We start from the raw sequence: 45,897 nt of genomic DNA, 5'->3' as shown, positions 1-45,897 counted from the left end.
AAGTCCCGACGCGCCCCTGCGCGCGACAAGTTCAACCCGGCCGCCCCGCCGCAGCTGCCGGCGGCGAGCGCCCTGGCCATGGCCGCGGCCTGCGCCGCCGTGGGCGCGCCGACGCCGCCGCAGATCCTGGCGCAGGTCGAGGCCGCCGGCGGCCAGGCCGTCCAGGCCGCCCCGTCCGAACAAGCGGCGCCCGCCGCATCCCCCGAAACCCCGCCGAGCGCCCCTGCGGCCTCGGAAGCCACGGAGGCCTGACATGGCCGATCGCAAGCTGCTCCTGATCAAGACCGAAGACACCTATGGCGACGACGCCGGGGCCGCTGCGGCCAATACCGTCTGGGCCGAAGAGGTCGCCTATCGCCCCATGGGCGAGGTGGTCTCCGGCACGCCGGCCAAGCCTGGCCTCGGGGCCACCCGCGGCTTCGTCTATGGCGAGCATGGCGAGCTGACCTTCTCGGTTCCCCTGGGCGGCGCGGCCGAGGCCGGTGTGGCTCCCAAGTGGGGCATGCTGCTCAAGGCGTGCGGCTATGCCGAGACCATCGTCGCCGACACCTCGGTGACCTACGCCCTGGCGGCGGCCCCGTCGCTCAGCCCCTCTGACTCAATCGTCTGGCGGGAAGGCCGCCGCCTGCACAAGCTGGTGGGCGCCCGGGGCCGCGTCGGCTTCAGCTTCGAGGAGGGCCAACGCCCGCGCATGAATGTGACTATGCGCGGCCTGTTGATCCCGGTGGCCGATGGCGCGGTGCTGGCCCCGGCCGACGCCAACTTCGCCGGCTGGCTCGATGTCGGCCCCGTCTCGCAAGGCCGCACCACCTTCTCGATCGGCGGCGCCCAGCCGCCCCTGCGCAGCCTCACGCTGGAGCAGAGCGACAACCTGGTGTTCAGCGATCGACCCAACCAGAAGTCTGTCGAGCTGGTAGGCGAGCGCAGCTTCACCGGCCGGCTGCGGGTGGGTTCGCTGCTGCCCAGCGTGCTGAACTTCGAGGCCCTTCGCCTGGCCAACACGCTCTCGAACCTGGCGCTCGTCCACAACAACGTCGCCGGCCAGATCCTGACCCTGAACGTCAAGGCCGAGAACGGCATGCCGACCTATTCGGACGATCGGGGCCTGGACGTCACCGAGGTCGATCTGATGCCCAAGCCGTCGGGCCTGGCCGTCGATGATGAGGTCTCTCTGGTCCTGACCTGAGGCCCGCCGCCTCGCCCAGTTCGGGGCGCGCGGGGCCTTACGCTCCGCGCGCTCTTTGCCCGCCAACCTCAAGCCCCGCAGGGAGACCATGATCCATGGGTGCGAAATTCGATTTCAAGAGCCTCGGGCAGCCGCTCGAGGTGGACTGGCCTGTGGTCGTGAAGACACCGCAGGACGGTGGGACCTTCGAGGAAGCCACCTTCACCGGCCGCTTCCGGATTCTCGGCAAGGCCGAGGTCGAGGCGATGATGGAGGAACTCAACGGAGGCCTGGTCAAAGACCCCTACGCCTGGATCAACGCCTACTGGATCGGCCTGGGCAAGGACGAGTCCGAAACCCTCACCGCCGAGATGCGGGAAGAGATGCTCAGCCGCAACTATATCCGCGAGGGCATCATCGCGGCCTACCAGGCCTGCGCCAGGACCGCGCCGACAAAAAACTGAGCGAGGCGGCCCGGTTGATCGCCACCGGCCGCCGGGCCGCCGCGGAGCTGACCCCCGAAGAGGTTGAGGACTTCGACGCCGACCTCGAAGCCTTCGGCGTCACGCTGGACCAGCGCGCCCTGGCGAGGGCGGAGTTCTCCGCCATGGCCGCGCCGGAAGAGCCCTTCGTGATCTTCCCGGCCAATGTGCTGGCGGTGCGGTTGTTCATGGCGCTGGCCACCCAGTGGCGCATCACCAGCCTCTCGACCATGAGCAGCGCCCAACTGATCCAGACCGGCCTGGACTACCAGGTGGTCGAGACCACGGCCCGGCTGTCGGGCCTGGGCGAGATCGCCCCTGACGACTTCGGCCGCCTGCAGATCATGGAGGCCGAAGCCCTGGCGGCCTGGCGCGAAGACCGGGCGGCGCGGCGATGAGCGAGCTGCGCGCCCGCCTCCGGATCGATGGCGACGCCCGCGGCGCGGTGCAGGCGGCGCAGGCGGCCGATCGCGCCCTCGAGGGCGTGGGCGCCAAGGGCCGCGTCGCGCAAGGGGGGCTGAATAGCGCGGCCTCCGGCGCCGATCAGTTCGGACGATCGGCCGGCGGCGCCCGCACGGCGGCGACCGGCCTGGCCACGGCGCTGGCCGCCGTGGGCTTCCGCGAGATCGCTCAGAACATGACCGACGCGGCGCTTAAGGCCCAGGGCTTCCAGACCGGCCTGTCGGCCGTCGCCGGTGGCGCGTCCGGGGCTGCGGCCGAGACCGGATTCCTGCGGGTGGAATCGGAACGTCTGGGCCTGGTGGTCAACGACCAAGTCGGGCGCTTCATGTCCCTGGCCGGGGCCACGAACGGCACGGCCCTGGCCGGCGAGGAGACCCGCGAGATCTGGCTGGGCCTGGTGGAAGCCGGGGTGGCGCTGAACCGTTCGGCCGAGCAGCAAGGTCGCGCCATGGAGGCGGTCAGCCAGATCGCGTCCAAGGGCGTGGTGGCCATGGAAGAGGTCCGCGGCCAGCTGGCCGAGGCTATCCCCGGCGCGACCCAGATCGCCGCCCGGGCCATGGGCATGACCTCGGGCGCCTTCATCGAGCTGGTGTCGTCAGGCAAGCTGCTGGCCGAGGACTTTCTGCCGAAGTTCGCGCAGCAGCTGCGCAGCGAGTTCGGGCCGGCGATCGACGCCCAGATGATCACGCCGCTCGGCCAGGCGCGTCGGGAAATGGCCGCGACGGCCACTGGCATTTTCGACCTCAACGCGGCCGCCGGCGAGGGCTTCCTCTCGGCCGCCGTCGAGGGCATGGCCGCCTTCAACGACGAGATCCAGGACCCGGAGACGCTGGAAGCCGCCCGCGCGCTGGGCGAGACCATGGGCGCGGCCTTCGGCACGGCCGCAGAGGCCGCCGCCTTCCTGGTGGACCATATCGAGCTGGTCGGCGCGGCCGCCGGCGCCCTGACCACAGTGGCCCTGGCCCGGTACCTGGCGGGGGTCACCACCGGCGCCCTGGCCAGCGTCGGCGCCCTGCGCGCCAAGGCCCTGGCCACCCAGGCCGCTGCGGCGGCGAATGTCGCGGCCATCCAGGCGGAAATCAGCGCCTCGGCCGCCATGGTGGCCAGCACGACCCAGACCCAGCGCCTGGCGGCGGCGAAACTGGAGCTGGCCGCCGCCAACCACGCCGCCGCGCCGGCTATCCTGGGGATGAAGTCGGCCGCCAGTGGGCTTCTGGGGCTGCTGGGAGGGCCGTGGGGCGTCGCCTTCGCCGCAGCCGGCGGCGCGGTCTGGCTGCTGACCGACCACCTGGCCAAGGCGCGAAGCGAGGGGTTGGCCTTCGAGGAACGTTCGAGGCAGATCGCCCAGGCCCTGGCCGAGGCCGAAGCGGCCGGCGTCAGTGCGGCGGACGCCATGGCGGGTCTGGCGACCGAAGCCGGCCAGGCGGTCAAGCCGTCCGACGATCTGGCCTATTCCCTGGCCGGCCTCGGGGACAAGTTCGCCTATGTGGCGGCCCAGGCGAAGACCGCTCAGGTCAACACGCTGCTGGCCCGCCACGCCATGGCTCAGGCCGACGTGGCCGACCTCGAGAAGGAGGCCGAGCGCACCCGCAGCCGGTCCATGAGCCTGCTGGCCGCCAGCGCTGGCGAGGCTGGCCTGCCGGCGGACATCGCCGCGGAAGCCCGCGCCTCCATGGTGGATGATCCGGCCGTGGCGGCCCTGGACGCCAAGCTGGCCCAGCGACGGGATGAAGCGGCTCGATTGGCCGCGGCGGCTCAGGGGGCCATGGCGACGCCGGCGGCGGCCTTTGCGACCGCCGAAGCCCATAGCACGGTCGCCCAGGCGGCCGATGATCGGGCGAAGAAGACCGACGCCGCCCGCGAGGCCGAACGCCGCCTGGCGCGGGCGCAAGACCTGACCCAGCGCATGACATTGGACATCCAGCTGCTGCAGGAACGGGCGGTCGCGGCCGTCCAGGGCGAGGCGGCCCTGGAAGCCCTGGCCGTGCGCGAGGCCGGCCTGAACGTGCTGCGCGACCTGGGCGTCGTCAGCCTGGGCGAGCTGACCGGCGCCGAGCGGGAGGCCGCCGCCGCCGCCATCGCCGCGGCCGAGGCCCGGGAGCGGGAAGCCATCGCCACCGACAAGGTGGTGCGAGTCGCCGGCGCCACCCGGGATCTAGACCGTCGCATCGCCGCCGAACGGGCGCGCACCGCGGCCATCGAGGGCGGCATCGGCGCCATGCTGGCCTGGGAGAAGGAAGAATTCGTCCGCCAGGTGCTGGAGCGCGAAGGCGCCACCCTGACGGCCGAGCAGATCGCCCTGCTGCGGGAGAAGGCCGAGCTGCTCTACGACACCCAGGTGCTGGGTGACCTAGCGGCGGCCAATGATGAGCGCCAGCGCGAGCTGGACCTGGCGCGGATGACCAACCGTGAACGGGAGATCGAGCAGCGGGCGCTGGAAATCCGCCGCCGCAACCAGATCGAATTCAATGGCCTCACCGAGGATGAAGCCCAGCTGCGCGCAAAGATCCTCGCGCTTCGAGAACTCGAAGAGGATGAGGCAGCCAGGGCCATCGGCTCGCTGCGGGAGGGCCTTAGGCAGGCCTTCATCGAGTCGGGCGAACTCGGCTTCGACCAGGTGGCCGACTATGCCGAGCGACGCCTACGCGAGGCGGTCTTCGACGCTCTCCTGGCTGAGCCGATCAAGGTAATGATCGAGGCAGTGGTGGGGGAGGTCACCGGCCTGTCGCAGGCGATCGGCGGCCTCAAGGGCTCCAAGCTAGGCCTTCTGCTCGGCAACACCATGATCGGCCAATCCCTTGGCTCCGCCATCGGCCAGTCCATGGGGCTCGGCAGCGGCAACCAGAACCTAGACCTCGGGCTCTCCACGGCGGGCGCGATGGCGGGCAGCGCTGTCGCCGGCAGCATGGCGGGCGGCTGGCTTGGCGCGGGCGCCGCCAACCTCGCAACCTCACTCGGGGCCAGCACGGCGATGGCCGCCGGCGTCGGCTCGCTGATGATGAGCGCGGCCGTGCTCGGGCCGCTGGGCGCCATCGCCGGCCTGGCCCTGGGCTCGCTCTTCAAGGACGATAAGCGGCCCTATGCCCGGGCCGACATCGGCGTGGTGAACGGCCAGTTTGCGGTGACCGGCGGCCAGGAGCTGGACAACGGCCCGCTGTCGGAGATGAGCCAGGCGGCCGGGGCGATCAGCCAGAGCCTCAATGCGGCGGCCGAGCTCTTCAAGCTGGACCTGACCAAGTTCGATGGCCCGACCTCGATCGGCTACGTCCAGGGCAAGAATACGGGCGCGCTGGGCCAAGGCTATTTCGGCGGCGACGGCGGCGGCTTCAGCACCGGCGCCCAGTTCTTTGGCCACCAAGATCCGGAGACCCTGGCGGCCGAGATCGTGCGGGCCACCATCATCCGGGCGATCGAGGCCGGCGCCTCGGACCTGTCCGAGGCTGAGAAGCGGGTCGTTCTTCAGGCGCAGAACCTTGAAGAGGCGGCCAACAAGATCGCGCTCGGCCGCAGCCTGGTCGAGACGATTGACGAAGCCATCCTGCAGATCACCGACCCGGCCGCCTTCGAGCGCAAGAAGGCGCTGGAAGCGATCGAGGAGAGCTACCAGGCGCTGAAGACCCAGGCCGAGGAGCTAGTGGCCGCCGGCCTGGTTTCGGGCGACGTGCTGGGCAAGCTCGAGGATCTGCGCGACCTGCAGATCGACGCAGCCCTGAAACGCCTTGGCGAGGCCGCCGACTCCGCCAGTGACGCCCTGGAGCGCGCAGCGGGCCTGCAGGGCTCGATCCAGACCCGTATCCTCGAGCTGGTCGATCCTCAGGCCGCCCGGGCGAGCAAGGTCGAGGCGGAAATCGCCGCCATGCGCGCCCAGGCTGAGGCGCTGATCGCCGAGGGGGCCATGAGCCCCGATGTCCTTCAGCAGCTTGAAGTCCTGCGCCAGCTCGAACTGGCCAACGCGTTCGGCGAACTCGACGCCGCGCTCGGCCGGACCACGGACGCCTTCGCCCAGCTGCGCCCGCGCCTGCAGCAATGGCTGGACCAGCTGGGCATGTCGGCCTCGGCCGAGCTGTCGCCCCAGGCCCAGCGGGACGAGGCCTTGCGCCAGTACCAGCAGGTGGTCGCCGCCGCCCGCGGCGGGGATGCGGACGCGGCCTCGAACTACACCGCCTATGCCGACCGGCTGCTCTCGGCCGACCGGGACGCGACCCTGTCGGCCCAGGACCGCCTGGCGCTCTACAACCAGGTCCGCGCCGATGGCGAAGCCCTGATGGGCATGAGCGGGGCCGCCGCCGCCAGCGGCCCACGCACCGCCATCGCCGGCATGGAGCAGCTGCAGACGCTGCTGACCCAGATCTCTTTCAACACCGCCCCCCTGGCGCTGAGCGCGGCCAACGACGCGACGGCCCAGCCGGTCAATCTGGTCAACCTGCCGGCCCTGGGCAGCCTCTATGCCGACGCCCTGTCGCCGCAGACTGATCGGCACCTGGCGGCCCTGGCCGAGTTGCGTGGCGCGATCGTCGATGTGCTCGACCGCCATCACGGCGTGCTCACAGCCAATATGCAGGCCCTTCGAGCCGCCGCCGAAGCCTTGCCCGCGGCCCTGGACGAGGGCCTGGCCGGGGTTCAGGCGGCGGTGGGCGGCCTGGTCTCCCAGACCGCCGAGTTGGCGGATGAAACGCGACTGGGCAACGCCCATCTGCGCGCGGTGATGTACCGATGAGCCGCCGCGACGCCATCCTGGTCGAGGCGGACCTGATCTCGGCCGAGGGCCAGGCCCGGACCCTGCGCTTCGCCGATCGGGCGGTGCGGCCGTTCCCGCCGGGCGACAGCCTGAGGGCCAATGCGGCCTGGGATGACCGACTGATCGAGGCGCCCACCCTGCGCCGCGCCCTGTTCGAGGATCTCGCCAGTCTGGCCCCGGGGCTGGGCGTGGGCGTCATGACCCTGGCCAACGGTGACCGTCGCCTTGATCCCTACAGCGCCTATAGCTGGGGCCAGGTGCGCGTCTGGCGCTGGCCGATCGGCGCAGACTTCGCCGCCGCCACGCTGGTGTTCACCGGCGAGGCCTTGCCGCCGGCCTTCGGCCTGTCCTCGACCGCGCCCTCGCGGGTGCGGCTGGGTCTGATCGACGCACGCTCGGAACTGGACCGGCCCGCCCAGAGCCAGACCTATGCGGGGACCAACGGCGAGGCCGGCGTGCTTTATGAGGGCGAGGCCGGCGGCCTGAAGGGCCGCACCAAGCCCCTGGCCTTCGGCGATCTCACCGGCGCCCATCTGCCCAGCGCCCAGGTCAATGCCGGCGCCGGCGTCCACCAGCTCCATGACGGCCCCGTGGCTGGAGACGAGTTGGTCTTCGACCGCGGCGGCCCTGCCGGATACCTGGACGAGGGCGATCTGTCAGGCGGCGCCTTCGACGCCGCGCTGCCGGCGGCGGCGAGCTATGTCACCGACCATGGCCGCGGCCTCCTGAAGCTCAACGGCGAGCCGGTGGGCATGCTGACCTTCGGCCTGAAGGGCGACGCGGCAGGCGGCTATGTGGAGACCGCCGGCCCCATCCTGGCCCGCATTCTGGCGCGCTCCGGCGTGCCCGCCCACCGGATTGGCGACAGCATTACGGGTCTGAGCTCGAACGCCGTCCTTGGCCTCTGGGACGGCCAGGGAGAGAGCGCTGCGACCCTGGCCGCCCTGGTGGCCCGCAGCGCGCTTGCGGCCCTGCTGCCCGATCGGGCCGGCGTCTGGCAGGCGATCAGCTTTGGCCCGCCAGCCGAGGTCGAGGCCCTGACCATTGGCCCCGACCAGGTGGTGGCCATCTCGGCCGACGACTCCGCGCCGCTGCCGGCGGCCGAGGTCAAGGTCGGTTGGGGACGGGTCTACACGACCCTGGACGCCAGCGACCTCGCGCCGTCCCTGCGCAACACGCCCACGGCCGAGGCCTTGGCCCAGGACTATCGCTGGGCGATCGCCATCGACCCCGAGGTGAAGGCCCGCCGGCCGGCCACCTGGCGCTCCGCCGAGGTGATGACCGCCCTGCGCCACGAAGCCGACGCCGAGGCGCTGGCCGCAGCCCTCCTGGCCCTGTTTGGGGCGCGACCCGATGGGCGAGCGCGTCGGCAGTTCCGCGTGGTCCTGGACATCTCCGAGGCCATCCTGGCCACGCCGCTGGGAACGACAGTGCGGCTGGCGCTGCCGGACATGGGCCTGGACGAGCGGATGGTGCTGATCGCCGAGGAGCCGTTCCGGCCGAGCCGCGACCGGATCACCTGGACGGTGTGGGGCTGAGATGGCGCAAACGACAGGGGCTCTAGGCAAGTTCTGCGACACCAACCTGGCCCGCGCCGCCGTCCTCGAGGGCGGGCGCTGGTCGACCGATTTTCCGCTGCCCAACATGCAGACCGAAGAGGCCTTCATCGCCGCTCCGGCGCGGCAGATGGAGGTGGACGATCTCCAGGCCTGCCAGTTCACCGCCGCCCTGACCTCGGCGCGGATTGTCAGCCTGGTGGGAGTGATGTTCCACACGCTCAGCCTGACCGCCCGCTATCGCCTGACCGTGCGTGCGCCCGGCGGGACCTGGGAAGAACCCGTGCTGCAGACCGCCTGGACCGACGTCTATGGCCGGCTGTTCGACTCGGTGTCTCTCGACTGGGAAGCCTCCAACTGGTGGACCGGCCAGATCACCGAGGATGAGATCGACCTCTTCCAGCGCCATCTCTGGATCACCCCGCCGGCGGTCCTGGGCGAGGCGCTGCGGCTTGAGTTCGACGACGTCACCAACCCCGCCGGCTTCTTCGACATCGGCGGCCTGTTCATCGGCTCCACCTGGTCGCCCACCTTCAACTTCAGCCGCGGTCGCTCGCTCTCGCTGATCACCCGCGACCAGATCGAGGAGGGCCCGTCTGGCCGGCTGTTTGGCGAAAGCCGCACCCCGCGCCGCCAGTTGAGCGTGGACTACAGCGGCCTGAGCACGCCCGAGGCCTATCGCTGGTTCGACGCCGGCGCCCGGGCGCGGACCACCGGCCTCGTGATCTTCATGCCCGACAGCGACCACGAGCCCACCCGGGTGCGCGAGACCTTCCCGGCCGTGTTCGAGCGGCCGCCAGCGCCCCGCTTCACCTATGAGCACGCCCATCAGGTGGCGGGCGTCTTCAAGGAAATCCTCGCATGAGCACCCCGCTCGAGCGCCTGGCCGGCGGCTACTACAATTCCGGCCTGATCTCGCCCGCCAATCCCGGCGGCCTGGCCGGCAACGGCCATGTGACCAACTTCCCCGCCGCCCTGGACGATGTGGGCGCGGTGGCCGCCGGCATCGCCGGCGCCGTGAACCTGGTCCTGTCGGTCGAGCCGAACGCTCAGGCCGCACGCGACGCCCGGGACGCGGCGATCGCGGCTGCCGGCGAGGCCGCTGGCTTCGCCGCCTCCATCGATCCGGCCCGCCTCGACCATCTCGACCACCAGTTCGACTTCCTCTTCTGCCTCGCCCAATCCTGAAGGCCGACCCCATGCTGCAGTTCAACAAGATCCCCTATCCGCAGAAGCTGGTGACCCGGTTCGCCGTCTGCACCGCCGCCAAGGTCACCGAGAACGACCTCACCAACGCCGTGCTCCTCTACACGGTCCCGGCCGGCGCGCCGGCCCTGCTGACGCGGTTGATGGCCTCGCCCAATGACGACGTCACGGCCAGCCGCCTGAAGCTCTATGTCTGCAAGGCCGCCGCGCCGACGGTCCCCTACCTGGTCATGCCGGCCCTGATGACCGCCGCCGCGGTCAACGAGACGAGCGCGGTGGCGCCCACCGAGTTCAACATCGACGAAGAGCGCCCCGTCACCCTCGAGGGCGGCGATCTTGTCTATGTGGCCTCCGGCGTCGGCCTGGCCGTCGGCATCGTCTTCCACGGGGTCTTCCAGCTCTTCGAAGTCGTGCCGGCCTGATGCGCGTCATCCCCACATCCCGGCGCACGGGCCGGATCAACCCTGGGCCTCAGGCGGCGGCGCCTGTCCCGCGCCTCCTGGCGCGGCAGTGGTGGTTTGGCGGACCGGCGAACGAAGCCGTCGATCTTACCTACACGCCGCCCATTCCGCCGGGCTCCAGGTGGTGTGACGTGCGCGCGATCGGGCCGGGCGGCCCAGCGCGGCGCCACCCCGATGACAGCTCGATCGCTTGGTATGGCTCGGGTGGCTGCTATGCCCGGAGGCTGTCGCCCGTGCGGCGAGGCCAGTTTCTGCAGCTCTTGCTAGGGGTCCCAAGGGTTCACGGTGACTCAGCGACACCGCAGCCGGCTGCTGCGAGTCTCGATGGGGTGGTGATCTGCCGCGCCGCCGGCGGCGTTTCCGCCTCAGTCGGCGCCCATGCGCCCGCCCCGCTGGCCAGCGACTGCATCGGAGACATCATCCGTGCCGGCGGCCCCGGTGGGGTGAGCGCTTATACGGGCGGCCGCCCCGGTGGCGATCTTGACGACGCCGACAGTCTGCGCCTGGGCGGCGTGTCCCGGCGAGGCGCGGATCTGGCGCGCCCGGTCGCCTTGGGCAACCAGCCTGTGTTCGCCGACTACGGCTCGGGCGGGGTCGCGGGCCTGAACACCGCCGGAAGCAACGCCTGGTGGCCACAGCCCGCCTCAGGTGGGAACGACGCCCATGGCGGCGCGAGCGTCATCGTCCTCGAATTCTATGATCGGAGGCCCCGCTAATGGGCGTTGCGCGCAGGCCCCAGGCCTATCTCGTCCTGACCTCAGCCGGCTGGGCGGACTCCGTCGAGTTCTATCTGGGCGACATCGAGACCCCCGACAACGTGAGCGTCATGGAGCTTCGGCTGATGCTGAAGCCGCCGCACGTCGCGGCCATCGACCTGTCCGACTACCTGTCGGTGGATGGACACGTCGTCACCTGGACCATTCCGGAGGCGGTCACGGAGACCTGGAACCCCGGCGAGGCGGCGATCGAGCTCAATGTCCGGCCTGAAGGCGACCTGATCGATCGCCACACCTTCCTGGCCACGGCCAAGATCCAGCGGGGGCTCTGATCATGGCGACACAGGTCATCGTCACGACCACGCCGGGCCAGATGGTGGCTGAAGGCCGCACCATCGTCATCACCGGCGTTGAGGGGCCGCAGGGCCATTCGTCGGGCAGCGTGGATGGACCCAGCGGGGCGGTGGACGGCCACGTGGCGGTCTTCGACGGCGCCCTGGGGACCCGCATCCGGGACGGCGGCTACGTGCCGGAGAGCACCGCCAACAAGGGCGTCGCCGGCGGTTATGCGGCCCTGGGTTCGGACGGCAAGGTCCCCACCAGCCAGCTGCCGGCCTCGGTCCTGGGCGGGCTGAACTACCAAGGCCCCTGGGATGCGGCCGCCAACCTGCCGGCCCTCCCGGCCGCTGCGGCCGGCAACAAGGGCCACTACTACAAGGTGGCCACCGCCGGCGGGACCGTAATCGACGGGACCGGCGACTGGCAGATGGGCGACTGGATCGTCTCCAACGGCCTGGCCTGGGACAAGATCGACAACACCGACCAGGTCGTCTCCGTGGTCGGCCTGCAGGGCGCGATCAGCCGCGCGGCCCTGAAGGTGGCGCTGGCCTACGACAAGGCCGACGTCGGCTTGGCCAACGCCAACAACACCGCCGACCTGGACAAGCCGGTCTCCAACGCCGTGCGGGCCGAGCTGGACGTGCTCTCGGCTCTCTTCCAGGAGGCGACGGCGACGACCCTGGACCTGGAAGAGGTGGAAATCTCGGCCCGCGCCCACATCCTGTCGGCCGCCGATGATCGCAAGCTTCTGGTCTTCACCCATGACGAGCGGGCGGTCTGTTACGTGGACACCCTGCCGCCGGGCTTCACCTGCGGCGTGCTGATGGCGGGCGAGGCGCCCGTCCAGGTCCGTCCCGGCCTCGGTCAGGCCGTCGCGCCAGATGACCTGCTGGTGCTCACCAGCCGCTATCGGTTCGGCGTCATCCGCCGGCTGACCGCCAGCATCGCTGTGCTCCATGGCGGCGAGGCCGGGCTGCCGGCCGACCCCATCGAACGCGCTCTTTTCACCACGGTCGAGGCCTCAGGCCTGGCCGCCCTTCTGCTGCTCTGACGGAGATATCCTCGTGTCCTTTTTGTCCATGCTCGGCCTCTTCGGCGAACAGAAGGTGGCCTCCAACCTCGGCCCCGATAACGTCCACCGGCCGGTCCACCACTCCGAAATCATCGTGCTGCAGGCCATGCTGACCCGGCCGGCCGACACCACGAACTACGCCGCCGGCGACGCGATCGGCGAGGCAGGCAATGTCGTCTTCGAGTTCAACTTCGGCGCTCTGGGCCTGCCCGCAGGCTTCATCACTCACGCCCGTCTGATCCGGGAAGACACGGCGGCCACCGCCCCGCGGTTCGTGGCCCATATCCATGACGCCTTGCCGGCGACGCTGCCCGTCGGCGACAACGCCGCCCACCCGCTGCTCTGGGCCAACCGCGCCTCCCGGCGGGGGCTGATCGACTTCGCCGCCGCCCGCGCCAGCGATGCAGCGGGCGGGACCTGCCTCGAGTATGGCGGGGTCCTCTCAACTTCCACCGGCGGCATTCCGTTCGTGGCGGCAGACGGAAGGGTGCGGGCCGTACTCACCACGCGCGACGCCTTCACCCCGGGCTCGGCCAAGGGCTATCTGCTCGAGCTCGGGGCCGTGGCCTGATGGCGATCCAGGGCGCCATGGCCGCGGCTCAGAGGCGGTTCGATCCATATCCCCAGTTCGACCTGGCCCTGGACTTCAAGGGCATGGCGCTGCCGGGCCGCCCGATCTTCAAGCACCGGGGGGTGATCAGCGAGCGGGTGAGCGATCTTCCCGGCTGGTCATACTCCCGGCCAGGGGTCGACCTGATTGTGCCCGCGGCGGGCGGTTGGGACGCCTTCGCGCAAAATGAGCCGCCGATCGTGGCCGGCTATGGCCTGGAAAGTGCGGACGGCACCACGAACAAGGCCATCGGCCGAAACGCTGTGATGACGCCAGTCGCTCCTCTGGCGGCGGATGCCTTCAACTCAGCTGCGCCAGACATGGCGTGCAGCGGCGAGGCCGGTGCCCTCTTCAGCATTGAAGACTTCCGAGCCGACATCGCGGCTGATCCGCGGCTCGAGCGCCTGCTGAGGCGAGGCAAGATCAACGGCTACGTCCTGGTGATAGACAATCAGTCCGCCAGCAACGCCTGGGTCCGGCCAGCCGGCCAAGTGGGAAACACCAACGTCCACGCGGCATCCGTCGTCTGCAAGGTCCTGGTGGCTGGCGCGGTGGGCCTGCCGAACGTCGGACTCAACACTGTGACGACGGCGACCCACCCGGGCGGAGCGGGCTGGATCTGGTTCGGTGGAGCCGGGGTTCCGCCGTCGACCTCGTCTCGAATCCAGCTGGCCGTGCGCCCAGGCGGCAAGGCGGCCTTCCTGCTCTGGCAGCCGGAGGAGAAGCCCTACGTCACCCCGCCGGTGATTGTGGACGGGGCGCTGGCCTCGCGAGGGGCGGGCTTGGCCGCGCTGACCAACCTTGGCGGCCTGCTGGCCAAGCCGCACACCATCGTCGTGCGCGCCAAGGGGCCGACCGCCAATGGCGTGTCTCGCACCCTCTGGCAGACTGACGATGGGACCACGAACGCAGTGTCCATTCGAACCGCGCGAGGCTCTGGCGACAACCTTCTGACGACGAACTCGGCGGGTGCGAACCTCACTTACATTGGAGCAGGCGTCGGGATGGGCGAGCTTGATATTCGGCTCGCAGTTGAGGTCTCGGAGACGGCCCTGCGCGGAAACTATAACGGTGGGGAAGAACGCTCGGCTGAAGACACGACTGTCTTGGCCAATCTCTCCCGCCTGTCCATCGCCAGCAGCGGAGCCGGCACCAGTCACCTGCTGGGCTCTGTTGAATTTATCGGCGTCATGGCTCGTGGCGCCCGAGATCCCGAACGAAGGACCCTGGCGGCATGATCACCTACACCGATGCTCATGGGCAGATGTGGACCCTGAATCTGGCCGCCTGCGTGCCCGTCCACCTGATCGATGAAGCGGGCGAACCCCTCGAGGGCGCCCGCCTCGACGTCTGCGGCCAAGCCTTGGCCGCCAATCCCGGCCTCTATGCTCTTTGGGCCAACCCCGGGACCATCCTGCATCATTTCGGCGCGGGAAAGCGCAGCCTCCTGGCGGCTGACTGGGCGGCCTATTTCACCGCGGCGCCGCCTGTCGGCGACCGGTGGGACGTCTGGCGGCCGGTCGAACCGGAGGAGGTGGCGTGAACGCGGCCGCGACCCTGATGGCGCTAGCCTGCCTGGCGGCGTGCGGTCCCATGCCGCCCCGCCCGGCCGAACCCATGCCTGATGGCCCGGCGGCCACGCCACCGGCCGGCTGGGTGGACCTTTGCGCGCGCGAGCCCGAGGCGCCCCGATGCTGACCCTGGGCGAAGCCGGCTGGGCCGAGATCGCGGCGGTCAACACCGAGGTGAACCGCAGGCCTTATCGGGTCGATCTGGACCTCTATGGCAAGCCAGATCACTGGACGCCGATCGGCCCCGCAGGCGGCGACTGCGAGGACTACGCCCTACGCAAGCAGGCCGAGCTGCTGGCCAAGGGCTGGCCCCTGCGCGCCCTGCGGCTGGCCACCTGCTGGGTGGAGACCGGCGGCTATCACGCCGTCCTGACGGTCGATACCGACCGCGGGACCTACGTCCTCGACAACCGCCACCCTGAGCCCATGCCCTGGGACCTGCTCACCCGGCTGGGCTACCGCTGGGATCGCCGGCAGGCGGCTGAGGGGCGGGGCTGGGTGAAGGTGGCGCAGGTTCAGCGACGTGCGTAAGCCTGGGCCGCGCACGGCCTGCGGGGTGCCCTTCTGCAGGCGGACAACGCACGGCCGCTGGCGCTGGTGGCTCTGCCCAGATCATTGGCGGGCGGTGCCCATGTGGCGAAAGGCGCGCATCCGCAAGACCTGGTCGGCGCTCTTCAAGGCCGGAGACGCCGACAAGGATGAACGCGCGAGATGGCCGACCACCCCGCGGGGCGAGCGCATTTGCCGTCTGATCGGTGTCACCGCTGTGAAGGCGGCCAGCCGCCGGGCGACCGGGCTCTAACCGGTGCGGCCCTGGCGGGCCTGTGGACATTTTCCCGTTGAGGTGGTTCGTTAACTTTTAGTCGCCCGTCAAGGGCGCGAAGGAGGCAACGAATGGGACAAGCTCTGAATCTGCCCGCCCACCTGATCGATGGACACCTCGTCACCGTGAGCCCGATCAACGGAGGCTGGTGCGTCGCCAGCACGTTCGCCGGTCAACCCCTCGTGTTCTTCTCGGGCGCCGAGGCCGAGGCGAGCGCTCGCCGGCTGGCGATCACGCTGGCGCAATGCGGTGAGGACGCCCACGTCATAATCCATGACCGGCGCAACGTGCAGGTGGGGACCGTCCACTATTTCGGGGCGCCGAGCGATGACCTCGAGGGCGCGCCCGCTCCCATCTAGGGCCGAGGTGATCATCACCAGCCGCCTGGCGGCGGGGTCAGCCGGGCCATGAGGTCGCGGCGTCGATCGCCCAGGCAATTAGGGTCCGGACGCCTTCCCGGGCGGCCGTGCGGGCCAAGAGGCTGGCCGCCTGGCGGAGGAGGTCCGCGACCATGTGCGACGGGTGGTCCCGATTTTTTGAGTGGAGCACCATAAATCTCCAATTGAGAGGGAGCCCAATCGTCGGCTTATGGATGGGGGTCGTCATCGATCTGCTGTCGGGAAACCCCGCTAACCGACAGCGGCCGGCCGGCCAGACTGGAATTCTCATCCGACAGGAGGAAAACATGGCTGAGACGTCCAAGGGCTTCGTGCCGATCTACGGGACGGTAGAGGGCGACGGCCGCGTCGTGCTCACCCGGCCACTGCCGAAACCCGCAGCCAAGCCCAAGCCACCGAAGGCCTGAACCCATGCGGACTATCGCTCATTGTCGGGAACACGGCCTGGGCCTCGGCGCGGGCTGCGCCGGGTGTCGAGCGCAGGTCGAACTGCCTTTGAGCGGGGTTTGCAGGGCCTTCAACGACTGGACGGTCGAGGCCCTGGAGCGGGCCGGCTTCTTCCGCTGCGCGGCCTGCGGTCACCGGTTGGGGGTCTGGATCATCGGCAGCTACTGGGGCCACCCGCGCGCCCTGGAGTCTTGGAACCCTGATAGGGGCCACTGCCTGCCCACATCCATCCACGGCCTGAGGTGTTGATCACCCCCACCGCACCCCGCTATCGAGGCGGCGCTGAATTAAAAGCGACTCCAGAACCAAGTGTCCGCCGCTCCGAAACCAAGTGTCCCGCTACAGGCTCGACGGCCCCTCGGTGGCCCTGTCGCCAACCGAGACCCTGACCCTGGGCCTGGTCTTCCACGAATTGGTGACGAACGCCGCCAAGTACGGCGCACTCTCCCTCTCGGAAGGCTGCGTGCGCGTCGAGTGGACGTTGAGCAACGAAGACGGCCGTTTGCGCCTCGACCTCGTATGGCGCGAGGAGGGAGGGCCCCCGGTGTCGCCCCCGCTCCGGCAGGGTTTTGGCTCACGCCTGATCGAGCGAAGTCTTCAGGGCGACATCGACGGCGAAGCGCGCCTGGAGTTCGCAGAAAGCGGTCTTCGCTGCCATCTGCGATTGACGCTGCAAGAAGCCTCAGGCGCCGAGGCGGCCGCCTGAGGCGGTCGCAACACGGCCTGATCCTGCGGCTCTAGAGGCGGTAGCCGCCCGCCACGAGCTTCGTGAACACCGTCTTGGTGATCTTCACATAGCCCTTTTCGGGGTCCTTGAAGTACAGCGGCGTCTTGATCTTGGCCGGGTCGAAACCCTGCTCCACCAGATCGACCTTGCGCTGCTTGAACGTGCCAGTGGTCTCCATGGCCGGCATCATTCGCAGGAACACCGGCTGGGCGTAGCTGGGCAATTCGCGGGCCACGTGCTCGCCAAAGGCGGCCAGATCGAAGTCAGAGTCCGTCACCAGGGCGGCCATGCCGGCGCGGCCATCGGCGCCGGGCGCCTCGACCCCATAGACATTGGCCTCCAGGACCCCGGGGGCCTCCTGCAGGCGGGCGGAGACCTCGTTGGTCGAGACGTTCTCGCCCTTCCAGCGGAAGGTGTCGCCGATCCGGTCGATGAAGTAGAAATAGCCCTCGGCGTCCTGGCGCATCAGATCACCGGTGCGGAACCAGGCGTCGCCCTTGGCGAAGACGTCCTTGAGCACCTTTTTCTCGCTGGCGGCCTTGTCCACATAGCCGGTGTATTCGGCCCGGGCGTCGCCACCGATGCGCCCCACGCATTCGCCGATCTGGCCGGGGCCGCATTCGATGCAGAATCCGTCCGGCCCTCGGATCGGAACCTCGTTCTCCACATCGAACTGGACGAGCCGGAAGTTGAAGCGGCTGCGCAGATAGCGCGGCACGCGGCCGATGGCCCCTTCCTTGCCGTCGAAGTTGAACATCGACACATTCCCCTCGGTGGAGCCGTAGAACTCCAGGATGTCGGGGATGCGGAACCGGCTCTTCATCACCGACCAGACGTCGGGACGCAGTCCGTTGCCAAAGGCCAGGCGCAGCTTGTGCCGGGTTTCTTCGTCGGTTTCGGGGTGGTTCACCAGATAGCGGCAGAGCTCGCCGATATAGACGAACATGGTGCAGCCTTCGGCCACGATGTCGGGCCAGAACTGGGCCGCCGAGAAGCGCTTCTTGAGCACCACCGACCCACCGTTCAGCAGGGCCGCGCCCAGGGCGCAGAGGCCGCCGGTGGCGTGGTAGAGCGGCAGGGCCACATAGACCCGGTCCTTCTCCTCGGCCCCGGTCGAACCCGCGAAGCCGCGCATATAGAGCTGGGCGCGCACATGGGTGATGCGGGCGGCCTTGGGCAGGCCCGTCGTACCGCTCGTATAGATGTAGAGGCAGGTGTCGCGGGCGGTCATGCCGTCGCGCACGCTGCGGTCCGGCGGCAACTGGCTGCAGCTTTTCAGGGCCTGGATCAGGTCGCGCTGGCCACCCCGCGCCTCCCCGAGGATCCACTGCTGAACCGGCGTCTCCAGCCCGTCCCGCACATCCTCGAACGCCGAGGACGTCTCGGGATCGACGATGCAATGGCTGGCGCCGGAAATGTTCAGGCAGTGAGACAGGGCGGCGCCGGTCAGCTGATTATTGATCAGGGCAGTGATCACGCCGACCTTGGACAGGCCGTACCAGACGCAGAAATATTCCAGCCGATTGGGCATGAAGAGCGCCACGGTCTGGCCGCGGCGCAGATTGATCCCCTTGGCCCAATGGGCGTAGCGGTTGGCGATGCCGTCCAGCTCGCCATAGGTGATCGTCCGCCCCTCGAAGGTCATGGCGGGGCGATCACGCCACTTGTCCATCGCCTCCTGAAGATCGTCGCAGATCAGGTTCGGAGAGTCGGGGGCGATTGACTTCACCCGCCCCAAGGTGCGCCGGAGCTTGCGCAAAAACCGCCACTCGCGTCCCAGCCGGTCTTTCAAGCGCATAAACACCCTCCCACTACGCGCACCTTGGCGTTGGGTTCCCCGGCGGGTCAAGCCGAACCGGCCCTTCGACCTCAGACAGGACGGCGACCCCGCCGCCGCCGTCCTCTTTGGCGCCGGCGCCAATATTCCACCCAACCTTGTCCTTTTCGCACCGCCCGATGGCTGCAAAGACCGCCCTGCGGTGCGATGACGCAGACCCACATCCGTAAGGATTGACTAAGAGCCGCGGGCGCAGGATCGCGTGACCGCAGAAGTGGAGTGAACAATGCTCAAAGGGCTGTTTTCACAAGGCATGGCCGAATGGGGCACCGCCTCCCTGGTGTTCATTTCAGGCGCCATGGCCGGCCGGCTGATGGCCACGGGCATGAACGAGATTCAGGCCGCCGGCGCCCTGATCGCCATCTTCGGTTCGGTGACGGCGGCAGTGGCCGTGCGCATCTGGCCTGCGCCGGAGCGGGTGAAGGTCCGCTCTGACCGAGATCGCCAGGACCGCTAGATGGCGTCCAAGCTCCACCGGACTTGGACGAACATAGATATCTGATCTATATCGATGACCCGCTCCCGTACGTTCTCGGAGGATCGTGGAGAGTCGTCGATGCGTCGCCTGAGCGGCCTTGGCCTGCTGCTACCCACCGCCTTGCTGGCCCTGGCGGCCATGGCGGTCTTCGTCCTGAGTCTGATCTTCTGGAGCCGCGGGGTCGACGAGAGCACCCGCCTGCGCGAACAGGCGCTGGTTCGCCAGGGCCTGGCCTCGGCCGTGGCCGAGGTGGAGGCCTCCATCGTCCCCGAAACCTCGTGGGACGAGGCGATGCTGAACCTGGACCATCGCAGCGACCTGGCCTGGGCCGACGCCAACCTCAATGACTTCTACGCCCTGGGTTTCGACTTCAGCCGCCTCCTGGTGGTGGATGGCGCCGATCAGCCCATCTATCACCGCCAGACGCGCGATCAGGTTGATCTGGCCAGCGCGCCGGTCGAGGTCTTTTCCGGCCTGATTTCCGAGGTTCGCGCCGCCGAGGCCCGCCGGGGTCCCTGGCGCCCGGTCGAGGGCGGCCATCCCGATCCGATCCAGGCCAGCGGCTTCGTCGCCATCGACGGACGCATCCGCCTGGCCACCGCCAGCCTGTTTCAGCCCGACCAGGGCCAGGTCCTGCCCCAGGGCGACCGGGCGCCGATCCTGCTGACCCTGCTGCCGATCGAGCAGGTCTCCATCGAGGTGCTGCAGGATCGCTACCTCCTGGAAGACCTCCGCACCGGCCTGGGGGCCGCCGCGGCCCGCGACGGGGACGCCCAGCTCAGCATCGATGTCCTGGACGCCGAGGCGCCGCTGGTCCTGGCCTGGACGCCGCAGAAGCCGGGCACGGCGCTGCTGCGGCGGTCCATACTGCCGGTCCTCGCCGTCCTGCTGGCCTTTGGGGCGGTGGCGGCGGTGATGGTCACCCGCGCCCGCCGGTCCTGGCGCCAGCAGATGGCCGCCCAGCGCACCCAGGCCGAGTTCCTCGCCAATATGAGCCACGAGATCCGCACGCCCCTGAACGGCGTGGTGGCCGTCGCCTCGGCCCTTGAGCGCACCACGCTGACCCCGGTGCAGCGCGACATGGTGCAGATCATCCGCACCTCTGGCCTGGGTCTGGAGCGTCTGTTGTCGGACCTCCTGGATGTCTCGCGCATGGAGGCCGGGACGGCGCAGATCGCGCCGGAGCCCTTCCATCTGGCAGACACCGTGCGGATGATCGAAACCCTCCTGGCGCCCCGGGCGACCGAAAAGGGTCTTGCCCTCCTGCTGGAGATCGACCCCCGCGCCGAGACGATGGTCGTGGGCGATCCCCTGCGGCTGAAGCAGGTGCTGGCCAACCTCGTGACCAACGCCCTGAAATTCACCGAGGCGGGTCAGGTGCGCCTGATCCTGCGGCCCCTGGACGACGCCCGCTGGCGCTTCACGGTCGAAGACAGCGGCATGGGCTTTGATCCTGCGCGGAAGGCCGATCTCTTCAAGCGCTTCACCCAGGCCGACGCCACGATCAGCCGGCGCTTTGGCGGCATGGGCCTGGGCCTGGCGATCAGCCAGCAGCTGGTCGAGTTGATGGGCGGCGAGATCGACGCCGACAGCGGTCGGGGGCGCGGGGCGGTCTTCTGGTTCGACCTGCCTCTGCCGCCGACCGGGGAGCCGGTCGCCGAGCCCATGGCCGTACCGCCCGTCGAGCGCCCTTTGCGCATCCTGGTGGCCGACGATCATCCGATCAACCGCCAGGTCGTGGAGGTGCTGCTGGCCGAGTTCGATGTCGAGCTGGTCCTGGCCGAGAATGGGCTCGAGGCCTGCGAGGCCTTCGAAGCTGCGCCCTTCGACATGGTCCTGATGGACATGCAGATGCCGGTGATGGACGGCCTGACCGCCATCCGCAAGATCCGCGCCCGGGAGACCGACGCCGCCCGGGGGCGTACGCCCATCGTCATGCTGACCGCCAACACCCTGCCAGAGCACCGCGCCGCCAGCCTGGCGGCCGGGGCCGACCTGCACCTGGCCAAGCCCATCGAGGCCGAGCGCCTGATCGCCGTGCTGCAGAGCGTGGTCGAGGGGCAGAACACCGCGGCGTAGGGCCGACTTGGTCGCCCGAGCCGTTCACCGCCACAGCCTGACGGCTCGCTGCGACGATTTGCGTAATGGTTTCAACGTGTTTAACGGGCGCCTCTGGCTTAGGCGATCTCTAAACAAGAGACTGGATCGGCAGTCGAGGGACCATCGCCCGCATCAGCGACCCTCTCGCACCTCGATGGGCCGGCACCGACTGGACCATGCCACCTGAACTGGCGGGGGTGGCCGGACGCACTCAGAGCGGAGTCGCCACGGGCTCAATGTTCTGCTTTTGTTCACTTGGAGGTGAGTGATGGCGGACGGAAATCCTGCGCCCAGGACGGGCGACAACGACCCCTTTCTTTCAGAGTTGAAACAGTCGGACTGCGTCCTGTGGGCGAGGTGCGAGGTGGCGAGTTGCGGCGGATCGGCCAGCATCGACCCGACCCCATGGCTTCATCAGCGCCTCGGGGGGTGGCGCCTGAGTCAGCTGGAAACGCGTCTGAGATGCAACTGCGGCGCGCGTAGAGCTCATCTTGGGATAGCTGCGCCGGGACCAAACGTCCCTAGGGTCAACATCTACCCATTTTCGTAGAACGCTATTCTTGCAACTCATGCGTTAGCCACGCTAGGCGAGTGGTGTGACGGTTGGACAACCTCTCAGGTTTGAAACAATCGGCCCACTGGCTGGCCGCCCCGTCAGGCGGCGCTCGTGATTAAAGGAGAATGGCTTGACTGAGTCCTCGACCAAGACCCCCGACCCGATGGACATCGCCCTGGGGGCGGCCGTCCGCATCCGGCGCCGGACCATCAGCATGTCTCAAGAGGCCTTGGCCGAGCAATGCGGCGTCAGCTTCCAGCAGATCCAGAAGTACGAGAACGGCGCCAATCGCATCTCCTTCTCCCGTCTGGTCCAGATCGCCCGCGCCCTGCGCTGCCGGGTCACCGACCTGCTGGACGTGTTGGACACGCCCGACGAAGAACCCAGCGTCGATCTCGACCTGCTGTCGCGGATGCGCACCCCTGGCGCCCTTGAGCTCCTGGCCGTCTACGAGCAGCTGCCGGCCGAAGCGCGCACCTCGCTGGTCAGCTTCCTGCGCGTCCTGACGCCGGCCGCGGCGGAGTCCCTGGGACAGGTGACGAAGAACCGCGAACCCGCTTAAGTCGATCCCGACTGAAAGGGGTCGCCGTCGATGCCGTCCATTGAGAACCTGAGCTGGGCCTTCCTCTCGGAAGCGCCGGCGCATCGGGATCTGCAGGTGCTGGAGGCGCATTTCCGCCGCACGCTCGAAGCCTTCGGCTTCGATCGCTACTGCTGCACGCGTCTGTCGGGGCTGCGCATGGCCGACATCCCGACGATCGTTTCGCGGCATGGCTTCATCGACTGGGACCAGCGCTACTGGCGCGAGCGCTATATCGAGCAGGATCCCTGTTCGGACTGGATCGCCGCCAACCAGACCGGCTTCACCTGGACCGACGTGCGCGAAGCTGCGCCAGCCGCGGCGGCGACCATGTGGAAGGACGCCCTGAGCGAAGGCCTCGCCAACGCCTTCGTCGTGCAGGCGCCAGGCCCCGTCGGCGAGAAGATCGTGCTGCGGATGGCCAGCCCCATCTCGCGGTTCAACCCGGAACATCGCCCCCTGCTGGAAAGCGTCGGCGTGGTCTTCGCCACCCTGGCCGTGCGCCTGCACGAAATCGCCGCCGATCGCCCCGGCCCTGGCCTGCTCACAGCCCGCGAGGCCGAATGCCTGGAGTGGGTGGCGCTGGGCAAGAGCGACTGGGAGATCGGGGCCATTCTCGACATCTCGCCTAAGACCGTGAACCACCATGTGGAGCGCGCCAAGCGCAAGCTCGATGTCTCCACCCGCATGCAGGCGGTCACCGCGGCCCTGCGCCAGGGGCTGATCCGGCCAGTCATAGGGTGATCACCCCATAGGGTCGCGCAGGGCTCGCGCGCAGCATCAGGGCGGACCTTCCTCCCTGGAGCTTCGCCGTGATCCATATCGTGACCTTCAAGAACCGCCATCTCTACGCCCGTCAGTTGCAGGAGATGCACCAGCTTCGCCGCCAGCATTTCATCGAGGAGAACGGCTGGACCGACCTCAAGGTGGTGGACGGCGGCGAGGTCGATAACTTCGACGACGACCTCGCCGTCTATCTGCTGGCCCTGGGGCCGGACGACGAGATCGAGGTCGGCCTGCGGGTGCGCTCCACCCTGGATGGCTGCATCCTGACCGACAGTTTTCCCCATATGATCGCCCAGGGCGCCCCGCCCCTGAAGGGCGCCGAGGCCTGGGAGATGAGCCGCATCTTCTCGACCCACGCCTATCGCAAGAACCGCCGGGGCGGGCGCCGGGTGGCCGAGGCCTTCCTGGCGGCCATGGAGGTGGCCCACGCCCATGGCGCGCGCCGCCTGGTGGGCATGGTGGACATGCGGCTCTATCCGCTGGCCTCCAATATCGCCTGGGATCTGAAGCTGACCGGCCTGCCGGCCCCCTACGCTTTTGGCGTGATGGCCGGGGTCTATGCGCCGATCGGGGCCGCCGAAATCGCCCGCCTGCGTGAGAGTCTCGGGGACCTGAGCGCCGCGGGCTATGAGGTCGAGGACGAGGACATCGCCCTGTGCGGCGACTTCCAGGGGATCGAGAGCCAGTTCCGCCGGGCCAACGCCGCCGTTCGGCCGATGGTGGAGATGGACGAAGGCCCGCACGCCATTGCGGCCGCCGCAGCCCTCTACGCCTATTTCGATGGCCGCCGGCAGGTTCAGCCCGAAAAGGCGCGAACGAACGCCTGATCCTGCGGGGCGCGCCGGGCGGCGAGCGCAGGCGCGGCGGGCCAGCCGTCGCGCCTGATTCGGCTGGAGCCGACCGTGCTTATGCCTGGGGCCTATTCCGCGGCGAGCACGTGATCCACCAGGGCCTTGGCGTCGTCGCCGCCCCAGTCCGCGCCGCCGGACAGCCTGGCCCGTTCCACGCCGTCCGCGCCGTAGATCACCGTCGTCGGCATGCCCGGCGCCGGGGGAACCAGGTCGAAGGCGAGCTTCATGTTCGGATCGCTGTAGAATTCCAGCGGCGCATGCTGGCCGATGAAGGCCCGCGCCCGGTCAACATCGTCCGGGCGGTCGATGCTGACGGCCAACACCCGCACGGGCTGGCCTTCATAGTGCGCCGCCAAGGCCGCCAATGTCGGCATCTCCGCCACGCAAGGGGGGCACCAGGTGGCCCACAGGTTCAGCACCACCACCTCGCCGCGGAAGGCGCTGAGGCGCAGCGGCTGGCCTTCCGGATCATAGATGGTGGTCACCGGCGCCGGGCGCGGTTCGGCCGGGGTCTGGAGGGCGGCCATCTCGCCCTTGGCGAAGGCGCGCAGGCCGCGGTTCGCATCGGGATTGGTCGAAGCCTGAACGATGATGTAGACCACGGCCGCGACGCCGAAGGCGGCGACGCCCCAGAGGGCCCAGCGGAACAGGCTGGGTCCGGGTCTCGTCTCTGATTGACCGTTCATATGACCGACAACGCCTCCAAAACTCCGCACGACGACGTCCATATGGCGAAAGGCGAGGCTTCCGGCCAGGGTCAGGCCATGTGGGGCGGCCGTTTTTCGGCCAAGCCCGCCGACCTGATGCAGGCGATCAACGTCTCCATAGGCTTCGACAAGCGCCTGGCGCCGCAGGACCTCGCCGGCTCCCGCGCCCACGCGACCATGCTGCGCGACCAGGGCGTGATCTCGGCTGAGGACGAGGCCGCCATCCAGGGGGGCCTCTCCCGCATCGAGGCCGAGATCGCCGACGGGACCTTCCCCTTCCGCGACGAATACGAAGACATCCACATGAATGTGGAGGCCCGCCTGCGCGAGCTGATCGGGCCGGCGGCCGGACGGCTGCACACGGCGCGCTCGCGCAACGACCAGGTGGCGCTGGACTTCCGCATGTGGGTCCGCGAGGCCTGCCATCGCACGGCGGAACAGCTCCAGGCCCTGCAGCGCGCCCTTGTCGCTCAGGCCGAGGCCCACGCCGACACCCTGATGCCCGGTTTCACCCACCTGCAGCCGGCTCAGCCGGTGACCTTCGGCCACCATCTGATGGCCTATGTGGAGATGTTTGGCCGCGACGCCTCACGCTTCACCGATGCGGCGGTCCGCATGAACGAGTGCCCCCTGGGCGCCGCGGCCCTGGCCGGCTCGCCCTTCCCCATCGACCGCCACGCTACAGCCCAGGCCCTGGGCTTTGATCGCCCCACGGCCAATTCCCTCGATAGCGTCTCCTCCCGCGACTTCGCCCTGGAGGCCCTGGCGGCCGGGGCCATCTGCGCCACCCATCTGTCGCGCCTGGCCGAAGAGATCGTGATCTGGATGACTCCGCAGTTCGGCTTCATCGCCCTGTCGGACGCCTTCACCACCGGCTCGTCCATCATGCCGCAGAAGAAGAATCCCGATGCGGCCGAGCTGGTCCGGGCCAAGGCCGGCCGCATGCTGGCGGCCTTCACCCAGCTGGCCGTGGTGATGAAGGGCCTGCCGCTGGCCTATTCCAAGGACATGCAGGAGGACAAGGTCCCGACCTTCGAGGCCTTCGATGTGCTCGACCTGTCGCTGGGCGCCATGACCGGCATGGTCGCCGACCTGACCCCTAACGCCGAACGCATGGCCGCCGCCGCCGGCGCCGGCTTCTCCACCGCCACCGATCTCGCCGACTGGCTGGTGCGGACCCTCGACATGCCCTTCCGCGACGCCCACCACATCACCGGGGCGGCGGTGAAGCGGGCCGAGCAGTTGGCCTGCGATCTGGCCGATCTGCCCCTGGACGAGATGAAGGCCCTGGACCCGCGCATCGGCTCCGGCGTTTATGAAGTGCTGACACCGGCCGCATCCGTGGCCAGCCGCAAAAGCTATGGCGGCGCCGCCCCCGACCAGGTTCGCGCCCAGGTCGCCCGCTGGAAGGACTTGCTGAAATGAACCTCCGCGCCCCGCTTCTCATGGCCCTGGCCAGCGCTCTGGCCCTGGCCGCCTGTGGCAAGGCTGGCGGTCTGGAGCGCCCGCCGCCCCTGTGGGGCGATCCGGCCACCGGCGAGATCGTCGCCCCCCGTCCCTCGGCCAGCAAGCCGGTGGACACGGTCGATCCGCGCACCCGGGCCACAAACCCTGCGCCGCCCCGGACCCTGCCCATCGAGGGCACGGCCTCCAATCCGACCTCGTCCTCGCCCCAAGGCGCCCTGCCCGACCCCTACGCCAATCCCCGATGAACCATTTCGAGCTGCGGGAGGGTGAGCTCTTCTGCGAAGACGTGGCCCTGGCCGACATCGCCGAGGCGGTCGGCACCCCGGTCTATGTCTATTCTACCGCCACCTTCGAGCGGCACTACACGGTCCTGCGCGAGGCGCTGGAGGCCGAAGGCGTGCGCGATCCGCTGATCGCCTTCGCCGTAAAGGCCAATTCCAACGTCGCCGTGCTCAGGACCCTGGCGCGGCTGGGCGCCGGCGCCGACACCGTGTCCGAGGGCGAAATCCGCCGGGCCCTGGCGGCCGACGTGCCCCCCGAACGGATCGTCTTTTCCGGCGTCGGCAAAACCCGGGCTGAGATCGCCTTCGCCCTGGAGACCGGGGTCAGCGAGATCAATGTCGAGTCCGAGCCGGAAATGGCCGCCATCGCCCAGGTGGCGCAAAGCCTGGGCAAGCGCGCCACCATTGCGTTCCGGGTGAATCCCGACGTGGCGGCCGGCGGTCACGCCAAGATCGCCACCGGCAAGTCGGAGAACAAGTTCGGCGTTTCCTTCGCCGAGGCCGAGCGGCTCTATGCCCAGGCCTCGAACAACGCGTGGCTGAACCCGGTCGGCGTGGCCTGTCACATCGGCAGCCAGATCACCGACCTCGCCCCCATGGCCGAGGCCTTCGCCAAGATGGCCGGCCTGGTCGGACGCCTGAAGGGCGAAGGCCTGACGGTGGAGCGGCTGGACCTGGGCGGCGGCCTGGGCGTGCCCTATTTCAACCAGCCCGAACCCCCGTCGCCGGCCGACTACGCCAAGGTCGTGGCGCACGCCACCCGCGGCCTGGACGTGAAGCTGGCCTTCGAGCCAGGCCGCGTGATCGCGGCCAACGCCGGCGTGCTGCTGGCGCAGGTGGTGCACATTCACGAGCGACCGGAGGGACGGCGCTTCCTGGTGCTGGACGCGGCCATGAACGACCTGCTGCGCCCGGCCATGTACGACGCCTATCACGACATCCGCGCCGTCCGCCCGCGGGAGGGCGAGGCCAAGGCCTATGACGTGGTCGGCCCGGTCTGCGAAACCGGCGACACCTTCACCCGTGATCGGGCGCTGCCCGTCTTCGAGGCGGGCGACCTGGTGGCCTTCATGAGCGCCGGCGCCTACGGCGCCTCCATGGCCAGCGAGTACAACAGCCGGCCCCTGGTCCCTGAAGTTCTGGTCAAGGGGGCCGAGTTCGCCATCGTCCGCCCGCGGCCGACCTATGAAGAGATGCTCGCCCGGGAGACGCCGGCGCCCTGGCTCTGAGGTGGTGGGCAGCCCCGCGTCGGGATGACGCATCTAGTGTTGGCATCTGTCACAGACCTTAATTATGGTCGGGCCATGTCCAAGCTTCGCATCCTGGCGGTCTCCGCCACGCTCGCCCTGGCTACGGCCTGCGCCCCCACCATGGGTCCGCCGCCCCCGCCGCCAGGGGCTTCGGCCCCCTCGCCCACAGTCTTCCGGCCGGAGGACTTTTCGTGGTCGGCCGTGCCGGGACGCAACACCATCGATGGCCGTCTGACCTATCGCCAGGGTCCGGCGCGCTTCACCTGCTCGGGCGCGGGCGTGGTCCTGACGCCGGAAACCCCCTGGACGCGGCGGCGGATGAGCATCCTCTATTCCTCGCCCGAGGCCGCCGCCCTGCCGGCGGACGAGGTGCGGGCGCGCACCCCTTCGGCGCCCAATGACGACTATTCGTCCTTCGTGCGGCGCACCACCTGCGACGCAGCCGACCGCTTCTCCTTCTCGAACCTGCCCGACGGCGCCTGGTTCGTGATCACCGTGGCCCGCCCCCTGGCCGGCGGCGAGAGCGTGGCCATCATGCGCCGGGTGGTCACCCGCGGCGGCCGTGTCAGCCCGATCGACCTCTGATCATCTGACATAAGCGTGAGACGACTTGTCGCCCGTCGCCGGAACCCGGCGGCGGGCGAAGTCTTTCGATGGGCATGGCCTCGCTTCCCAAGACCCAGAATTCTCTGCCCAAGACCCCCGTCGCCGCCCGGCCGACCATCTACGCCCTGGGCCTGGCGAGCCTCGCCATCGGCCTGATCAAGACCGCGCGCCCGGCGGCCATCGCAGGCCGCACAGGGCTTGGCGAGGCCTCTATGGTGCGCACCCTTGGCCTGCGGGAAATGTCGGCGGGCGCGGGGCTGTTGCTGGATGGCGGCGACAAGCGCTGGCTCGTGGCCCATGGACTGAACATCGCGGGCCAGGTCGCCGTCCTGCTCAAGGCCCGCCCCGCCAGCCGCCAGCAGTGGCGGGGGCTCGCGATCTTCTACGGCGTGCTGCTGGGCCTGACCCTGGCCGACGTCTACGCCGCCCAGCGCCTGCGCAAGACCAAGGGCTGAACGACAGACGCCCTCCCTGCGAACAGGAAGGGCGTCCAGACTCCGTGGAAGTCGTCGACCGTTTTAGTGAACCTGGGCGCGTCCGATCAGCAGGCCGTCATCGTCCGCGCTGACCGCGATGACCGCCCCGTCCTCCAGATCCCCAGCCAGCAATTTCCGGGCGATAGGGTCGATCAGCGCCTTCTGGATCACGCGCTTGAGCGGCCGGGCGCCATAGACCGGGTCGTAACCCTTGTCGCCCAGCCAGGTCATGGCGGCCTCGTCCAGGGACAGGGCCATGCGCCGGTCGGCCAGCATCTTTTCGACCCGCTGCAGCTGGATGCCGACGATATTGTCCATCTCCGCCCGGCCGAGCCGCTTGAAGAGGATGATCTCGTCGATCCGGTTCAGCAGTTCGGGCCGGAAGTGACTGCGGACCACATCCATGACCATCGGCCGCACGGCCTCGACCGGCTCGCCCTCGGCCTGAGCGGCCAGGAACTCCGAACCCATGTTCGAGGTCATGATGATCAGGGTGTTGCGGAAGTCGATCGTGCGGCCCTGGCCATCGGTCAGCCGCCCGTCGTCCAGCACCTGCAGCAGGATGTTGAAGACGTCGGGATGGGCCTTCTCGACCTCGTCGAACAGGATGACCTGATAGGGCCGCCGGCGGATCGCCTCGGTCAGCGCCCCGCCCTCATCATAGCCGACATAGCCCGGAGGCGCGCCGATCATGCGGCTGACCGAGTGCTTCTCCATGTACTCGCTCATGTCGAGGCGGGTGATGGCCTGTTCGTCGTCGAACATGAATTCGGCCAGCGCCTTGGTCAGCTCGGTCTTGCCGACGCCGGTGGGGCCAAGGAACAGGAACGAGCCGATGGGCCGGTTGGGATCCTGCAGGCCCGCCCGGGCCCGGCGCACGGCGTCGGAGACGGCGACCAGGGCCTCCTCCTGGCCGACCACCCGACCGCGGAGATAGTCCTCCATGGACAGCAGTTTTTCGCGCTCGCCCTCCAGCATCTTGTCGACGGGCACGCCGGTCCAGCGGCTCACCACCGCAGCGATCTGTTCGGCGTCGACCACCTCGGGGCTGACCGGCTCTTCGGCGGCGGCGGTTTCGGCCTGGGCCAGGCTCCGCTCCAGGGGCGGGATTTCGCCGTAGGCGATCTCCGAGGCTCGCTGCAGGTCGCCCCGGCGCTGGGCGGCCACCAGTTCGGCGCGCAGCCGGTCCAGGGCCTCGCGGATCTGGGCGGCCGAACTCAGCTTGTCCTTTTCGGCCTTCCAGCGGCCGGTCATGCCGGCGGACTCCGCCTCCAGCTCGACGAGCTCGTCCTCCAGCTTCTCCAGCCGCGCCTTGGACGCCGCGTCGGTCTCGCGGGTCAGGGCCTCGCGCTCGATCTTCAGCTGGACGATCCGGCGATCGATCTCGTCCAGCTCCTCGGGCTTGGAGTCCACCGCCATGCGCACCCGGCTGGCCGCCTCGTCCACCAGATCGATGGCCTTGTCGGGCAAGAAGCGGTCGGCGATGTAGCGGTTCGACAGGGTGGCGGCGGCGACGATGGCGCTGTCGGAAATCCGCACCCCGTGGTGAACCTCGTACTTCTCCTTCAGGCCGCGAAGGATGGAGATGGTGTCCTCCACCGTCGGCTCGGAGACGAAGACCGGCTGGAACCGGCGAGCGAGCGCGGCGTCCTTCTCCACATGCTTGCGGTACTCGTCCAGCGTGGTGGCGCCGACGCAGTGCAGCTCGCCGCGAGCCAGGGCGGGCTTCAACAGATTGGAGGCGTCCATCGCGCCGTCCGACTTACCCGCGCCGACCAGGGTGTGCATCTCGTCGATGAACAGGATGATCGAGCCTTCGGCGGCGGTGACCTCGTTCAGGACGGCCTTCAGCCGCTCTTCGAACTCACCGCGATACTTCGCCCCGGCGATCAGGGAGCCCATGTCGAGGGACAGGAGCTTCTTGTCCTTCAGGCTTTCGGGCACGTCGCCATTGACGATGCGCAGGGCCAGGCCTTCGACGATGGCGGTCTTGCCGACGCCGGGTTCGCCGATCAGGACGGGATTGTTCTTGGTGCGCCGCGACAGCACCTGGATGGTCCGGCGGATTTCTTCGTCCCGGCCGATGACGGGGTCGAGCTTCTGGTCCCGGGCGGCCTGGGTCAGGTCGCGGGCATAGCGCTTGAGCGCGTCATAGCCCTCTTCGGCCGAAGCGGAGTCGGCGGTGCGGCCCTTGCGGACATCGTTGGCGGCGCTTTCCAGGGCACTGGCCTTGACGCCGGCGCTCTTCAGGGCCTCAGCCGCCTCGCCACCCTCGGCGGCGATGGCCAGCAGCAAGCGTTCGGTGGTGACGAAGGCGTCGCCGGCCGCCTTGGCGTCGGCCTCGGCCTTGGCGAAGACCCGGGCGGTCTCCGGGGCCATATAGAGCTGGCCAGAGCCCCCCTCGACCTTGGCCCGCTTGGCCAGGGCGGTTTCGACGGCGGCGTCTGCCTCGTCGGGTCGGCCGCCAGCGCTCTGGATCAGGGCGCGGGACAGTCCGTCCTTCTCCTCAAGCAGAACCTTGAGCAGGTGGATCGGAGCAAGCTGTTGGTGTCGGCGGGCGAGCGCGAGGCTCTGGGCCGACTGGATCGCCTGTTTGGCGCGATCGGAATAGACGTCGATGTTCATGGCATCCCCTCGTTAGGCGGATTGACGCGCCTCGCCTTGAGACAGCGCAAGGCGCGTCGAGGCTGGATGTAGGTGTGGCCATTACGCCACACAAGTCGGATTGCCCCGGTTTATGGGGAAACCAAAGCCAGGGCCGCCCCTTACCCCCGCACCAGTCGGCCTCACGGCCGGCACAGCTGTCGTGTTTGGGAGTTCTACCTATGAAAAAGGCTTGGGTTTTGGCGCTTGTCGGCGCAACGAGCCTCGCTGGTCCGGCTGCGGCCGGCGGCTTCTATCTGCAGGAACAGTCGGTGCGTGGCGCCGGCCGGGCCTATACCGGCGAAGTCGCCGACACGGGCGTCTCGTCCCTCTGGTGGAACCCCGCCGCCATCGCCCGCTCCCCGCGGGAAGTCTACGTCGGCGCCCATGCGATCTTCGTTGACGCCACCGTCACCGACACCGGCTCGACCATCACCTATCCCGGCGGCGTGACCGTACCGGTGGGCGGCGAGCCCCGCGCCTTCAATCCGATCCAGAGCGGCGTGGCCCCGAACTTCGCCATCGCCACCCCGGTGGGCGACCGCTTCGCCCTCGGCCTCTCGGTGGCCGCCCCGTACAACTTCACCACCGAATATCGCGACAACGCCTGGGCGCGATATGACGGTCTGGAGTCGGGCCTGACCACGGCCGACGTCCAGCTGACCGGCGCCATGCAGCTCACCGACTGGCTCGACCTGGGCGCCGGCGTCAGCGCGCAATACACCGAGGCCACCCTCTCGACCGCCTATCCGAACCTGTCGCCGGCCATCCCGGACGGCGTCTCGCAGCTCAAGGGCAATGGCTGGGACTTCGGCTGGACCGTGGGCGCCCAGGCCCATTTCGACGCCCTGACCTTCGGCGCCAGCTATCGTTCGGCGATCGAGCATGACCTGGACGGCGATGTTCGGGTGGTTGGCCTGGCCGGCCCGCTGGCCCCGTTCAACACCGACATCGGCGGCTCGGCCAACTTCTCGACCCCGTGGATCGCCACCTTCGGCGCCCGCTGGCAGGCCACCGAGCGTCTGGCCATCAACGCCCAGGTCAACCGCATCGGCTGGAGCGAGTTCGACCAGATCACCGTCACCTCCCCGGCGGTCAACGAAACCCTGCCCCAGCGGTACAAGGACGTGACCACCGGCGGCATGGGCGTGGACTACATGGTCAACCAACGGCTGACCCTGCGGGCCGGCGCCCAGTACGATCCGACCCCGACCCCCGATGACCTGCGCACCGCGCGGGTTCCAGACGGCGACCGTTGGCTCTACGGCGTCGGCGCCAGCGCTGCGCTGAGCGACTCGCTCACCATGGATGCGGCGCTCTCCTACATCACCTTCGACGAGAGCAAGGTGAACCACGACACCACCTTCTACGAAGGCACCGCCGCCCAGACCGTCACCCGCCTGCGCGGCGACGTGAACGGCGAAGGCGCCATCCTGTCGCTGGGTCTGCGCAAGACCTTCTAGGACCACCTAGGAAGACGGTGCGTCAGGCGGATTGTGAGTTTCCAGAAAGCTCACTACCGCCTGCAGCATCTGCAGCCGCGTCTGGCCCCTGGACAGGAAGTGATCCTCCCCATCCAGGGGGACCAGGTCGACTGGCTTGCCCGCCGCGTTTAGCGCCTGGGCCATGTCCCGGCTCTGGTCGAAGGGAACGATGGTGTCGTCCTTGCCGTGAACCAGAAGAACCGGCGCCTCTACGCGATCAACCAGAAGCGCTGGCGACTTGGCCCGAAGGACCGGGTCGCGATCATCCTCAGAGCCCATGAACCTGTTCCAGTACCGTTGGGCGGCGACCCCCTTTTGCGTCTTGGACCACAGGACGAACTTTCTGAGATCCGACAAACCGGCCACGGAGGCGGCGCAGCGGTAGACGCCGGGATCCAGGGTGACGCCCGCCAAGGCCGCATAGCCGCCATAGCTGGCGCCCACGATGCAGACCCGCTTGGGATCAATGACGCCATCGGCGGCAAGGTGGGCGACTCCATCGGACAGGTCGGTCTGCATCTTGCCGCCCCATTCGCCGAACCCAGCCGTCAGGAATTCAGGACCAAAGCCTGCCGAACCCCGATAATTCACCTGCAGAACGGCATAGCCCCGCGAAGCGAGCGCCTGGGCCCACCAGTCGAAGCCTGGCGTGTCCCGCACGGCCGGCCCGCCATGGGGCAGGACGATCAGCGGCAGGCTCCGGGCCGCCTTGCCTTTGGGCGCCGTCAGGTATCCGCTGAGAGCCAGTCCATCGCGGGCCTTGAAGGCGACCGGCTGCACCGGTGACAGGTCGGCTGGGCCCAGCCGGCCATAGACCTGGCCGATCCAGTCAGCCTTGCGGCGCTTCAGATCGACGAGAGCGTAGGCTGGCCCCTCGCCTGGCGAATCCACCCGGACCACGATCCGTGAGCGATCCTGCGACCAGTCGGCCAGGCTCACCCGCTCTCCCGGATAGGCGGCGGCGATCGCCTTCCATACGGCCTGGTCGGCCGGATCAAAAAAGTGGACGATGTCTTCATCGCCCACCATCCGGCGGTGGCCGATCAGGAGTTGGCTCTGCGGATCATAGATCGGGTTCGAATCACCCGGCGCGAAGACCTCGCCCCAGGCGTGGTCGTCGATCTGATATTCGCGCAGGCCTCCCTCGCCCTCATGCCAACCCGCCACCAGAAGACTCCGCGGGTCGCGACCAAAGCCCAGCAAGACTGGCGGTTCGTTCAGACGGGTGGTGGATAGCACCTCGGGCCAATCGCGGCCTTGGGCGACCCGCAGCACCCAGCGGCCTGTGCGCCCTTCATACTCGGTCGTGGCGATGGGCGTCCCGTCCGCCGCCACCAGCCATTCGCGGGTGTCGCGCATTCCGCCATGGACCAGCCTTGAGCGACCGCCGCGGTTGAGATCGACCTCATAGAGCGCCGTGCGCCCTCGGCCGTCGCTTCCGAAGTGGACGCCCGTGAGGAACAGACGCGGCTCGCCCTCGACCAGCCGGACTTCGGGAGGCGCGGCGATGATGTTCAGGCCCCCAGCGGCGTCATCGAGCAGGTGCATGAGCTTGTCGCGCTCAAGGTCGTAGGCGAACTGAATAAAGCGCTCGCTACGCGGGGCGATGACCCCACCACCGATGCGGCTGGTCACCGAAGTGGTCACCAGGAGGAAGCGTGAGCCTGCCCAGGACAGGCCGCGCGCCTTGGCTTCGCCGATCAGGATGCTCCGGGTCGCGCCGCTGTCGACGGTCTTCAGCAGGATCGCCCGGTCTTCGCCATTGGTGACGATCATCGCCACCTGCGCGCCATCCGGCGAGATCGAGGCCATTTCGATATCAGGGAGGCGGCCATAGGCCTCCAACGGCGCCGCCTGAACCGACGCCACGGCGCACAGGGCCGCCAACAGCCCCAGCAAGGCTCGCATGCACGTCAAGATCGCCCCCTAACACCACCCAACCCACGGTGGCGGAAGGCTCGCACCACATCAACCCGCGCCTTGAGTGTTTTAGTTGACCTCGGTCTTCTTGGGCGGCTCTGGCGGCAGGGGCGCGACGGGCACGCCGTCCTCGACCAGGGCCTTCACCTCGGCCGGCGTGGCCTGGCCATAAATGCCGCGGTCCTCGGACCTGCCCTCATGGATGGCGCGGGCCTCCTTGGCGAAGGCGTCGCCGACATCGTCGAAGTTTTCTTCCACGTGGCGGCGCACCTTGCTCAGCGCCTCCATCATCACCGCCCGGGCCTTGGGCGGCAGGTCGGGCGTGTTGCGCTTGGTGCCCGCCACGGCCGGAGCCATGATCTGCTTGCGCACCTCGCGCACACCGCAGACCGGGCATTCCAGCAAGCCCCGGGCCTTCTGGTCGTCGAAATCGCTCGACGCCGAGAACCAGCCCTCGAACTCGTGGCCGTGATCGCAGGCCAGGGCGTAGCGGATCATATCGCCGCGGGTCCGGAGAAGGCCCGCGCATTGGCCAGGGCCGGAATCGCGGCACGGGCCTTGGCGACCTGATCCAGGTCGAGGTCGGCGAACAGCACCCCAGGCTCATCGTGATCGAGCTGGCCGATCACCTCGCCCCAGGGCGAGACCACCAGGCTGTGGCCATAGGTGCCGCGGCCGTCCTCATGGAAGCCGCCCTGGGCCGGGGCGATAACAAAGCTGCCAGTCTCGATGGCCCGGGCGCGCAACAGCACCTCCCAGTGCGCCGCCCCGGTCGAGCGGGTGAAGGCGGCCGGGGTGGTCAGGATCTGGGCCCCGGCCAGGGCGAGCGCCCGATGCAGGGCCGGGAAGCGCAGGTCGTAGCAGATGGTCAGGCCGAGCTTCGCGCCCTGCGCCGTGGCCGTGACGGCGACATCGCCCGGCGCATAGGTGGCCGATTCCCGGACGCGCTCTCCGCTGGGCAGGTCCACGTCGAACATGTGCAGCTTGTCGTAGGTCGCCGTGATCTCGCCGTCAGGGTTGATTAGGGCGCTGCGGTTGGCGCACAGGCCATCCTCGCGCTTGACCAGGGCCGAGCCGATCAGGATGGCGACGCCCGAAGCGCGCGCAACATCCTGCAGGGCGACCACGACCGGATCCTCCTCCAGGGCGCGCAACTGCGGCAGCAAGGCCTCGCGGTCCTTCTGCAGGATGTTGGTTCCCTCCGGCGTCGCGATCAGCTGCGCCCCGCCCTCGGCCGCCTGGCGGACCAGGAGCAGAACGTGTTCGAGGGCCGACGCCTGGCTGGCTGGCGTGCGGGTCTGGACGAGGGCGACGCGGAGCATCATGCGATCAGGCTTCAGGCGCCCTGCAGCAGGGTGTCGAGTTCGCCCGCGCGCTCCAGGTCCATCATGTCATCGCAGCCGCCGATGTGGCGCTCGCCGATGAAGATCTGCGGGAAGGTGGTCCCGCCGCCGGAGCGCTGGACCATTTCCTGGCGCTTCTCGGGATCGAAAGCAGCCTCGATCTCGGTGAACTCCACACCCTTCTTTTCCAGCAGGGTCAGGGCGCGCACGCAGTAGGGGCAGTAGGGCTTGGTGTAGATGGTGACGTTTGGCATGGCGGGGATAAGGGGCTTCCCTGATCAAATGTCCAGACCTTGGCCGTGCGGCTGCAGGTCACGAGGAGGTGGCGGCCGCCTTGACGCGCGCCACCACGGCGAGATCGACACGGGCCGCTCCGGCCGCGAGCAGGGCCCGCGCGCAGCCTTCGGCGGTGGCGCCTGTGGTCAGAACGTCGTCGACGAGCAGGATGTTGCGTCCAGCCACCTGATGGGCTCGCCCCGGCGGCACGACGAAGGCGCCGGCGACATTGCGCTTGCGGCCCGATCCGGACTTGCCGCCCTGGCTCTCTGTCGCTCTTCGGCGCACCAACACGTCGGGCAGGTAGGGCCGGTCCCGCAGGCGGGCGAGGCCGCGGGCGATCTCGGCGGCCTGGTTGAACCGGCGAGAAAACAGCCGCGATGAATGCAGCGGCACCGGCGTGATGGCGGAGGCCTCCTCCACCAGTCCGTCGGCCGCCCGCGACAGCCAGCGGGCGAACAGCGGCGCCAGGTCCTGCCGGTCGGCGTGCTTGAGCTGCAGGATCGGATCGCGAGAGGTCTCGTCATAGACACAGGCCGCCCTGGCGCGGGAGAAAGCCCGCGGCCGCGCCTCGCAGGCGGCGCAGCGCACGCCCGGCCCGAGCGAAAATTCGAACGCCGCCCCGCAACCGTCGCAGACCGGCCCGTCCAGGAAGGTGATCCTCATCCAGGCTTCCGCCGAGAGCCCTGGCGACAGGGGCCGCGGCCCCACATCCAGGGCCTGTGGCGGAAACACCAGGTCGAGCAGGTCGCGCCCGGCCGATTTCAGCCGCGCCCCTGGTTTCCACGCGAGCCCCGAAAGGCCATCTTGCAGGCTCATGTCACCCAACCCGCCCCGACTGTTCGACCGCAGCCTTGTGCGCAAGCACCTGGACCGCGCCGCCCCGGCCTTTGAAGCCGCCGACTTCCTGCACCGCCGCGCCTCAGAGGACGCGGTGGAGCGCCTGGAGGCGATCATGCGCGACTTCCCCCTGGCCGTCGATCTCTCGGCGCGGCGGGGCGCGTTCGCCAAGGCTCTGAGCCAGAGCGACGCCAAGGCCCGGGTCGGTCTGGTGGTCGAGGCCGATCTTTCGGACGCCATGCTGAAGGGCCGGCCGGGACCGCGCCTGGTGGCCGATGAGGAGCGCCTGCCCTTTGCGGCCAGCAGCCTGGACCTGGCCATCTCCACCTTCGGCCTCCACTGGACCAATGATGTGGTCGGCGCCCTGATTCAGATCCGCCGGGCGCTTAGGCCAGACGGCCTGTTCATCGGCGCCTTCCTGGGGGGCTCGACCCTGTTCGAGCTGCGCCGCTCGCTGATCGACGCCGAGGCCGAACTGACCGGCGGCGCCGGCAGCCGCATCTCCCCCTTCGCCGACGCCTCGGACGCGGCTGGCCTATTGCAGCGGGCGGGCTTCGCCCTGCCGGTCGCCGATGTGGACCGGGTGACCGTGCGCTACGCCCATCCGCTGAAGCTGCTGGCCGACCTGCGCCAGATGGGCGAGACCAACGCCCTGGCTGATCGTCACCCTCGGCGCTTGAGCCGGGCGGTGCTGGGACGGGCCTTCGAGCTCTATGTGGAACGGTTCGGCGAAAAGGACGGCCGCGTCCCGGCCACCTTCGAAATCCTCACCCTCACCGGCTGGGCGCCGCACGCCAGCCAGCAGCAGCCCCTGAAGCCGGGCTCGGCCAAGATGCGCCTGGCCGAGGCCCTGGGGGTCGAGGAGAACCCGCTGCCGCGGGACGAGGATTAGACGAGCGCGTCCGAGACGCTGATCAGCAGGGCGTAGATCTGGGCGCGGAGCACGCCTGCGGCGGTGATGATCACCAGGCCGAGCACGGCCGCCAGCAGGGCGTATTCGATGGCGGTGGCGCCGGACGCGTCCTGGGCGAACCGCTTCAGATCATGTCGCGCAGCCAGGCCACCAGGGGCGCGTCGGCCGGCGGCATCGGATAGTCGCTGAGCTTGTTGGGCTTCACCCATGCGAGAGCCTTGTGTTCCTTGGCGGTGACGAAGCCGCTCCAACGCCGACACAGATAAAGTGGCATGAGCAGGTGAAAGGACTCATAACCGTGGCTGGCGAACACGAAGGGCGCCAGGCAGGCATTGGTCACCTGGATGCCCAGCTCCTCGTCCAACTCACGGATCAGGCAGGCCTCGGGCGTCTCGCCGGTCTCGACCTTGCCGCCGGGAAACTCCCAGAGCCCGGCCAGTTGCTTGCCCTCAGGGCGCTGGCAGATCAGCACGCGGCCATCGGTGTCGATCAGGGCCGCGGCGGCGACCAGGAGTATGGGCTTTTCGGTCATGCCTCTCCTTTCCGCGCCTCTGCTGCAAATGCAACAGGGCGAGACAAACTGAGACCCCGCAGGCCGCGCCGACGACTTTGGGTTGACTTCGCACCTGCGAAAGACGATGTGTGCCTTGCGCCCTGATTGGCGCTATCGGTGCTCCAGCCCGCGTGAGGGCCTCCTGAAACGGAGGTTCGGCCTGTTGAGCGCCAGAAGAGATCGCATAGATCGCCCCGCCACGCGGGGGCTTTCCCCAAACTGACCCGCGTCCCGCGACCCTTGCACAGCAAGCGGCCGCCTTCGGCGCACTCCGAAAGACTGTAAGTCACTTGACCCAATTTTCTGAACTCGGCCTGGCCAAGCCTTTGCTGAAGGCCCTGGCCGACCAGGGCTATGAGACCCCGACCCCGATCCAGGCCAAGGCCATTCCGGGCGTGCTCTCCGGCCGTGACATCCTGGGCATCGCCCAGACCGGCACCGGCAAGACCGCCGCCTTCGCCCTCCCCATCCTCCACCGCCTGGCGGCCGACCCCAAGCCTGCGCCCCGTCGCGGCTGCCGGGTGCTCGTCCTATCGCCGACCCGCGAACTGGCCACCCAGATCGCCGAGAGCTTCCGCACCTATGGCCAGCATCTCGGCCTGACCGTCACCGTGATCTTCGGCGGCGTGAAGTATGGCGGCCAGATGCGCGCCATGGCCCCCGGCGTCGACGTCCTCGTCGCCACGCCGGGCCGCCTGATCGACCATCTGGGCGAGAAGACCGTCACCCTGCAGGGGGTCGAAACCTTCGTCCTCGACGAAGCCGACCAGATGCTGGACATGGGCTTCATCGTCCCGATCCGCCGCATCGTGAAGCACATCCCCGCCCAGCGGCAGAACCTGTTCTTTTCCGCCACCATGCCCACCGAAATCGGCAAGCTGGCTGGCGAACTCCTGAAGGACCCGCTCAAGGTCTCGGTGACCCCCCAGGCGACCACCGTGGAGCGCATCAGCCAGAAGGTTCTGTTCGTCGAGCAGACCCGCAAGCGCGCCCTGCTGGCCGAGCTGTTCGCCGAGAAGGACTTCAAGCGCGTCATCGTCTTCACCCGCACCAAGCGCGGCGCCGACCGCGTGGCCAAGACCCTGGAACAGGGCGGCGTGGAAGCCTCGGCCATCCACGGCGACAAGAGCCAGGGCCAGCGTGAACGGGCGCTGGCGGACTTCAAGGCGGGCAAGATCCGCGCGCTTGTGGCCACCGACATCGCCGCCCGCGGCATCGACATCGACGCCGTCAGCCACGTGGTTCAATACGAACTGCCCAACGTGCCGGAAGCCTATGTCCACCGGATCGGCCGTACGGCCCGAGCCGGCGCCGATGGCTCGGCCATCGCCTTCTGTGCCGACGACGAGCGGAACCTGCTGCGCGACATCCAGAAGGTCACGCGCCAGACCATCCCGTCCTTCGACCGCCGCAACGACAAGGCCCTGGCCCTGATGACCAAGGCCATCGCCGACGTCACGCCGGAAGAACCCCGTCAGGCCTCGGGTCGCTCGCGCGATCCGCGCAATGACGTGCCCGCCGCCCTGCGCCAGACCCGTAACCGGCGTCCCGACCAGGGTCGTGGCGGCGGCGAAGGCCGCGGCGGCGGTCAGCCCCGCCGCGATGGCGCCAAGCCGGCTCAGGCCGCCAAGGCGGCCGCCGGCGGCGATCGCTTCCGCGGTCCCAAGCGCGAAGGCGCCCCCAAGGCCTGGAGCCCGATCGACTAGATCGCGCTCTGCTCACCTCTGCAGCACGGACGGCGACCTGATCGCCGTCCGTGCGTTGCTGTCTGGGCGACAACAGGACCACCGAGCCTTGATGACTCTGAGAACCACCCTGCGCGCAGCCACGCGCCAGGATCACGATCGCGTCGACCGATTGGGCGGCGCTTTCGATCTGGCCAGCCCCGAGGGCTACGGCGCCTTTCTCCTGGGCCACGCCGCCGTGCTGCCGCCCCTGGAGGCGGCGCTGGACGCCGCCCCACCCCAAGACCTGCCGCCCAGCTGGCCTGAACGCCGCCGCGCGGGGGCGTTGCTGGCCGACCTGGCCGAACTGGGCTTCGAAGCGCCCGCCCCCGCTCTCATCCCCGCCCCAACCAACGCGGCCGAGCGCGTAGGCGCGCTCTACGTCCTGGAGGGTTCGCGCCTGGGCGGAGCCCTCCTGCGCCGCCGGCTGGCCGAGGCGCAGCCTGCGGCGCCCATCGCCTATCTCGCCCACGGCCAGGGCGAGCCCCTCTGGCGCACCTTTCTGGAATGGCTCGACAGTCGCGACCTCGACCCCGCCGAGACGGCCGCCGCCGTGGATGGGGCGCGGGGCGTCTTCGCCGCCTTCGAGGCCGGGTTCACAGCCGTCGCCCCGACGTCGGCCTGAGCCGAGCGACCCCCGAAAGCGTCCGCTACCCGACAGACCTGAGCCCCGACTTCCTATTGTATTGGCGGTGAAGCTCCCCCGCCGACGCCTGTCCCCGCACGCGTCCCCCTCCCCCCTGGAATTGGAACGTTTGCGGCCTTGACCGATGTCGACCTGACGAACTGTGATCGGGAACCGATCCATCTGCTGGGCGCGATCCAGCCGTTCGGCTTCCTGCTGGCGGTCACCCGCCAGTGGATGGTGGCGCACGCCTCCGACAACGCCCAGGGCTTCCTGGGGCAGGCCGCCGAAGACCTCATCGGGCGATCCCTGACAGAGGTCCTCGACGGGCACGCCGTGCATGAAATCCGCGGCCGGCTGCAGATCATGCGGGGCGCCGATTCCGTGGAGCGGGTGTTCAACCTGGCCCTGCAGGCCGGCGGCGAGCCCTTCGACGTGGCGGTCCATTATTCGGGCGACCTGCTGATCATCGAGGCCGAGCCGAGCCGGGCCGAATCCTCGCTGGAGGCGGCCTCGGCCGTACGCTCCATGGCCAATCGCGTGGCCGAGCGGAAAACGATCGAAGACATCGTCCACGAAGCCGCCCGCCAGGTGCGCGCCCTGACCGAATTCGACCGGGTGATGGTCTATCGCTTCGACCACGACGGCGCCGGCGAGGTGATCGCCGAGTCCGTGCGGCCGGGCATCGGCTCGTTCCTCGGCCAGCGCTATCCGGCCTCGGACATCCCCCAGCAGGCGCGCGCCCTCTATGAGCGGAGCTGGCTGCGGATCATCGCCGATATCGACGCCGAGACGCCGAAGGTCCGCCCCGCCCTGGGCCCCAGCGGCGGCCCGCTGGATCTCTCCATGTCCATGCTGCGGGCGGTCTCGCCGATCCACATCGAATATCTCCGCAATATGGGCGTCGGCGCGTCGCTCTCCATCTCCATCCTGCGCCAGGGCAAGCTTTGGGGCCTGTTCGCCTGCCACCACTATGGCCCCCACCACGTCTCCTATGAGCGGCGCACGGCGGCCGAGCTGTTTGGCCAGATCTTCTCCTACATGCTGGAAAGCCGCGAACAGGAGACCGAGGCCCGCCATGTGGAGCGGGCGCGAAACCTGCACGATCGCCTGGTCAGTTCGGTGGCGACAGCTTCGGGGCCGGCCAGTCTCACACCCTTCCTCGGCGAGCTGTGCAGCCTGGCCGGCTGTGAGGGCGTGACCCTTCACATGGGCGGCCAGACGACCAGCCACGGCGCCAGCCTGGACGCCGACCGGCTCAAGATCCTGGTCGGCTTCCTGGACGACCACGCCACGCGGGGGGTGTTCCACACCCATCACCTGGCCGCGCACCTGCCGGAGGCCAAGACCTGGCAAGACGCCGCCGGGATCATCGCCGTGCCCCTGTCGCGGGAGCCGGGCGACTATCTGATCTTCCAGCGTGGGGAGGTCGTCCGCGAGGTGGCCTGGGCCGGCGATCCCAACAAGGCGGTCACCGTCGGCCCGCTCGGCGCCCGCCTGACCCCGCGACAGAGTTTCGAGACCTGGAAGGAGACCGTCCGAGGTCAGTCCCGCCCCTGGTCGGCCTCGGAGCTTGCGGCGGTGGACAGCCTGCGGCTGACGCTTCTGGAAGTGGTCATGCGGCTGACCGATCTGGCCAACGCCGAGCGGGGCAAGGCCCAGCATCGGCAGGAAGTTCTGATCGCCGAGCTGAACCACAGGGTGCGCAACATCCTGGGCCTGATCCGCGGCCTGATCTCGCAGAGCCGCGATGGCGCGACCACCGTCCAGCAATTCTTCGACGTGGTCTCGGGCCGGGTCCAGGCGCTCGCCCGCGCCCATGATCAGATCACCCAGCAGCACTGGGGTCCCGGGGCCCTGACCGACCTGATCCGCGGGGAGGCGGAGGCCTATCTGGCCGCCAAGGCCGACCGGCTGATCCTGTCGGGCCCCGACGTGCTGATCGAACCCCAGGCCTTCTCGACCCTGTCGCTGGTCATCCATGAACTGGTGACCAACTCGGCCAAGTACGGCGCCCTTTGCGACAGCCGCGGCGAGGTGCATGTGAGCTGGACCACCGATGCGTCCGGCGCGCTGGACCTGGCCTGGCGTGAACAGGGCGGGCCGACGGTCAAGGCGCCCACCCGGCGGGGGTTCGGCTCGACCATCATCGAACGCTCCATCCCCCATGAGCTGGGCGGCGAGGCTGAGGTGACCTTTGATCCTGCGGGCCTGCGGGTGGCGTTGCGGGTGCCGGGGCGCTTCGTCGTGGAGGGCCGTGCGGCCGATCCTGGCAAGGCCGTCGCCCCCGTGGCCGATGAGCGACCGCCCCGACCGAACCATGTGCTGGTGGTCGAGGACAACATGATCATCGCGCTGGATCTGGAAGGCGTGCTGCTGAAGCTCGGCGCCAGCCAGGTCAGCATGGCCTCCAACGTCGCCGCCGCCCTTGAAGCCATCGCCGCCGATCGGCCCGACTTCGCCTTCCTCGACCTGAACCTGGGAGAGGAGACCAGCCTGCCGGTGGCCGAGCAGCTACAGGCCGAGAAGATTTCCTTCGCCTTCGGCACCGGCTTCGGCGATCAGGCCGACCTGCCCGAGCACCTTTCCGCCGTGCCGATCATAAGCAAGCCCTACTCCGAAAAGGCCCTGCGCGACGTGCTCAAGGCGGCGTCATCTCAGCGCCGCTGAAGGCGCTTCAGGAGCGGTAGTCGCCGTTGATGGCCACATACTGCTTGGTCAGGTCGCAGGTCCACATGCTGGCGCTGGCGCGACCGACACCCACGTCGATGAAGACCTCAAGCTCCTGCCGCTTCATGTAGGCGCTCATCTTGGCCTCGTCATAGGTGGGCGCAATCAGGCCATCCTGCGCAGCCCAGTGCTCCCCGAAGCGGACCAACAGCGCGTCGCGGTTCACGGGCTCGTCGGCCCGGCCGACGGCCATGACGATCCGACCCCAGTTGGCGTCCTCGCCGGCGAAGGCGGTCTTGACCAGGGGGCTTTCGGCGACGGTGCGAGCGATCTTGCGGGCGGAGATGGGATTCTCGGCGCCGGCGACGGTAATCTTGACGAACTTGGTCGCCCCCTCCCCGTCCCGGACCAGCTGCTGGGCCAGGTCCATCAGGACGCCCTCCAGCTTGTCGCGGAAGTCGGCCAGGCGCTTGTCGCCGGCCCGGGTGATCTTGGGCGCGCCGGACTGGCCGGTGGCGAACAGCATCAGGGTGTCGTTGGTCGAGCGGTCGCCGTCCACCGTCACGCAGTTAAAGGTGGTGCGCACATAGAGGTTCACCAGGCTCTGCAGCGCGGGCGCGGCGATGGCCGCGTCGGTGACCACGAAGGCCAGCATGGTGGCCATGTCCGGGGCGATCATCCCCGAACCCTTGCAGATGCCGGCGATCCGAACCTTGGTTCCGTCGATCTCGGCCTCGGCCACTGCGCCCTTGGGAAAGGTGTCGGTGGTCATGATGGCCCGGGCGGCGCCGGCCCAGCCGTCCGGCGACAGCTTCTGCTCCACCTCGGGCAGGCGCTGGGTGATCTTGGCGTCGTCCAGCAGCACGCCGATGACGCCGGTGGAGGCCACCATCACGTCCCGCTGACGGCAATCGAACCGCTTGGCGACGGCCGATGCGACCCGCCGCACGGCGTCAGCGCCCGGCTTGCCGGTGAAGGAATTGGCGCAGCCGGCATTGACCACCAGGGCGCGGACCTCGGTCCCCTTGGTGGCGGCCAGTTGTTTCTGGCACCAGTCGACCGGCGCCGAGCCCACCTTGTGGCGGGTGAAAACCCCGGCGGCGGTGGTCCCGGGATCGAAGCTCATGACCAGCAGGTCGTCGCGCTCATGCTTGTAGAAGCCGGCCCGGCCGGTCGCCAGCCGCACCCCGGCCAGGGGCGGCATGGTCGGAAACGGCACGACCAGGGGCGAAACGGGCAAGGCGCCCTTGGCGGGCTTCGGCGGCTGGGGCGTAGCCTCCAGGGCGCGGCTGGTCTTGTCGGCGCGCTTCAGAGCGGCCCGCTTGATGGCGCTGGCCAGGGGATCGAGGGCCCGCTCGATCGTCTGTCCCACGACCTCGGTGACGCTTTCGGTCGCGCGGGGCGCAGGCTTGGCCGTCGTCGTCGCCGCGACGGGCTTCGGCGCCTTGGCGGTGTCGCTATCCTTGCGCGCCATTACTTGGCCTCAGGGCTTTTGGGGGCGGGAACCTTGGCGGCCGGCGCCGGCGTCTTGGCCGGCTCGGCGGCCTTGGGCGCTTCGGCCGCCGCATCGGCAGGCTCCACCGGCGCGCCGGGCACGGCCTCGCCGGCGCCGATCAGGGTCTCGACCTTGGCCCGACCCCGCAGCTTTTCCAGCAGGTCACGAACCTGGTCATAGGTGAGGAAGCGAATGATCTGGGGGCGCGCGGCCTCCAGGGTGATCGGCTCCTCCAGGCGACGGTCCTCAACCCGCACCACCGCCCAGCCGCCTTCGACCTCGAAGGGGCCGACGATCTCGCCGGTCTTGGCCGCCTTGAGAGCGCCCTCATAGGCTTCGGGCATGACGTCGGTGGTGAAGTAGCCGAGGTCGCCGCCGTTGAAGCGGGTGGCGGCGTCCGTGGAGCGCTCCATGGCCAGGGCCTCGAACGAGGCGCCGGTGGTCAGCAGGTTCTTCACCGCCTCGCCCTCTTCGGGCGTCGCCACCACGATCTGCCGCGCACGAATCTCCTCGGACTGACGCGCGAGCTTGAGCTGCTCCTGGTACAGGCCCCGGATCGCGTTTTCGTTGACGGCGTCCGAAACGACGCTCTCCACCAGCATGTCGCCCAGGATGCGCTCGCGGGCGGCGGCCAGACGGCGCTGGGCCACGGGATCCTCATCC

General features: G+C 69.1%; 46 protein-coding genes and 1 pseudogene (1 of these 47 running past the window's edge). 35 read left to right on the top strand and 12 right to left on the bottom strand.

Translation table 11 applies throughout. The features are described from left to right. The 20 genes and pseudogenes from Q8L83_RS09085 to Q8L83_RS08990 form a co-directional block, all read left to right on the top strand. Window positions 1-252: pseudogene (locus Q8L83_RS09085) on the top strand (hypothetical protein); the annotation flags it as partial. 1 nt (window position 253) lies between these two features. Further along, window positions 254-1,186, top strand: coding sequence for a hypothetical protein (locus Q8L83_RS09080; protein WP_305286181.1), 933 nt, complete (start codon window positions 254-256; stop codon window positions 1,184-1,186). A 95-nt stretch (window positions 1,187-1,281) separates the two neighbouring features. After that, entirely contained in the window at window positions 1,282-1,629 is a 348-nt protein-coding gene (locus Q8L83_RS09075; RefSeq protein ID WP_305286180.1) for a hypothetical protein, read from the top strand. 14 nt (window positions 1,630-1,643) lie between these two features. Next, window positions 1,644-2,045, top strand: a complete 402-nt coding sequence (locus tag Q8L83_RS09070; protein ID WP_305286179.1) for a DUF1799 domain-containing protein — start codon at window positions 1,644-1,646, stop codon at window positions 2,043-2,045. After that, entirely contained in the window at window positions 2,042-6,826 is a 4,785-nt protein-coding gene (locus Q8L83_RS09065) for a tape measure protein (protein WP_305286178.1), read from the top strand. Before Q8L83_RS09070 ends, Q8L83_RS09065 begins: the two co-directional genes overlap by 4 nt. Continuing rightward, window positions 6,823-8,385, top strand: a complete 1,563-nt coding sequence (locus tag Q8L83_RS09060; protein WP_305286177.1) for a hypothetical protein — start codon at window positions 6,823-6,825, stop codon at window positions 8,383-8,385. Before Q8L83_RS09065 ends, Q8L83_RS09060 begins: the two co-directional genes overlap by 4 nt. 1 nt (window position 8,386) lies before the next feature. Then, complete coding sequence (locus Q8L83_RS09055; protein ID WP_305286176.1) at window positions 8,387-9,268, top strand: hypothetical protein; 882 nt, start codon at window positions 8,387-8,389, stop codon at window positions 9,266-9,268. Further along, window positions 9,265-9,591, top strand: a complete 327-nt coding sequence (locus Q8L83_RS09050; RefSeq protein ID WP_305286175.1) for a hypothetical protein — start codon at window positions 9,265-9,267, stop codon at window positions 9,589-9,591. Before Q8L83_RS09055 ends, Q8L83_RS09050 begins: the two co-directional genes overlap by 4 nt. Window positions 9,592-9,602: 11 nt before the next feature. After that, window positions 9,603-10,031: a hypothetical protein gene (locus Q8L83_RS09045; protein ID WP_305286173.1), complete on the top strand. Its 429-nt coding sequence runs from the start codon at window positions 9,603-9,605 to the stop codon at window positions 10,029-10,031. A 371-nt stretch (window positions 10,032-10,402) separates the two neighbouring features. Continuing rightward, window positions 10,403-10,786 carry a hypothetical protein gene (locus Q8L83_RS09040; RefSeq protein WP_305286172.1) on the top strand — a complete coding sequence of 128 codons (384 nt, stop codon included), beginning with the start codon at window positions 10,403-10,405 and terminating at the stop codon, window positions 10,784-10,786. Continuing rightward, the gene (locus tag Q8L83_RS09035; RefSeq protein WP_305286170.1) at window positions 10,786-11,118 is read left to right on the top strand and encodes a hypothetical protein; all 333 of its coding nucleotides are present in this window, start codon (window positions 10,786-10,788) and stop codon (window positions 11,116-11,118) included. The genes Q8L83_RS09040 and Q8L83_RS09035 overlap by 1 nt, the downstream gene beginning before the upstream one ends. A gap of 2 nt (window positions 11,119-11,120) precedes the next feature. Continuing rightward, window positions 11,121-12,176, top strand: coding sequence for a hypothetical protein (locus tag Q8L83_RS09030; protein ID WP_305286168.1), 1,056 nt, complete (start codon window positions 11,121-11,123; stop codon window positions 12,174-12,176). Between the two features lie 13 nt (window positions 12,177-12,189). Next, window positions 12,190-12,768 carry a hypothetical protein gene (locus tag Q8L83_RS09025; protein WP_305286166.1) on the top strand — a complete coding sequence of 193 codons (579 nt, stop codon included), beginning with the start codon at window positions 12,190-12,192 and terminating at the stop codon, window positions 12,766-12,768. Then, window positions 12,768-14,045 carry a hypothetical protein gene (locus tag Q8L83_RS09020; protein WP_305286164.1) on the top strand — a complete coding sequence of 426 codons (1,278 nt, stop codon included), beginning with the start codon at window positions 12,768-12,770 and terminating at the stop codon, window positions 14,043-14,045. Before Q8L83_RS09025 ends, Q8L83_RS09020 begins: the two co-directional genes overlap by 1 nt. Then, window positions 14,042-14,350: a hypothetical protein gene (locus Q8L83_RS09015; protein WP_305286162.1), complete on the top strand. Its 309-nt coding sequence runs from the start codon at window positions 14,042-14,044 to the stop codon at window positions 14,348-14,350. Before Q8L83_RS09020 ends, Q8L83_RS09015 begins: the two co-directional genes overlap by 4 nt. 148 nt (window positions 14,351-14,498) lie before the next feature. Next, window positions 14,499-14,909: a transglutaminase-like cysteine peptidase gene (locus tag Q8L83_RS09010; protein WP_305286160.1), complete on the top strand. Its 411-nt coding sequence runs from the start codon at window positions 14,499-14,501 to the stop codon at window positions 14,907-14,909. Window positions 14,910-15,009: 100 nt separating this feature from the next. Further along, window positions 15,010-15,180, top strand: coding sequence for a hypothetical protein (locus Q8L83_RS09005; protein ID WP_305286158.1), 171 nt, complete (start codon window positions 15,010-15,012; stop codon window positions 15,178-15,180). A gap of 92 nt (window positions 15,181-15,272) precedes the next feature. After that, window positions 15,273-15,560 carry a hypothetical protein gene (locus Q8L83_RS09000; protein ID WP_305286156.1) on the top strand — a complete coding sequence of 96 codons (288 nt, stop codon included), beginning with the start codon at window positions 15,273-15,275 and terminating at the stop codon, window positions 15,558-15,560. A gap of 534 nt (window positions 15,561-16,094) precedes the next feature. After that, the gene (locus tag Q8L83_RS08995) at window positions 16,095-16,295 is read left to right on the top strand and encodes a hypothetical protein (protein ID WP_305286154.1); all 201 of its coding nucleotides are present in this window, start codon (window positions 16,095-16,097) and stop codon (window positions 16,293-16,295) included. 82 nt (window positions 16,296-16,377) lie between these two features. Beyond that, window positions 16,378-16,752: a sensor histidine kinase gene (locus Q8L83_RS08990; RefSeq protein ID WP_305286152.1), complete on the top strand. Its 375-nt coding sequence runs from the start codon at window positions 16,378-16,380 to the stop codon at window positions 16,750-16,752. 31 nt (window positions 16,753-16,783) lie between these two features. On the opposite strand, the gene Q8L83_RS08985 is transcribed toward Q8L83_RS08990, so the two are convergent. After that, complete coding sequence (locus Q8L83_RS08985) at window positions 16,784-18,571, bottom strand: long-chain-acyl-CoA synthetase (protein ID WP_305286150.1); 1,788 nt, start codon at window positions 18,569-18,571, stop codon at window positions 16,784-16,786. Window positions 18,572-18,836: 265 nt separating this feature from the next. Between Q8L83_RS08985 and Q8L83_RS08980 the strand changes: the two genes are divergently transcribed. From Q8L83_RS08980 to Q8L83_RS08960, 5 genes are all read left to right on the top strand, one after another. Further along, window positions 18,837-19,067, top strand: a complete 231-nt coding sequence (locus Q8L83_RS08980) for a hypothetical protein (RefSeq protein WP_305286148.1) — start codon at window positions 18,837-18,839, stop codon at window positions 19,065-19,067. 99 nt (window positions 19,068-19,166) lie between these two features. Further along, window positions 19,167-21,167 (top strand): ATP-binding protein, encoded by a 2,001-nt coding sequence (locus tag Q8L83_RS08975; RefSeq protein WP_305286146.1) that lies wholly within the window; start codon window positions 19,167-19,169, stop codon window positions 21,165-21,167. Between the two features lie 707 nt (window positions 21,168-21,874). Further along, window positions 21,875-22,306 carry a helix-turn-helix domain-containing protein gene (locus Q8L83_RS08970; protein ID WP_305286145.1) on the top strand — a complete coding sequence of 144 codons (432 nt, stop codon included), beginning with the start codon at window positions 21,875-21,877 and terminating at the stop codon, window positions 22,304-22,306. A gap of 30 nt (window positions 22,307-22,336) precedes the next feature. Then, entirely contained in the window at window positions 22,337-23,068 is a 732-nt protein-coding gene (locus tag Q8L83_RS08965; RefSeq protein ID WP_305286143.1) for a LuxR family transcriptional regulator, read from the top strand. A gap of 68 nt (window positions 23,069-23,136) precedes the next feature. Next, window positions 23,137-23,937: an acyl-homoserine-lactone synthase gene (locus Q8L83_RS08960; protein WP_305286141.1), complete on the top strand. Its 801-nt coding sequence runs from the start codon at window positions 23,137-23,139 to the stop codon at window positions 23,935-23,937. A gap of 92 nt (window positions 23,938-24,029) precedes the next feature. Here Q8L83_RS08960 and Q8L83_RS08955 read toward each other — a convergent pair whose 3' ends face one another. Beyond that, window positions 24,030-24,647: a TlpA disulfide reductase family protein gene (locus Q8L83_RS08955; RefSeq protein WP_305286139.1), complete on the bottom strand. Its 618-nt coding sequence runs from the start codon at window positions 24,645-24,647 to the stop codon at window positions 24,030-24,032. On the opposite strand from Q8L83_RS08955, the gene argH reads away from it, so the two are divergent. The 5 genes from argH to Q8L83_RS08930 all read left to right on the top strand — a co-directional run bounded on the left by argH (window position 24,648) and on the right by Q8L83_RS08930 (window position 28,727). After that, the gene (argH, locus tag Q8L83_RS08950) at window positions 24,648-26,093 is read left to right on the top strand and encodes an argininosuccinate lyase (RefSeq protein WP_305286136.1); all 1,446 of its coding nucleotides are present in this window, start codon (window positions 24,648-24,650) and stop codon (window positions 26,091-26,093) included. Further along, entirely contained in the window at window positions 26,090-26,380 is a 291-nt protein-coding gene (locus Q8L83_RS08945) for a hypothetical protein (protein ID WP_305286132.1), read from the top strand. Before argH ends, Q8L83_RS08945 begins: the two co-directional genes overlap by 4 nt. Next, complete coding sequence (gene lysA, locus Q8L83_RS08940; protein WP_305286130.1) at window positions 26,377-27,645, top strand: diaminopimelate decarboxylase; 1,269 nt, start codon at window positions 26,377-26,379, stop codon at window positions 27,643-27,645. The genes Q8L83_RS08945 and lysA overlap by 4 nt, the downstream gene beginning before the upstream one ends. A 75-nt stretch (window positions 27,646-27,720) precedes the next feature. After that, entirely contained in the window at window positions 27,721-28,251 is a 531-nt protein-coding gene (locus Q8L83_RS08935) for a hypothetical protein (protein WP_305286128.1), read from the top strand. Between the two features lie 74 nt (window positions 28,252-28,325). After that, window positions 28,326-28,727, top strand: a complete 402-nt coding sequence (locus Q8L83_RS08930; protein WP_305286126.1) for a hypothetical protein — start codon at window positions 28,326-28,328, stop codon at window positions 28,725-28,727. A 63-nt stretch (window positions 28,728-28,790) separates the two neighbouring features. On the opposite strand, the gene clpB is transcribed toward Q8L83_RS08930, so the two are convergent. Next, complete coding sequence (clpB, locus tag Q8L83_RS08925) at window positions 28,791-31,373, bottom strand: ATP-dependent chaperone ClpB (RefSeq protein ID WP_305286124.1); 2,583 nt, start codon at window positions 31,371-31,373, stop codon at window positions 28,791-28,793. Window positions 31,374-31,573: 200 nt separating this feature from the next. Between clpB and Q8L83_RS08920 the strand changes: the two genes are divergently transcribed. Then, on the top strand, window positions 31,574-32,854 hold the full coding sequence (locus tag Q8L83_RS08920) for an OmpP1/FadL family transporter (protein ID WP_305286122.1): 1,281 nt from the start codon (window positions 31,574-31,576) through the stop codon (window positions 32,852-32,854). Between the two features lie 6 nt (window positions 32,855-32,860). Here Q8L83_RS08920 and Q8L83_RS08915 read toward each other — a convergent pair whose 3' ends face one another. The 5 genes from Q8L83_RS08915 to Q8L83_RS08895 form a co-directional block, all read right to left on the bottom strand. Continuing rightward, a complete protein-coding gene (locus tag Q8L83_RS08915) occupies window positions 32,861-34,783 on the bottom strand; it encodes a S9 family peptidase (RefSeq protein ID WP_305286186.1) in 1,923 nt (640 codons plus the stop codon). A gap of 81 nt (window positions 34,784-34,864) precedes the next feature. Beyond that, the gene (locus tag Q8L83_RS08910; RefSeq protein ID WP_305286120.1) at window positions 34,865-35,293 is read right to left on the bottom strand and encodes a DUF1178 family protein; all 429 of its coding nucleotides are present in this window, start codon (window positions 35,291-35,293) and stop codon (window positions 34,865-34,867) included. Beyond that, window positions 35,290-36,120: a carbon-nitrogen hydrolase family protein gene (locus Q8L83_RS08905; RefSeq protein ID WP_305286118.1), complete on the bottom strand. Its 831-nt coding sequence runs from the start codon at window positions 36,118-36,120 to the stop codon at window positions 35,290-35,292. The genes Q8L83_RS08910 and Q8L83_RS08905 overlap by 4 nt, the downstream gene beginning before the upstream one ends. An 11-nt stretch (window positions 36,121-36,131) precedes the next feature. Continuing rightward, window positions 36,132-36,392, bottom strand: a complete 261-nt coding sequence (grxC, locus tag Q8L83_RS08900) for a glutaredoxin 3 (RefSeq protein WP_305286116.1) — start codon at window positions 36,390-36,392, stop codon at window positions 36,132-36,134. Window positions 36,393-36,450: 58 nt separating this feature from the next. Continuing rightward, entirely contained in the window at window positions 36,451-37,233 is a 783-nt protein-coding gene (locus Q8L83_RS08895) for a ComF family protein (RefSeq protein ID WP_305286114.1), read from the bottom strand. Between Q8L83_RS08895 and Q8L83_RS08890 the strand changes: the two genes are divergently transcribed. Further along, window positions 37,232-38,146 (top strand): methyltransferase domain-containing protein, encoded by a 915-nt coding sequence (locus tag Q8L83_RS08890; RefSeq protein ID WP_305286112.1) that lies wholly within the window; start codon window positions 37,232-37,234, stop codon window positions 38,144-38,146. The genes Q8L83_RS08895 and Q8L83_RS08890 overlap by 2 nt on opposite strands. Here the strand turns inward: Q8L83_RS08890 and Q8L83_RS18630 are convergent. Then, a complete protein-coding gene (locus Q8L83_RS18630; protein ID WP_370868375.1) occupies window positions 38,143-38,232 on the bottom strand; it encodes a hypothetical protein in 90 nt (29 codons plus the stop codon). The genes Q8L83_RS08890 and Q8L83_RS18630 overlap by 4 nt on opposite strands. Window positions 38,233-38,291: 59 nt before the next feature. After that, the gene (gene mutT / locus Q8L83_RS08880) at window positions 38,292-38,699 is read right to left on the bottom strand and encodes an 8-oxo-dGTP diphosphatase MutT (protein WP_305286108.1); all 408 of its coding nucleotides are present in this window, start codon (window positions 38,697-38,699) and stop codon (window positions 38,292-38,294) included. Window positions 38,700-39,010: 311 nt separating this feature from the next. On the opposite strand from mutT, the gene Q8L83_RS08875 reads away from it, so the two are divergent. The 3 genes from Q8L83_RS08875 to Q8L83_RS08865 all read left to right on the top strand — a co-directional run bounded on the left by Q8L83_RS08875 (window position 39,011) and on the right by Q8L83_RS08865 (window position 43,739). After that, entirely contained in the window at window positions 39,011-40,426 is a 1,416-nt protein-coding gene (locus Q8L83_RS08875; protein WP_305286107.1) for a DEAD/DEAH box helicase, read from the top strand. Between the two features lie 91 nt (window positions 40,427-40,517). After that, a complete protein-coding gene (locus Q8L83_RS08870; RefSeq protein WP_305286104.1) occupies window positions 40,518-41,069 on the top strand; it encodes a biliverdin-producing heme oxygenase in 552 nt (183 codons plus the stop codon). Between the two features lie 138 nt (window positions 41,070-41,207). Next, a complete protein-coding gene (locus Q8L83_RS08865; RefSeq protein ID WP_305286102.1) occupies window positions 41,208-43,739 on the top strand; it encodes an HWE histidine kinase domain-containing protein in 2,532 nt (843 codons plus the stop codon). Window positions 43,740-43,746: 7 nt separating this feature from the next. Here Q8L83_RS08865 and argJ read toward each other — a convergent pair whose 3' ends face one another. Together argJ and Q8L83_RS08855 are read right to left on the bottom strand one after the other, a co-directional pair. Then, window positions 43,747-45,213, bottom strand: a complete 1,467-nt coding sequence (gene argJ / locus Q8L83_RS08860) for a bifunctional glutamate N-acetyltransferase/amino-acid acetyltransferase ArgJ (protein WP_305286100.1) — start codon at window positions 45,211-45,213, stop codon at window positions 43,747-43,749. Beyond that, window positions 45,213-45,897: the 3' portion of a peptidylprolyl isomerase gene (locus Q8L83_RS08855; RefSeq protein ID WP_305286098.1), read on the bottom strand. Its footprint extends 257 nt past the window's final position; only the last 685 of its 942 coding nucleotides appear in the window; its start codon lies off the right edge, out of view; the stop codon is at window positions 45,213-45,215. The genes argJ and Q8L83_RS08855 overlap by 1 nt, the downstream gene beginning before the upstream one ends.

Origin of the sequence: Phenylobacterium sp. (assembly GCF_030680185.1) — a bacterium.
Taxonomy (GTDB): domain Bacteria; phylum Pseudomonadota; class Alphaproteobacteria; order Caulobacterales; family Caulobacteraceae; genus Phenylobacterium.
This window is presented reverse-complemented; position numbering and strand designations above follow the sequence as displayed.

Coding starts and splice junctions, on each gene's coding strand:
- Q8L83_RS09080 (WP_305286181.1), top strand. CDS start 254: ATGGCCGATCGCAAGCTGCTCCTGATCAAGACCGAAGACACCTATGGC.
- Q8L83_RS09075 (WP_305286180.1), top strand. CDS start 1,282: ATGGGTGCGAAATTCGATTTCAAGAGCCTCGGGCAGCCGCTCGAGGTG.
- Q8L83_RS09065 (WP_305286178.1), top strand. CDS start 2,042: ATGAGCGAGCTGCGCGCCCGCCTCCGGATCGATGGCGACGCCCGCGGC.
- Q8L83_RS09060 (WP_305286177.1), top strand. CDS start 6,823: ATGAGCCGCCGCGACGCCATCCTGGTCGAGGCGGACCTGATCTCGGCC.
- Q8L83_RS09055 (WP_305286176.1), top strand. CDS start 8,387: ATGGCGCAAACGACAGGGGCTCTAGGCAAGTTCTGCGACACCAACCTG.
- Q8L83_RS09050 (WP_305286175.1), top strand. CDS start 9,265: ATGAGCACCCCGCTCGAGCGCCTGGCCGGCGGCTACTACAATTCCGGC.
- Q8L83_RS09045 (WP_305286173.1), top strand. CDS start 9,603: ATGCTGCAGTTCAACAAGATCCCCTATCCGCAGAAGCTGGTGACCCGG.
- Q8L83_RS09035 (WP_305286170.1), top strand. CDS start 10,786: ATGGGCGTTGCGCGCAGGCCCCAGGCCTATCTCGTCCTGACCTCAGCC.
- Q8L83_RS09030 (WP_305286168.1), top strand. CDS start 11,121: ATGGCGACACAGGTCATCGTCACGACCACGCCGGGCCAGATGGTGGCT.
- Q8L83_RS09020 (WP_305286164.1), top strand. CDS start 12,768: ATGGCGATCCAGGGCGCCATGGCCGCGGCTCAGAGGCGGTTCGATCCA.
- Q8L83_RS09015 (WP_305286162.1), top strand. CDS start 14,042: ATGATCACCTACACCGATGCTCATGGGCAGATGTGGACCCTGAATCTG.
- Q8L83_RS09010 (WP_305286160.1), top strand. CDS start 14,499: ATGCTGACCCTGGGCGAAGCCGGCTGGGCCGAGATCGCGGCGGTCAAC.
- Q8L83_RS09005 (WP_305286158.1), top strand. CDS start 15,010: ATGTGGCGAAAGGCGCGCATCCGCAAGACCTGGTCGGCGCTCTTCAAG.
- Q8L83_RS09000 (WP_305286156.1), top strand. CDS start 15,273: ATGGGACAAGCTCTGAATCTGCCCGCCCACCTGATCGATGGACACCTC.
- Q8L83_RS08985 (WP_305286150.1), bottom strand. CDS start 18,571: ATGCGCTTGAAAGACCGGCTGGGACGCGAGTGGCGGTTTTTGCGCAAG.
- Q8L83_RS08980 (WP_305286148.1), top strand. CDS start 18,837: ATGCTCAAAGGGCTGTTTTCACAAGGCATGGCCGAATGGGGCACCGCC.
- Q8L83_RS08975 (WP_305286146.1), top strand. CDS start 19,167: ATGCGTCGCCTGAGCGGCCTTGGCCTGCTGCTACCCACCGCCTTGCTG.
- Q8L83_RS08965 (WP_305286143.1), top strand. CDS start 22,337: ATGCCGTCCATTGAGAACCTGAGCTGGGCCTTCCTCTCGGAAGCGCCG.
- Q8L83_RS08955 (WP_305286139.1), bottom strand. CDS start 24,647: ATGAACGGTCAATCAGAGACGAGACCCGGACCCAGCCTGTTCCGCTGG.
- argH (WP_305286136.1), top strand. CDS start 24,648: ATGACCGACAACGCCTCCAAAACTCCGCACGACGACGTCCATATGGCG.
- Q8L83_RS08945 (WP_305286132.1), top strand. CDS start 26,090: ATGAACCTCCGCGCCCCGCTTCTCATGGCCCTGGCCAGCGCTCTGGCC.
- lysA (WP_305286130.1), top strand. CDS start 26,377: ATGAACCATTTCGAGCTGCGGGAGGGTGAGCTCTTCTGCGAAGACGTG.
- Q8L83_RS08935 (WP_305286128.1), top strand. CDS start 27,721: ATGTCCAAGCTTCGCATCCTGGCGGTCTCCGCCACGCTCGCCCTGGCT.
- Q8L83_RS08930 (WP_305286126.1), top strand. CDS start 28,326: ATGGCCTCGCTTCCCAAGACCCAGAATTCTCTGCCCAAGACCCCCGTC.
- clpB (WP_305286124.1), bottom strand. CDS start 31,373: ATGAACATCGACGTCTATTCCGATCGCGCCAAACAGGCGATCCAGTCG.
- Q8L83_RS08920 (WP_305286122.1), top strand. CDS start 31,574: ATGAAAAAGGCTTGGGTTTTGGCGCTTGTCGGCGCAACGAGCCTCGCT.
- Q8L83_RS08915 (WP_305286186.1), bottom strand. CDS start 34,783: ATGCGAGCCTTGCTGGGGCTGTTGGCGGCCCTGTGCGCCGTGGCGTCG.
- Q8L83_RS08910 (WP_305286120.1), bottom strand. CDS start 35,293: ATGATCCGCTACGCCCTGGCCTGCGATCACGGCCACGAGTTCGAGGGC.
- Q8L83_RS08905 (WP_305286118.1), bottom strand. CDS start 36,120: ATGATGCTCCGCGTCGCCCTCGTCCAGACCCGCACGCCAGCCAGCCAG.
- grxC (WP_305286116.1), bottom strand. CDS start 36,392: ATGCCAAACGTCACCATCTACACCAAGCCCTACTGCCCCTACTGCGTG.
- Q8L83_RS08890 (WP_305286112.1), top strand. CDS start 37,232: ATGTCACCCAACCCGCCCCGACTGTTCGACCGCAGCCTTGTGCGCAAG.
- Q8L83_RS08895 (WP_305286114.1), bottom strand. CDS start 37,233: ATGAGCCTGCAAGATGGCCTTTCGGGGCTCGCGTGGAAACCAGGGGCG.
- mutT (WP_305286108.1), bottom strand. CDS start 38,699: ATGACCGAAAAGCCCATACTCCTGGTCGCCGCCGCGGCCCTGATCGAC.
- Q8L83_RS08870 (WP_305286104.1), top strand. CDS start 40,518: ATGACTCTGAGAACCACCCTGCGCGCAGCCACGCGCCAGGATCACGAT.
- argJ (WP_305286100.1), bottom strand. CDS start 45,213: ATGGCGCGCAAGGATAGCGACACCGCCAAGGCGCCGAAGCCCGTCGCG.